This window comes from Clostridium sp. HBUAS56010 (genome assembly GCF_007115105.1).
Classification (GTDB): domain Bacteria; phylum Bacillota; class Clostridia; order Lachnospirales; family Lachnospiraceae; genus Lacrimispora.
In genome coordinates, this window is the sequence record NZ_SULJ01000010.1 from 94,031 (window position 1) to 146,826 (window position 52,796).

52 protein-coding genes (1 of these 52 cut by a window edge) are annotated in these 52,796 nt (G+C 41.4%); 9 read left to right on the forward strand and 43 right to left on the reverse strand.

What is annotated here, in order from left to right:
- The 3 genes in view from FAY33_RS14795 to FAY33_RS14805 are tightly spaced (at most 13 nt apart) and all read right to left on the reverse strand, a layout consistent with a single transcriptional unit that may run on beyond the window.
- Positions 1-18, reverse strand: partial view of a PrpR N-terminal domain-containing protein gene (locus tag FAY33_RS14795; RefSeq protein ID WP_143322005.1) — the 5' end (the start) only. Its footprint begins 1,917 nt before the window's first position; only the first 18 of its 1,935 coding nucleotides appear in the window; its start codon is at positions 16-18; the stop codon falls past the left edge of the window.
- A 13-nt stretch (positions 19-31) separates the two neighbouring features.
- Positions 32-895 carry an MBL fold metallo-hydrolase gene (locus FAY33_RS14800; RefSeq protein ID WP_143322006.1) on the reverse strand — a complete coding sequence of 288 codons (864 nt, stop codon included), beginning with the start codon at positions 893-895 and terminating at the stop codon, positions 32-34.
- On the reverse strand, positions 892-1,821 hold the full coding sequence (locus FAY33_RS14805; RefSeq protein WP_143322007.1) for an amidohydrolase family protein: 930 nt from the start codon (positions 1,819-1,821) through the stop codon (positions 892-894). Before FAY33_RS14805 ends, FAY33_RS14800 begins: the two co-directional genes overlap by 4 nt.
- Positions 1,822-2,048: 227 nt before the next feature.
- On the opposite strand from FAY33_RS14805, the gene FAY33_RS19980 reads away from it, so the two are divergent.
- Positions 2,049-2,657 carry a YHYH domain-containing protein gene (locus tag FAY33_RS19980; RefSeq protein WP_243126769.1) on the forward strand — a complete coding sequence of 203 codons (609 nt, stop codon included), beginning with the start codon at positions 2,049-2,051 and terminating at the stop codon, positions 2,655-2,657.
- Positions 2,658-2,949: 292 nt separating this feature from the next.
- Here FAY33_RS19980 and rpsR read toward each other — a convergent pair whose 3' ends face one another.
- The 10 genes from rpsR to FAY33_RS14860 form a co-directional block, all read right to left on the reverse strand.
- Positions 2,950-3,216, reverse strand: coding sequence for a 30S ribosomal protein S18 (gene rpsR / locus FAY33_RS14815; protein WP_143322008.1), 267 nt, complete (start codon positions 3,214-3,216; stop codon positions 2,950-2,952).
- Positions 3,217-3,237: 21 nt separating this feature from the next.
- Positions 3,238-3,690 carry a single-stranded DNA-binding protein gene (locus tag FAY33_RS14820; RefSeq protein WP_143322009.1) on the reverse strand — a complete coding sequence of 151 codons (453 nt, stop codon included), beginning with the start codon at positions 3,688-3,690 and terminating at the stop codon, positions 3,238-3,240.
- A 22-nt stretch (positions 3,691-3,712) separates the two neighbouring features.
- The gene (rpsF, locus tag FAY33_RS14825; protein ID WP_143322010.1) at positions 3,713-4,000 is read right to left on the reverse strand and encodes a 30S ribosomal protein S6; all 288 of its coding nucleotides are present in this window, start codon (positions 3,998-4,000) and stop codon (positions 3,713-3,715) included.
- A 149-nt stretch (positions 4,001-4,149) separates the two neighbouring features.
- Positions 4,150-4,347, reverse strand: a complete 198-nt coding sequence (locus FAY33_RS14830) for a DUF951 domain-containing protein (protein ID WP_143322011.1) — start codon at positions 4,345-4,347, stop codon at positions 4,150-4,152.
- A 40-nt stretch (positions 4,348-4,387) separates the two neighbouring features.
- Positions 4,388-5,377 (reverse strand): aldo/keto reductase, encoded by a 990-nt coding sequence (locus tag FAY33_RS14835; protein ID WP_143322061.1) that lies wholly within the window; start codon positions 5,375-5,377, stop codon positions 4,388-4,390.
- A complete protein-coding gene (locus FAY33_RS14840) occupies positions 5,377-6,132 on the reverse strand; it encodes an NAD-dependent protein deacylase (RefSeq protein WP_143322012.1) in 756 nt (251 codons plus the stop codon). The genes FAY33_RS14835 and FAY33_RS14840 overlap by 1 nt, the downstream gene beginning before the upstream one ends.
- Positions 6,133-6,261: 129 nt before the next feature.
- Complete coding sequence (locus tag FAY33_RS14845; protein WP_243126770.1) at positions 6,262-7,311, reverse strand: GNAT family N-acetyltransferase; 1,050 nt, start codon at positions 7,309-7,311, stop codon at positions 6,262-6,264.
- Positions 7,312-8,232, reverse strand: a complete 921-nt coding sequence (locus FAY33_RS14850) for a phosphatidylglycerol lysyltransferase domain-containing protein (RefSeq protein WP_143322013.1) — start codon at positions 8,230-8,232, stop codon at positions 7,312-7,314.
- A 24-nt stretch (positions 8,233-8,256) separates the two neighbouring features.
- The gene (locus tag FAY33_RS14855) at positions 8,257-8,661 is read right to left on the reverse strand and encodes a hypothetical protein (RefSeq protein WP_143322014.1); all 405 of its coding nucleotides are present in this window, start codon (positions 8,659-8,661) and stop codon (positions 8,257-8,259) included.
- A 91-nt stretch (positions 8,662-8,752) separates the two neighbouring features.
- Positions 8,753-9,703, reverse strand: coding sequence for an AraC family transcriptional regulator (locus tag FAY33_RS14860; protein ID WP_143322015.1), 951 nt, complete (start codon positions 9,701-9,703; stop codon positions 8,753-8,755).
- 184 nt (positions 9,704-9,887) lie between these two features.
- On the opposite strand from FAY33_RS14860, the gene FAY33_RS14865 reads away from it, so the two are divergent.
- Positions 9,888-10,130: an HPr family phosphocarrier protein gene (locus FAY33_RS14865; RefSeq protein WP_185967652.1), complete on the forward strand. Its 243-nt coding sequence runs from the start codon at positions 9,888-9,890 to the stop codon at positions 10,128-10,130.
- Between the two features lie 57 nt (positions 10,131-10,187).
- Here FAY33_RS14865 and FAY33_RS14870 read toward each other — a convergent pair whose 3' ends face one another.
- Both FAY33_RS14870 and dapA (FAY33_RS14875) read right to left on the reverse strand, forming a co-directional pair.
- Entirely contained in the window at positions 10,188-12,203 is a 2,016-nt protein-coding gene (locus tag FAY33_RS14870; protein ID WP_143322017.1) for a methyl-accepting chemotaxis protein, read from the reverse strand.
- A gap of 88 nt (positions 12,204-12,291) precedes the next feature.
- Positions 12,292-13,182 (reverse strand): 4-hydroxy-tetrahydrodipicolinate synthase, encoded by an 891-nt coding sequence (gene dapA / locus FAY33_RS14875; RefSeq protein ID WP_143322018.1) that lies wholly within the window; start codon positions 13,180-13,182, stop codon positions 12,292-12,294.
- A 120-nt stretch (positions 13,183-13,302) separates the two neighbouring features.
- On the opposite strand from dapA (FAY33_RS14875), the gene dpsA reads away from it, so the two are divergent.
- The gene (gene dpsA, locus FAY33_RS14880) at positions 13,303-14,136 is read left to right on the forward strand and encodes a dipicolinate synthase subunit DpsA (protein WP_143322019.1); all 834 of its coding nucleotides are present in this window, start codon (positions 13,303-13,305) and stop codon (positions 14,134-14,136) included.
- Between the two features lie 11 nt (positions 14,137-14,147).
- Complete coding sequence (locus FAY33_RS14885) at positions 14,148-14,726, forward strand: dipicolinate synthase subunit B (protein ID WP_143322020.1); 579 nt, start codon at positions 14,148-14,150, stop codon at positions 14,724-14,726.
- Between the two features lie 62 nt (positions 14,727-14,788).
- Here FAY33_RS14885 and FAY33_RS14890 read toward each other — a convergent pair whose 3' ends face one another.
- Entirely contained in the window at positions 14,789-16,354 is a 1,566-nt protein-coding gene (locus FAY33_RS14890; protein WP_185967653.1) for a helix-turn-helix domain-containing protein, read from the reverse strand.
- A gap of 287 nt (positions 16,355-16,641) precedes the next feature.
- Between FAY33_RS14890 and FAY33_RS14895 the strand changes: the two genes are divergently transcribed.
- Both FAY33_RS14895 and FAY33_RS14900 read left to right on the forward strand, forming a co-directional pair.
- Positions 16,642-17,799 (forward strand): iron-containing alcohol dehydrogenase, encoded by a 1,158-nt coding sequence (locus FAY33_RS14895; protein ID WP_143322022.1) that lies wholly within the window; start codon positions 16,642-16,644, stop codon positions 17,797-17,799.
- Between the two features lie 55 nt (positions 17,800-17,854).
- Positions 17,855-19,807 (forward strand): NAD(P)/FAD-dependent oxidoreductase, encoded by a 1,953-nt coding sequence (locus FAY33_RS14900; protein WP_143322023.1) that lies wholly within the window; start codon positions 17,855-17,857, stop codon positions 19,805-19,807.
- Between the two features lie 77 nt (positions 19,808-19,884).
- Here FAY33_RS14900 and FAY33_RS14905 read toward each other — a convergent pair whose 3' ends face one another.
- The 11 genes from FAY33_RS14905 to FAY33_RS14955 all read right to left on the reverse strand — a co-directional run bounded on the left by FAY33_RS14905 (position 19,885) and on the right by FAY33_RS14955 (position 31,016).
- Positions 19,885-20,283 (reverse strand): cupin, encoded by a 399-nt coding sequence (locus FAY33_RS14905; RefSeq protein ID WP_143322024.1) that lies wholly within the window; start codon positions 20,281-20,283, stop codon positions 19,885-19,887.
- A 35-nt stretch (positions 20,284-20,318) separates the two neighbouring features.
- Positions 20,319-20,771: a PTS sugar transporter subunit IIA gene (locus tag FAY33_RS14910; protein ID WP_143322025.1), complete on the reverse strand. Its 453-nt coding sequence runs from the start codon at positions 20,769-20,771 to the stop codon at positions 20,319-20,321.
- A gap of 12 nt (positions 20,772-20,783) precedes the next feature.
- Complete coding sequence (locus tag FAY33_RS14915; protein ID WP_143322026.1) at positions 20,784-22,730, reverse strand: PTS sugar transporter subunit IIA; 1,947 nt, start codon at positions 22,728-22,730, stop codon at positions 20,784-20,786.
- Positions 22,731-22,749: 19 nt separating this feature from the next.
- Complete coding sequence (locus FAY33_RS14920; protein WP_143322027.1) at positions 22,750-23,634, reverse strand: class II fructose-bisphosphate aldolase; 885 nt, start codon at positions 23,632-23,634, stop codon at positions 22,750-22,752.
- Positions 23,635-23,661: 27 nt separating this feature from the next.
- Positions 23,662-24,768, reverse strand: coding sequence for a PTS fructose transporter subunit IIC (locus FAY33_RS14925; RefSeq protein WP_143322028.1), 1,107 nt, complete (start codon positions 24,766-24,768; stop codon positions 23,662-23,664).
- A gap of 23 nt (positions 24,769-24,791) precedes the next feature.
- Positions 24,792-25,100 carry a PTS fructose transporter subunit IIB gene (locus tag FAY33_RS14930; RefSeq protein ID WP_143322029.1) on the reverse strand — a complete coding sequence of 103 codons (309 nt, stop codon included), beginning with the start codon at positions 25,098-25,100 and terminating at the stop codon, positions 24,792-24,794.
- Between the two features lie 266 nt (positions 25,101-25,366).
- Positions 25,367-26,179, reverse strand: coding sequence for an HAD family hydrolase (locus tag FAY33_RS14935; protein WP_143322030.1), 813 nt, complete (start codon positions 26,177-26,179; stop codon positions 25,367-25,369).
- Positions 26,180-26,191: 12 nt separating this feature from the next.
- Positions 26,192-27,055, reverse strand: a complete 864-nt coding sequence (locus tag FAY33_RS14940) for a glycerophosphodiester phosphodiesterase family protein (protein ID WP_143322031.1) — start codon at positions 27,053-27,055, stop codon at positions 26,192-26,194.
- Positions 27,056-27,070: 15 nt separating this feature from the next.
- The gene (locus FAY33_RS14945) at positions 27,071-28,798 is read right to left on the reverse strand and encodes an iron ABC transporter permease (RefSeq protein WP_143322032.1); all 1,728 of its coding nucleotides are present in this window, start codon (positions 28,796-28,798) and stop codon (positions 27,071-27,073) included.
- A gap of 9 nt (positions 28,799-28,807) precedes the next feature.
- Positions 28,808-29,818, reverse strand: a complete 1,011-nt coding sequence (locus FAY33_RS14950; RefSeq protein WP_143322033.1) for an ABC transporter ATP-binding protein — start codon at positions 29,816-29,818, stop codon at positions 28,808-28,810.
- 64 nt (positions 29,819-29,882) lie between these two features.
- Positions 29,883-31,016: an extracellular solute-binding protein gene (locus FAY33_RS14955; RefSeq protein ID WP_143322034.1), complete on the reverse strand. Its 1,134-nt coding sequence runs from the start codon at positions 31,014-31,016 to the stop codon at positions 29,883-29,885.
- Between the two features lie 259 nt (positions 31,017-31,275).
- On the opposite strand from FAY33_RS14955, the gene FAY33_RS14960 reads away from it, so the two are divergent.
- The gene (locus FAY33_RS14960; RefSeq protein WP_143322035.1) at positions 31,276-33,432 is read left to right on the forward strand and encodes an extracellular solute-binding protein; all 2,157 of its coding nucleotides are present in this window, start codon (positions 31,276-31,278) and stop codon (positions 33,430-33,432) included.
- 63 nt (positions 33,433-33,495) lie between these two features.
- On the opposite strand, the gene FAY33_RS14965 is transcribed toward FAY33_RS14960, so the two are convergent.
- From FAY33_RS14965 to FAY33_RS15000, 8 genes are all read right to left on the reverse strand, one after another.
- Positions 33,496-33,843 carry a 2-dehydro-3-deoxyphosphogluconate aldolase gene (locus FAY33_RS14965; protein WP_143322036.1) on the reverse strand — a complete coding sequence of 116 codons (348 nt, stop codon included), beginning with the start codon at positions 33,841-33,843 and terminating at the stop codon, positions 33,496-33,498.
- Between the two features lie 42 nt (positions 33,844-33,885).
- Positions 33,886-35,163, reverse strand: coding sequence for an SLC13 family permease (locus FAY33_RS14970; RefSeq protein ID WP_143322037.1), 1,278 nt, complete (start codon positions 35,161-35,163; stop codon positions 33,886-33,888).
- A 66-nt stretch (positions 35,164-35,229) separates the two neighbouring features.
- Entirely contained in the window at positions 35,230-36,390 is a 1,161-nt protein-coding gene (locus FAY33_RS14975; protein ID WP_143322038.1) for a sialidase family protein, read from the reverse strand.
- A 320-nt stretch (positions 36,391-36,710) separates the two neighbouring features.
- The gene (locus FAY33_RS14980) at positions 36,711-39,365 is read right to left on the reverse strand and encodes a cation-translocating P-type ATPase (RefSeq protein WP_143322039.1); all 2,655 of its coding nucleotides are present in this window, start codon (positions 39,363-39,365) and stop codon (positions 36,711-36,713) included.
- Between the two features lie 134 nt (positions 39,366-39,499).
- Entirely contained in the window at positions 39,500-40,408 is a 909-nt protein-coding gene (gene dapA, locus FAY33_RS14985; protein WP_143322040.1) for a 4-hydroxy-tetrahydrodipicolinate synthase, read from the reverse strand.
- A gap of 19 nt (positions 40,409-40,427) precedes the next feature.
- Positions 40,428-41,681 (reverse strand): four-carbon acid sugar kinase family protein, encoded by a 1,254-nt coding sequence (locus FAY33_RS14990; RefSeq protein ID WP_143322041.1) that lies wholly within the window; start codon positions 41,679-41,681, stop codon positions 40,428-40,430.
- A gap of 17 nt (positions 41,682-41,698) precedes the next feature.
- Positions 41,699-42,739: a 4-hydroxythreonine-4-phosphate dehydrogenase PdxA gene (gene pdxA / locus FAY33_RS14995; RefSeq protein WP_143322042.1), complete on the reverse strand. Its 1,041-nt coding sequence runs from the start codon at positions 42,737-42,739 to the stop codon at positions 41,699-41,701.
- A 16-nt stretch (positions 42,740-42,755) separates the two neighbouring features.
- Positions 42,756-43,907, reverse strand: coding sequence for an iron-containing alcohol dehydrogenase (locus FAY33_RS15000; protein ID WP_143322043.1), 1,152 nt, complete (start codon positions 43,905-43,907; stop codon positions 42,756-42,758).
- Between the two features lie 218 nt (positions 43,908-44,125).
- Between FAY33_RS15000 and FAY33_RS15005 the strand changes: the two genes are divergently transcribed.
- Entirely contained in the window at positions 44,126-45,916 is a 1,791-nt protein-coding gene (locus FAY33_RS15005) for a sigma-54-dependent Fis family transcriptional regulator (protein WP_143322044.1), read from the forward strand.
- A gap of 408 nt (positions 45,917-46,324) precedes the next feature.
- Here FAY33_RS15005 and FAY33_RS15010 read toward each other — a convergent pair whose 3' ends face one another.
- From FAY33_RS15010 to FAY33_RS15020, 3 genes are all read right to left on the reverse strand, one after another.
- Positions 46,325-46,831: a DsbA family protein gene (locus FAY33_RS15010; RefSeq protein ID WP_143322045.1), complete on the reverse strand. Its 507-nt coding sequence runs from the start codon at positions 46,829-46,831 to the stop codon at positions 46,325-46,327.
- Positions 46,832-46,974: 143 nt separating this feature from the next.
- Positions 46,975-48,003, reverse strand: coding sequence for an NADPH dehydrogenase NamA (namA, locus tag FAY33_RS15015; protein ID WP_143322046.1), 1,029 nt, complete (start codon positions 48,001-48,003; stop codon positions 46,975-46,977).
- A gap of 615 nt (positions 48,004-48,618) precedes the next feature.
- Complete coding sequence (locus FAY33_RS15020) at positions 48,619-48,807, reverse strand: hypothetical protein (protein WP_143322047.1); 189 nt, start codon at positions 48,805-48,807, stop codon at positions 48,619-48,621.
- A gap of 502 nt (positions 48,808-49,309) precedes the next feature.
- Between FAY33_RS15020 and FAY33_RS15025 the strand changes: the two genes are divergently transcribed.
- Positions 49,310-49,855, forward strand: a complete 546-nt coding sequence (locus tag FAY33_RS15025) for a hypothetical protein (RefSeq protein WP_143322048.1) — start codon at positions 49,310-49,312, stop codon at positions 49,853-49,855.
- 160 nt (positions 49,856-50,015) lie between these two features.
- Here the strand turns inward: FAY33_RS15025 and FAY33_RS15030 are convergent, their stop codons facing one another.
- The 5 genes from FAY33_RS15030 to FAY33_RS15050 form a co-directional block, all read right to left on the reverse strand.
- Entirely contained in the window at positions 50,016-50,669 is a 654-nt protein-coding gene (locus tag FAY33_RS15030; RefSeq protein WP_143322049.1) for a Rha family transcriptional regulator, read from the reverse strand.
- Positions 50,670-50,789: 120 nt separating this feature from the next.
- Positions 50,790-51,584: a M15 family metallopeptidase gene (locus FAY33_RS15035; protein ID WP_143322050.1), complete on the reverse strand. Its 795-nt coding sequence runs from the start codon at positions 51,582-51,584 to the stop codon at positions 50,790-50,792.
- A 63-nt stretch (positions 51,585-51,647) separates the two neighbouring features.
- On the reverse strand, positions 51,648-52,100 hold the full coding sequence (locus tag FAY33_RS15040; RefSeq protein WP_347562708.1) for a phage holin family protein: 453 nt from the start codon (positions 52,098-52,100) through the stop codon (positions 51,648-51,650).
- 11 nt (positions 52,101-52,111) lie between these two features.
- Positions 52,112-52,261, reverse strand: coding sequence for an XkdX family protein (locus tag FAY33_RS15045; protein ID WP_143322052.1), 150 nt, complete (start codon positions 52,259-52,261; stop codon positions 52,112-52,114).
- A 149-nt stretch (positions 52,262-52,410) separates the two neighbouring features.
- Positions 52,411-52,638: a hypothetical protein gene (locus tag FAY33_RS15050; protein ID WP_143322053.1), complete on the reverse strand. Its 228-nt coding sequence runs from the start codon at positions 52,636-52,638 to the stop codon at positions 52,411-52,413.
- Positions 52,639-52,796 lie beyond the last annotated feature (158 nt).

Consider the following 52,796-nt stretch of genomic DNA (forward strand, 5'->3'; position numbering starts at 1 on the left):
TATTGCAATCCCTGACATCTTCTACCTCCTTTTATGATACAACCAGATCTGTCCCCTTTGCCTCATCCTCAATCATGGTATCAAACCGGTTCTTAACAAAATCCAGATACCGCTTCCATTCGGCTGGATCAATAAACGGATTTGGCTCTCCTGGATGATCAAGCATAAACTGACGTTTCTCTAATGTCCTGTTATGTCCCGTATGATTCCCCAGCATTATGTCCACTGGTTCCTCATACACCTTTTGAAGACCTTTTATAAAATCCTCCCGGCAATGTTCCCTGTGATATTTCTCTATAAACGGGCGGCACATGGTATTCATCCCCGCCCCGCCATGCATTCCTGCAATCAGGCGTTTTCCCTGTTCTTCTATTTCCGTAAAAAAGGAGATAACTCCATCGGAATGTCCAGGTGTAGAAACGATTCGCACACTGGTATTTCCTAACGTAATCACGTCCTGGTCCTTTAACACCTCGTCCGGTTCAAATGGTCCAAAAAACCGACAACCACTGCCTTCTGAAAGTGCCAGTTCCGGCATTTCCCGAAACATCCGCACATCCCCCTCTCCCAAATAGGTTCTGGCGCCAGAAAGTTCCTTAAGAAGAGCCGTTCCTCCAAAATGATCAAAATGCCCATGAGTATGTACAATACAGCGAATATCTTTTGGCTGAAACCCCAGTTCCCAGATGGACTGAACCAGCATGGCGGCTGTGGTTGGATAAGTCGTGTCAATGAGCATCAGCCCGTCTCCTGTGTCAATCAAATGAGAGCCGACACTTTTATTTCCAACAAAATAAAGATTTCCATAGATGCGAAACGGTTCTACCCGGTATCGTTCCGGATGGCAGTAAAAATCTGCTCTGGCATTTACATCAAATTCATACTTTGATCTCATGTTCTTTTACTCCTTTTTTTGAAAAATAATTGATCTGCTGTATCATAGAATACCATCTGCTTTTCTTTTTCCGTAAATACGGCACTCTCCATCATGTAACTTATATAGTTCCCATAGGTTTCTTTTTTCAGTGCAGAGGGCAGGTCTGTTCCAAAAATCATCCGGTCTGCTCCCACAATCTCTTTTCCAATGCTTAAATAAGAACGGGCATTTTCATAAGGATATTGATCTGGTCCGCAATTGTGGGGCACCGATGACAGATCAAACCACACATTAGGAAGGGTCAAAAGTCCCAGCCCCCTCTTTAGCTCTTCCTCCTGAGTCATGTTTGCCGCCAGAAGATGGCAGACCACAAATTTCAAATGTGGATGCCTCAGCACTGCCCGCCGCAAAGCCTCCACCTGCCAGCTCTCGCTGCCGCATTTCCCAATATCAATGACAAATACAAGCCCCTTTTCATCTGCATAGGAATAAGCCTCCTCCATCATCTCCCCATCCAGAGAAAATGTATGGTGATTGCTCATAAGACCGGAACCTGTGCTCACTTCAAATTTTACAATCTTAAACCCCAGGTCTTCAAATAAATATCTGCAGATGTCCGCCTTTTTTCTGGAAAACGGATCATAGGAAGCCGCTCCTGCAAACCGATCCGGATACTGTCTGACCGCTTCATAGGTATACAGATTTTGAAACCCATAATAATTTCCCTGCAGTAAAACCGCCTTTTCCACCTGATTCTCATCCATAATGCGCAGCACCTGTTCTGCTGTAACCTGCTCTCCTCCAAACTGGGCTGGTATCATCTGAGACACAATCTCTCCATTTGCATAAATGGCATCCCCATTCCCACAAAAACGCAGTTCTCCCCCTGCACCCGTACCAGCAATGCACTGCACCAGATGCACATGACTGTCAATAATCTTCATACCGTCTCCTTTTTGATTGTGAATTTTGTATTTGCTTTTATTATGGTATATGGAAAGGAAAATTTCAACCAGGAGATTTTTAACACTTCCATTTAAGCTTTGCTAATATGATAAATTAATCCGTTTTTTCAACGTATTTGTACTATAGAAAAACTTTCCATAAATATTTGTAATCCTTAATGCCATATGTTATGATTAAGAAAAATTGATACAGGGGGAATTTATTTATGAGAGAGAAAGTTTCTAAGAAACTACGAAGAAATGGTGCAAAGCGGCTACGCCAACTACTCCTTCTTTTTGCTGCAATTTTAACAATCGGCTATGCCGAGACAAGATATGCCGGCGGCATCATTGTTGCCCAGGCACATTCCGGACGCACCGATGCCCAGGGCGGTCATCATGATTACAAAAATAAAAGCGGTTTGGGAAGCTACCATTATCATCACGGCTACCCAGCCCATTTACATCCAAACGGCGTATGCCCTTACAACAATGTAAACCCATCCTCTTCTTCCAGCCGCAGTACCACTCCGGCACCCCAAAAAGTTGTAAATCCAGCATTAAACCAGGCCGATTACAAACTTGTCTTCGATGCATCGTTCTATTATGACAACAATCAGGACTTGCAGTCGGCAATTGGAAATGATCCACAAAAGCTTCTTGAACATTTTGTATCAAACGGTATGGCAGAAGGAAGAAAAGCCTCCAGCAACTTTGATGCTGCAAAATATAAAGAGAATAATTCTGATCTGGCAGCACTCTATGGCGATGATATGAAAAAGTATTACGAACATTTCATAAGCAACGGTTATAATGAAAACAGAATTCATAATTAAAAACACATAAATAAAAAAAAGTCCTAATGTTCCATTTTGAATCTTTACTCTCAATGGGACATTAGGACTTTTTTTATATGTACTTATAGGAAACTAAATACATTATTATTCGTTTTTTTCTTACAGACTATATTGGTCTGTTTACGGAATTCTCTATAGGAATTGAGCAGGAGGGCAATTTAATGAATCAGCCTATTCATTTCCATGAAAAAAGACCCCACATTCTCATGTGAAGTCTTTCTATATCACGAAACTCTCTTACCCAACTAACAAACCCTTATAAAATAAGGATTTATTCCATTGTATAAGGCATAAGAGCGATATGTCTTGCTCTCTTAATAGCAACAGTAAGTGCTCTCTGATGCTTTGCACAGTTGCCAGTGATACGTCTGGGAAGGATTTTTCCTCTCTCAGATACATATCTTTTTAATTTATTTGCATCTTTAAAATCAATAACGCCGTTCTTCTCTCCACAGAATACGCAAACTTTCTTTCTTCTGCGCATTCCGCCTCTTCTGAACTTAGCGCCATCAGCTTTATCATTCTTGTTAAATGCCATTGGTGCTACCTCCTATTCGATTTAGTTGAATGGAAGTCCTTCGTCTTCGACTCCATCCGGGATATTCATGAATCCATCGCCAATTGCGCTGGAAGGTGCTGGTCTGGAAGTTGGCTGATAACTACCGCCTTCTCCGGAAGCACTTCCCTTGCTGTCGGCAAATTCCTGATCATCTACTATAACATCTGTTGTGTAAACTTTTATGCCGTCTTTATTCGTATAACTTCCAGTCTGGATCCTTCCGGAAATCAGTACTCTCATACCCTGGCGGAAATACTTTTCCGCAAATTCGCCAGCCCTGTCAAATGCAACACAGTTGATAAAATCTGCAGTCTGTTCGTTACCGTCCTGGTTTCTGCGGCCTCTGCGGTCAACAGCAAGAGTATATCTTGCAATTGCCATAGCACGCTCACCTTGGGAATATCTTACTTCTGGATCACGGGTTAATCTGCCCATAAGGATTACTCTGTTCATACGATCACACTTTCTTTATCGATTATGCCTCTTGTCTTACGCATAAGTATCTGATAACCGGCTCCATAATACGAACGTTTTCTTCTAACTCGTTCGGAGTTGTGGATTCGCCATCAAATTTGATGAAGTAGTAAAATCCTTCTTTCATTTTCTGAATTTCGTAAGCTAATCTCTTCTTACCCCATTCATCAATGTTAGTTACAGCTCCGCCGAAACGAGTAATATAACCCGTAACTTTTTCAATGGCTGCTGCTCTCTCTTCATCTTCGAGCTTTGCGTTAAGAACAACGGCTAACTCATATTTGTTCATGCTTTTTACCTCCTTGTGGTCTCTGGCCCCTGCTTTCAGTTTCAGGAGCAAGGATTCTATATGTCACGAGATAATATTATACCGGAAATATTATATAAAAGCAAGTCCTTTTGTCAATTTCCAGTGTATTTTCCGTGACTTTCTGGATTTTATGTCTTGGGAGTCCCGTCATGTGCTTTCAGACCTCTGGTATTTTTTTCTACCATCTTTCTTGACACCATCACCTGGTGTCCGCAGCCCATGCACTTTAGCCGGAAATCCGCACCAACTCTTAATATCTCCCATTCCTGACTTCCGCAGGGATGCTGCTTTTTCAGCTTTACAATATCTCCAACTTCGTATGCCATATCAATACCTGCCTGTTCATCAGACCGCCCCCATGTCTGATCATTTTAAAATTTCATCTATCTCGTTCAACTCTTCCGCGGAAAATACTGTATTTTCCAGGCATGCCACATTATCTTTCAATTGCTTTACGCTGCTGGCTCCCACAAGAACGGAAGTTACTGCTTCTTCCCGAAGCACCCAGGCAAGAGCCATCTGAGCAAGAGTCTGACCTCTCTTTCCTGCCAGATCATTCAGCTTCCTTGCACGTTTAAGGTTCTCCGCAGAAAGGTAACGGCCACCTACAGAAGTACCTGTTCTGGCTGCCCTGGAGTCTTCTGGAATGCCATGCAGATAACGGTCTGTCAGCGCTCCCTGTGCAAGAGGACTGTAGCAGATACAGCCTGTTCCACTCTCCAGCAATTCAGCAAAAAGACCATTCTCCGGCTCACGCTCAAACATGTTATAACGGGGCTGGGCAATAAGGCAGGGGATCTTGCTGTCTTTTAAAACAGAAATGGCTGTTTTTGCCTCTTGTGCACTATAATTGGAGATTCCCACATAGAGTGCTTTTCCCTGTCTCACGATGTCAGCAAGTGCCTCCATGGTTTCCTCAATTGGTGTCTCAGTATCCGGTCTGTGGTGATAGAAGACATCCACATACTCAAGTCCCATTCGTTTCAGACTCTGATCCAGGCTCGCCATCAGATACTTTCTGGAACCCCAGTTTCCATAAGGTCCTGGCCACATATCAAAACCTGCCTTAGTAGAAATAAACAGCTCATCCCGGTATTTTCCCAGATCGCTCTTTAACACGGCTCCAAAATTCTCTTCTGCTTTTCCAACTGCCGGAGAACCATAATTATTAGCCAGATCAAAATGGGTAATTCCCATGTCAAAGGCACCCAGCAGAATCTCCCGCTGTGCGGATAATGGTTTTTCCAAACCAAAATTCTGCCATAATCCCAACGAAACCCTGGGAAGCAGAACCCCGCTTCTTCCACAGCGTTTGTACTTCATCTCATCATATCTTTCTTTTACCGCCTCATACATCATATATTCTCCTTTCTCTCAACCATTATTGATACAGAATCAGAAAGCACCTGACCAATGCTTCCGCTGATAACCAGATCTGCCTTCTCATCCATTGGAGTAACTGTTTTATTAATCAGAACCATATGATCTCCGTGATAATAATCAATCAGCCCTGCTGCCGGATAAACGGTCAGAGACGTTCCGCCCACAATCAGCAGGTCCGCATCTGATATATAAGATACTGCTTTGCTTAACACCTTTTCATTCAGACTCTCTTCATAAAGAACCACATCCGGTTTGATCAGACCTCCGCAGGCACACCTTGGAACTTCGCTATCTTTCATGGTCAGGAGCAGATCTTCTAATGTAAAAAACTTCATACACCTGGTACAGTAATTCCGCTTAACCGAGCCATGAAGTTCCAGTACCTCTTTGCTCCCTGCCTCCTGATGAAGTCCGTCAATATTCTGGGTAATCACTGCTTTTAATTTCCCCAGCTTTTCCAGCTTTGCAAGAGCTTCATGGGCTTTGTTCGGTTTTGCATGGGGGAAAAGCATCTTATTGCAGTAAAAACGGTAAAACTCCTTGGGATTCTTTACATAAAAACTGTGGCTGATAATGGTCTCCGGAGGGAAATCATACTGCTCATGGTAAAGCCCGTCCACACCTCTGAAATCCGGGATATTACTCTCTGTAGACACCCCTGCTCCTCCAAAAAACACAATATTCCGGCTTTTTTCAATCCATTCTTTTAACTGAATTGTTCCTTCCATATCCCCACCCTTTCTCTTTAAAAAAACATAAGGCGGATTCCAAAGAATCCGCCTGTAATCACCAGTCGAACTCCAATACCGGCGAATCTGTCAAGGGCATGTCTGAAAACTGCCTGTTTCAAAACAGCCCTACGTTACTTCATTAAAAAATACTCCTTTAAATGGACGAATCCGGTTTAACAGTTCCTTCTGCTCCGGACTGAACGGGGGGCTGCTGTATCCAAACAGCCAGGAAGTCAGTTCTTTGATTCCAATAGACAGTTGAGGAATCAAACCATCTCCCCGCTCCATGGGAATTAATACAGACCCTTCCCGGTTCAGTTTCCACTTAAACACACCGTCATTCTGATGAATGAATCTGTCTTTTACTTCCATGACAAGCTCCATCTCTGAGACAGGACTGTCTTCCTTTAAGCATATACCGGAAACAAACTGTTCCAGATGAACGATTCTTCCCATGGCATATGGTTTTGCCGTCCCGCTTTCCTTTATATAGTCCGGCAGTCCGATTAATTCCCTTACATTGGCTGCATCCTCACCATAGTAAGCCCATACACCTGCCATGCACTCTCTTTCATCCCTGGTAGATAAAAGAAGCAGATCGCCCTTATCACTTCTTACTTCCCTGCCTAAATCCCGGTAATAATCTTCATCTCTCAAGGTATAAACCTCATACCTTTGTTCCAGTTGTCTGCCTACAAACATGGCAACCTCACGGCATTCATCAGAACGCTCTAAAAATGCCCTCCGGCTTAACTGCCGCCCCTTTTCATTCAGGGATGCGGCAGGAAGCTGGGAAATATAAGTGAAGTCAAACGGAGTGTAAATAGCAGGATCAACCGGAACCAGGAAGCAAAATCCCATTCGTTCCATATACATATCAGTAAAACAACGGCTTAACAGCCGGCTCATATAGCCCTGATGACGGCAGTCCGGATGAGTTGCAACTCCTGCAATGTAATCAACCTTACACAAGCGGTCCTTCATCACCACATCATAAGGGTTACGATGAAGCATGGCAGCCATGGTTTCATCCTTCCATGCCGTCAGAACCTTGCTCTTCTTCACTCTGTCTGAAAAATAATAATCCATAAAACTATCCGAATCTTCTGAAAAGACTTCTGCCCATAATTTTCTGCTTTCTATCTTTTCTTCCTGCTTCAAATACCTTATCATCATTTAGAAACCCTTCTGCAGCACTCCGTATTTTCTGGCAAAGTCGATGGGATAGTAAGACATCTTGGCTTTTCTCAAGCCTTCCATACCCACATCATCTTCTCTGTTGACAAGTTGTAATTCTTCTGTAAATCCATGAATTAAGAATTGCTGGTTAATAAACTGGTAAAGACCCTTGATTCCCGGGTCTGCCTTCTCAATATGGATTACCGCCATCTTTTCATAGGGGTTATAAGTTCCTATGGTAAATGCCTTTAACTCTCCGTCAATGTAAACACCTGCCATCTTTACATCCAGAATGCAGCAGTGCTTCAATACATCGTGAATTCCCATTACTTCATAATCCAACTGACGCACAAACTCAGCCGCCTCTACCTTATTCTCCCACCAGTCATCAAGGAAAGCCAACACATCATCCCGGTCAGAACAGGTAAGGGTCCGATATTCATAGCGGCCCTCGTATTCTCTTAAAAAAGAATTTAAGTGGTTCTTCTTTTTATGAAGCTTCTTACCAGCCAGAGTCCTGAGGGATTCTGCATTGTAAAGATAATCCTTTAAATCTTCCTCTTCCTTCACAAGATACTGTTCCGGGTCCAGATTCAGATAGTGGATGGCAGCTTCATCTGCCAGTAAGATTCTAAGCGGCTTTTTTAACACCTGATTATAGTACTCCGTCAGCTTCTCAAAATAATAAGGCAGGTCTTCTTCCCTGCACAACGGCATGGCAGAGAAAGGCTCACCATTCTTCTCCATTAAATATAACAGTGCCTTATCATCCAGGACTGCATATTTCACATTGTAATACTGTCTCCAGATATAGCTATCCAGATATACACTGTCACATGTCCGATTGGGCCGCAGACCATAAAATTTTGAAATTTCTTTCACATTCGTTGGTTCCAGCGGCTTAAATTGTAAATTCATAATAGTTCCCTTCTAAACTTCTCTCTAACTTTTTCTTATAAAATCAGTACTGCACCTGGGACAGTGAATACTCACCTTTCCCTTTCCTCTGGGGATTCTGATCTTTTGATTGCAATTGGGGCACTTATAGATATGATATTGCCTGAACTGGCGAACCTTAAAACGCCACTTCTTGAAAAATTCCGATACATGAAATAAAAAACGGTCAAATTTCTGGTTTTCTTCATACCGCTTCCCAATATTCTTTGAAAACATGCGGAAATAACCGAATAAAAGAATGATAAACGCCAGAAGATCCACCCACTTATTGCGGGTAAAAAGACCTGCTGTCACGATAACAAGAGCAACTATAATCAGCACCTGATTCAGTTTATCCGCACCATATCTTCCAGTCATAAACCGCGCAAAGTGTTCCCTAAGCCGTCCCATCTTTATGTTCCTCATCTCTTTTGGTTTTGACTTAACTATAATAACCTGGGCTTGGAAAGTCAATGTTCCCAGGCTATATTTCATAATCTTTTCAGAATTTGCCCCTGACGCTGTCTCTGAATTGTTTGGGCGTCACACCGTAACGCTGTTTAAAGAGCCGATGGAAATAACTGCTGTTTTCGTAACCGATCTCCTGAATAATCTCTTCCACTGGCTTTGTGGTAGATTCCAGGTAGTTCGCCGCCCGGTTGAGACGGATCAGCTGAAGACATTCGGTAAATGTCATCCGGTAATACCGTTTGAACAGACGGCTTACATAATAAGGCGGCTGCAATGACAGATTGGAAAATTCCTCCAGTGTGGCACAGGAGTAATTCTTTTCCAGATACTGATACGCAGTCAGAACAATCTGTTCTTCGTACTGCAGCATATCGTGGGATTCCACCTTTTCCACATCGTGAAGCAATTCCATAATCAGTATTCCCATTGTAGCCTGATTAATCTCCTGTCTTCCCTCTTTTTCTTCTGCATGGGACCATATCATGTTCTCCAGAAGATTCCTTGCCGGCAGCATGTCCTTTAAATGAAAATGAAGATAGTCCGACACAGACATCTTTCCCTTTGTAGAAGCGGCAATGAAATGCCGGAGCACACTTCCGCTTTCTCCCATGAACGCAGGATGGCTGAAAAATTCCGGCATTAAAAAGAAATGTATGGCAACATCATCCTCTCCCGCCGGTTCAATGGCATGACTGGTTCCCTCTCGTAACAAAAGCAGATCATAGGTTTCTAATATCAGTCTCCTCTTTTGGTTAATGACCTGAACCGTAGACCCGCTGTACATATAAATCAATTCCACATAATTATGGCTGTGATCCGGTATCGCAATGTGGCAAGGCTGACAATACATGTCCATTAATCTTCCCGGACTGATCACTTTATTCTTATCAACCACTTTCTCGCCGCATTCTTTATAATATTGCTGCAAAACTGAAGTTGCATGCGATGGATTTCTTAATAATTTCAGAAGTTCTTCTTTCATTTTCCCCTCCAACCAACAAAGTCACATGCCCTTCCCCCACGCCATTATAGCACCCTTTTCCCTTGACTTGCAAGAAAAGACGGTTTTTATGCAAATTTAGACATATCATCTTGTCACATTCTGTCATATAATGATGGCAAAACAACACAAATGTAACCATTATATTTCTTGTGAGGTGAGCAATATGAAAAAGTACCCGATCCAAATTAACAGTCTTGATGAAATTACTACCTTTGTCAGAACTGTTACCAAGTACAATTATGATGTAGACTTATGCAAAGGAAACACCGTAGTTGATGCAAAATCCATTCTTGGTATTATGACTATCTGCCCGAATCCAGATCTGGAACTGATCATTTATAACAGTGATCACGACGATATTCTGGATTCTCTGTCTGATTTCCTTTTGGAAGAAAAGACAGCCTGACAAGTACATAAACAAAAAAACATGCCTGGCAATGAACCTGCCAGGCATGTTTTTTGTCTAGTTTACTTTAAATTCATTCACAAGATCCTTTAAACGGGAAGCGTGGTCATATAAATCTCTGCTGGCTGCCGCACCTTCTTCTGCATTGGCAGAGTTATTCTGTACTACGCCAGAGACCTGATCCACACCAACGGTCACCTGATGGACTGCCTCAGACTGTTGTACCGATGCAGCCGAAATCCGCTCAATCATCTCACTGACTGCCTGGGTGCTTTCTACCGCGCCTGTCACCGATTTTGCTGCTTCGTCTGCAAGTCTGGAACCATTGTCAACCGCTCTTATGGAACCCTCAATTAATTCTGTGGTATCCTTTGCTGCCTCTGCACTTTTAGATGCCAGGTTTCTTACTTCATCGGCAACAACTGCAAACCCTTTTCCGGCTTCTCCTGCCCGGGCTGCTTCCACGGCTGCATTTAGAGCCAGAATGTTTGTCTGGAATGCAATATCTTCAATTGTCTTTATAATTCTGCTTATTTCATTGGAGCTTTCATTGATCTCTTTCATTGCAGCAACAAGCTGCTTCATGTGCTGATTGCTGGATTCCAGCTCTCTTTCTGCCTTCACTGCCTGCTGACTTGCCTCTTCGGAATCTTTTGCATTCTGTTCAATCTTATAAGAAATTTCATTGATGGAGGATGCCAGTTCTTCCACTGCTGCAGCCTGCTCCGAAGCTCCTTCTGCCAGGGAACTGGAACTTTCCGAGATATTTTGGGAGCCATATGCCACCTGATCAGATGTATCCGTAATCCGCTCCATGGTAGACGTAAGGGTGCTTCTTATCTTTAACATCGCATTCTTAATCTTCTCAAAATCGCCCTGATAATCATACTTTAACTGGAATACCAGATCTTTTTCTGCAATCTGATTGAGAACAAGAGCAATTTCATCAATATAGTTTACATAATTTTTCAACTGACTGACTGTATTTCCAAGGGAATCTGCTACCAGACCAATCTCATCATTGCTGATAATGTCCATCTCCACTTCCAGCTCCCCTTCTCCAATCCGCTCTGCAACTCTGGATAACTTCTTCAACGGACCAGATATTCCTTTTGAAACAACAAAGATGACTGCAACCAGAATCGCTGTAGCCAGGACAAAGATGACACCAACAGCAAGTACAACCTGGTCACGCTCCATTAATACCTCAGACCGGGGAATACTGGAAAGCACCAGCCAGCCCGTATTGCCTGCCTTTTTAATGGCTCCGGAATAAGAAACCTTGTCCATGACATAATCAAAGTTTCCCGTTGTCTCTGATGCAAAGGCATCCTTGATATTCTGTGAGATATCAATCTCAGAAATATTCTTCTGTACCAGCTCCTGGTTTGGATGATAAATAATCTGACCGCTTTCTGTCGCCAGAATCACAAAACCCGATGTTCCAACTTTGTAAGAGCTCATAATCTCATTTAACTGAGACAACTGGATATCAATTCCCACCACACCAAGAGGTGTATCGGTCTTGTTTTTGTAAATACCACTGGCTGCTGTAATCACCATCTGTCCTGTATTGGTATCCACATACGGCTCTGTAAGAACCGGATCTTTTGTCTGGGCAGCACGATACCAGGGTCTTGTTGTAACATCCCAGCCTGGTTCTGTGATATAACCGTCTGACATAGCTGCCTGACTGGTATCAATATCAGCAATCCAGGAGGCCAGAATGTTTTGGGAATCGGTTGCCTGAATTTTATCAAGAGTCGCTTTCATCGCCGGATACCCCTCACTGTCCAGTAACTTCATATCCCCGGAAGCACCTTCCAGAAACTCCTCCGCCTGCTGGCTCGACGATGCACCTTTCATCCTGCCCAGGTAGGAGCCCAGAAATGAATCTACCTGATTCGCCGCTGCCAATGAGGCGGCGTCCAGTGTCTGAGAAGACTGCACCTTCATACTCTCTCCTACCCGGTTGGAAATTATAACTCCTGATACCAGAAAGGTAACCACCACGGGAACCGAGATTCCCAAAAGCATTTTGTTGAAAATCTGTTTCTTCTTATTTCTCTTCATTAGTATCCTCCCTGATCCCCCCCTTAAAGTATAATAAATATATCACGACAGGAATCAGTCTGCAAGATAGAGAAATCACTTCCCACTACTAAATTTGTACAAAATAGGATGACATGATTTCTCTAAGGGTCTTCTTTTTTGTTTCATCCAATTTTGTCATTGGAAGTCTGTAATTGTCCTGACACAGTCCCAGCATAGCCATTGCAGCCTTTACCGGGATCGGATTTACGTCCATAAACATGGCATTCATAAGCTTTAGCAGCTCCAACTGCATATTTTTACTCTTTTCCAGTTCTCCGTCAAAAAAGTGCTGACACATCATATGAACTTCAAAAGGCATAATATTAGCCAGAACAGAGATTACTCCTTTCCCGCCTAATGCCATAATCGGAACTGTAAGATCATCGTTTCCTGAATAAATATCCAATCTGTCTCCGCAGAGGGCGGCAACCTTTGCCACATGGGAAATACTTGCGTTTGCTTCTTTCGCCGCACAAATATTGGGGTGTTCAGAAAGTTTTTCATAAGTCTCCGGTTCCACATTGACTCCAGTCCGGGTGGGAACATTATAAATGATCAAAGGAATATCCACACTGTCTGCAATGGTGAGGAAATGTTCAATCAGCCCTGACTGAGACGCTTTGTTATAGTAAGGGGTTACAACCAGAAGTCCATCGGCGCCAAGAGACTGTGCCTTCCGTGACAGGTGGACCGCTTCTGATGTGCTGTTGCTGCCCGTTCCCATAATAACAGGCACTCTATGATTTACATAATGAACCGAACATTCAATCAGTTCCAGTTTCTCTTTCTCAAGCAGTGTCGAGCCTTCTCCCGTAGTGCCGCTGATTACAATGGCATCTGTTCCGTGTTCTAATTGAAATTTTAACAACTTCTCCATTGCCTTCATATCCAGGTTTCCCTGGTCATCCATTGGCGTAACGATGGCTGCAGCAGAGCCTTTAAATATCGCATTTTTCATAGACACTCATTCCCAAAATTATAGGTTCATACTACTAAAAGTATGACAAACCTCCCCTGTTGGTGCCATACACAAATCTATTTTTTCATCATATAAACCAGTATAAGGAGTGATAACTGTATGCACAATGTTCTTCTTTTAGGCGGCGATCTGAGGCAGATCTATCTGGGACGCATCTTATCCGGAAACGGCTTCTCCGTAACCGTTCATTATGAAACCGGAGATCTCCCATGCTCTATTGAGGATGCCATCAAAATTAATTCCATCATTCTCTGTCCCATTCCTTTTACAAAGGACCAGCTAAATCTTTTTTCTGCAAACAGACTGGAGGATCTGGGCATTGGTAATATTTTAAGTCTTTTAACCTCTGATCACATCCTGTTTGGAGGAAATATTCCTGATTATGTAAAGAACTATGCCAAAGACAATCAAATCAGATGCTTTGACTATATGGATATGGAAGACATCACCATAAAAAATACTGTGGCAACTGCAGAAGGTGCCATTGCAGAAGCACTGCTTTTAAGCCCTGGCTGCCTCCATCAGAGTTCCTGTCTGATTACAGGCTTTGGACGGTGCGGAAGAACCCTTGCCCTTAAATTAAAAGGGCTGGATGCCGCCGTTACCATTGCAGACCGGAAAGACTTAAATCTTTCCCTGGCTTCCTCCATGGGCTTTGATACCATTGCTCTTTCCGATTTATCGAAGGAGTTTAAAAAGTACTCGTTTGTGTTTAATACCATTCCTGCCAAGGTGCTGCAGGAGAATCAATTGAGTTTCATGAGTCCAGATGTGACAATCATTGATATTGCCTCCGCTCCCGGAGGTGTTGATCTGGAATTCTGCAAACAAAAAAACCTTCGGGCAAAATTATGCCCTGGACTTCCCGGTATTTATGCACCAGAGACTTCCGGGGAAATTCTATATCAGGCAATCGTAAAATGTCTAACGTAAAGGAGCGGCATATGAAACTGAAAGATTTAAATGTGGGCCTGGCAGTTACCGGCTCTTTTTGTACGTTTGATAAAATTGAAGAAGTGGTCAAAGTCCTTGTAAATCAAGGTGCCAATATTTATCCTATTTTTTCTTCCAACGTCCAGTTTACAGATTCCAGATTTGGAGATACGGGAGAGTACATGGACCGGATCACAGTTATGACGGGAAATAAACCGATCTTACGGGTGGAAGATGCAGAACCCATTGGTCCCAAGGCTTATCTGGATATTCTCCTGATCGCTCCCTGTACCGGCAACACCCTTGCAAAACTTGCAAACGGCATTACAGATTCCCCTGTTTTAATGGCTGCAAAAGCTCATTTAAGAAACTTAAAACCCCTTGTCATCTCTATTTCCACCAATGACGCCATGGGAATTAATTTCAAAAATATCGGGGAGTTATTCAATGTAAAAAATATCTACTTTGTTCCTTTCGGTCAGGATGATCCGGTTAAAAAACCAACCTCTCTGATCGCACATACCGATCTTATTCCCGACACTCTGGAACTTGCACTGGAAGGAAAACAGATTCAGCCAGTGATCCGCTAAATAAAATCCCCTGTGCAGTTTTACAACTGTTCAGGGGATTTTTATGATAACTGAAAGCCATATTATTCCATTGGCAGTTTTTTGGTTTTCATTAAATAATTATAGACAAGAAAAGAAAGGTGAAGACGGAAAATTGTCTTATAAGAAAACTCCAGATCCGTGAGTTCCACAATCTTATTAATTCTATATTTAAGTGTGTTATAATGAATATGCAGCGCTGACGAGGTCAGGGAGATATCCTGATTATGATTAAGATACTCTTCTAAGGTATCACATAATTTGCTTCCATTTTCATTATCGTGGTTTTTTAAGAATTTGACGGCAGGATGAATCAGAACATCCGGGTCCGTATGCTCGGAAAACAGGCTGACCATGTGCAAAACATTAAATTCCTCATAGGAAGCAACAGGCTCCGGGCTGTTGATCTCTACGCTAAGATCAAGTGCGGTCAGTGCCTGCCGGTAAAAAGGTTCAAACAGGTGAATATTCTGAAAAGAATTACTGATGCCCGCCTTAACCCCAAAATCGTCACACAGCTTCTTTATATGAATCAGTTCCTCTTCCGAAAACGGAATCCTGGGTTTATGGTCATAAAGAATAACCAGATTGCCTTTGTATGTGATGACCGTTTCCCGATTGAGAAAATTCTTCATTTTTTTCTTAATGAAATACATCTTATCCGTTGCCTTATTTCTGGTTCCCAGTACAATCACCGTTAAATGATCATATAGCTTCAAGCCAAAGCGGTTTACCCTATCCTGAATGGCATGTTTATCATACAGGCGCTGAGTAAGCATCGCAGTCAAAAGAGTATCAATAAGAGAACTTTCCTGATCTGCCGTACCAACCGATGAATTCATACATAAAGAAAGAAACTTGCAGAGAATCTTAAGCTTGTCCGTGGCTTCCTCGGAGATTGGCTGATGATACTCCAGAAGTTTTAAATAACCAACCGGAACTCCATTTTTAACAACCTTTCCTACCAGTTGCCTGTGGTGTAAAAGACCTTCCTGCCAGATCAGCATGGAATCTCCGGCAGGCCAGTCTTCTCCGGTCTCCGGTTCCATATGTTCGCAGTTCATAATACTCTTTACATAATCCTCGGTCACATACCCTTTGGAAAGAGTCCAGTCCCATAAGGGTTCGTCTGTAATCAGCCCTCCCCCCGTCTGTGCCACAAAACAAAGAGCCACGTCCACCAACAGCAGGGGATTGCCCAGCTCCTGGTAGCCAATATCCAACAGCCGCTGAACACTGCGACTGCTGTCCGATCCATCAAGAAGTTTTTTAATAAAGTCCCCATTCCGGTCTTTTGCAGAGAAAAGGTCATGCAATGCGTAGAGAACCTGCATCATATCCGCATTCTTTTTTAATTCAATGATTCCCACACCGGAATAACCGGTCTCCGGTAATTTCTGTCCACCAGAAACAATAACTGCATTGACTCCCTTTGGGGGGTCCTGAATAAACCGGTCCTGGACGTCAATATAAAGACAGTCTCCAAAATACTTTTCTTCATCCCCTTTTAATATAGAATACACACGGAGGGGAAGTTCTTTTCTAACGTGATACAAATGATGAATATATGGTTGTAGTGCATGAATAACCGTACCGAGATCTGTAAGCATAGCCTCCATCACCTTCCTCTGCTTTTTCTTGCCGCTGAAACATATTCTTATTTATAAATCTTATCATACTTTTGTAATAAACAGTTGTTAATTATCAACAATATATAAATACTTTTATTGTTTTAATGACACAATCAGAGTCTATTCTATTTTAACAAATTCCTATCTTTATTTTCATAAGCAGTTCCATTGAAGGTACTGATTATAATTGTTACACTTGGTATTAGAAAGATTGTTATTATCGTAACAAAGATGTTTCACCACTATCATAATAAGGAGGTCATAGGATGTCGAGATATTCACAATTATGCCCGGTTCATTTCGGATCAGGTGAGATTAAAAACCTGGGAACCATAGCAAAGGAATCAGAAATGACTCATGTACTTTTGGTCACAGAGAGCGCAATCATACAGACAGGAATTCCGAAAAAAGCCGCTGCAAGCCTTGAAGAAGCAGGAATCCAGGTGGAAATCTACGACGGAGTGCAAATGGATGCCCCTGACACAACCGTTGTGGAAGGCGCAGAGATGGCAAAACGCGCAGGCGCAGACGGAATCATCGGATGCGGCGGCGGTTCCAGCCTGGATACAGCAAAAGCAATCGGCTTATATGTTACCAACATGGATACGGTGGACATTAAGAAAATGATTCATTTTGATCCACAAAATCCACTGTCCTTAAAACCGGCACTTAAAACCATTTCCGTTCCTACTACATCAGGAACCGGCTCAGAATCAACCATTGTGGCTGTAATCACGGATACGGATACCCATCAGAAATGCGGCTGCATTGCCCCTGCATGTGCAGCAGTTGTAGACCCTGATTTAACCGTAGGCTTAGGACCGGGAATCACTGCCTATACGGGTATGGATGCGTTCTCACACTGCAACGAATGCCTCTGTAATACAATGCCGAACCCCCATTCAGACACTCTGGCGCTTAACAGTATCGAACGAATCTATCGGTGGCTTCCAATTGCTGTAAAAGAACCAGACCGCAAGGACGCCCGCTATGAACTGGCAATTGCCAGCAACTTTGCCGGCATCGCATTTCAGGATTCCTCTGTAAACGTAGGACATGCCCTGGCGCACGCCCTGGGAGCAAAACTGCACATTCCTCACGGCATCGGATGTGCCCTTGCCACACCAGCGGTCATTGAACTGGTAGCCGGAGCACGCCCTGAGATTTATGGCAAGATCGCAGAAATATTTGAGCTGGAGATTTCCTCTGTTGAGGAACTGCCTGTGAAACTGGCTGATGCGGTCCGCTCCTTTAACCGAAGTGTTGGAATTCCTTCCTTAAAAGAACTGGGCTTTACAAGAGAACAGGTTCTGGCTACTGTTTCCTATGCCATGAATGAGATGATGCGTATGGCATGTATTGTTCCCCAGGATGAAAAAGTACTTACCAATATGATGGCTCAGACCTATGACAAATATCAGTAAGCCCCTTTTCTTATAAAACCTTCAATCCAATCAACAAAAAAAGAAAGGAATATCCATGAAATATCCAAATTTATTTTCTCCACTGAAAATCGGCTCCCTGACGATTCGAAACCGTGTCGTTATGGGTGCCATGGGCAACGGAACTGCTAATCCTGACCAAACCATCTCAGACCGGGCAATCGCTTATTATGCCGCCCGTGCAAAGGGTGGTGTGGGTCTTATTGTCAATGAAGTTACACGGGTTAATGATGAACACGGTATGATGACTGACCGCCAGACCTCTGTTACCGATGATAAGTTTATCCCGGACTTAAAGAGACTGGCTGATGCGGTTCATTATTATGACGGTGCCATCTTTATTCAGCTTCATCATCCAGGACGTCAGACCGTAGTACCTGGCGGAATGTGTGCAACCCCAAGCGGTGTCAAAAGTCTTCTGATCAACTGGCCCTGCTTTGAAATGACCACAGAGCAGGTAGAAGAACTGGTACAGCAGTTTATTGACGGTGCCAAACGCTGCAAAGAAGCAGGAATTGACGGTGTAGAACTCCATGCAGCCCATGGTTACATGCTTAATCAGTTCCTCTCTCCTTATACGAATAAGAGAACGGACAAATACGGCGGCAGTCCTCAGAAACGTGCACGGATTATTCGGGAAATCGTTACTGGAATCAGAAATTCCCTGGGTGACTATCCCATTATGCTGCGGATCTCCGCAGATGAATTTCTGGAACGCTCCATTTACCCCATTCCAGAGAATGAAACCGGCTTAAAACTGGAGGAATCCATTGAAATCGTCAAATATTTAGTTCCTTTTGGTATTGATGCAGTCAATGTCTCTGCCGGTGTCTACGAGACTATGAATGAGGCATGGGAGCCGGTTTCCTATCCGGAAGGCTGGAAGATCTATCTTGCAGAAGAAATCAAAAAAGCAGTTGACGTTCCTGTATTCGGCGTGGGTGTCATCCGTAATCCTGAATTTGCAGAAAAAGTCATTGCCGACGGACGCACAGATGGAGTTACCATTGCACGCGGAATGCTGGCTGACCCCGACTGGTGCAACAAAGCTGCCAGCGGACGTACCGATGAAATCAGACGATGCATCTCCTGTTTAAACTGTATGGAGACCATGTCTGAGGGCATTAACTGTGCTGTTAATCCACGTACTGGTCATGAATGGTTTTACAATGATTTGCAATGCGACGGAAACGGCAGACCAGTGGTCGTGATCGGTGCCGGTCCGGCAGGCATGGAAGCCGCTCTGACTCTTTCTGAAAGAGGATTTAAAGTTACGCTTCTGGAACAGAATGATCATTTAGGCGGTCAGGTATGGCTGGGTTCCAGACCTCCCCATAAAGAAAAGATGGGCTGGATGGGCGAGTATTATGATACAATGCTGAAAAAACGCAATGTTGATGTTCGTCTTCATACACCTGCTGCCATGGAAGAAATTAAAAAACTTAATCCTTACGCAGTCTTTGTGGCAACCGGATCGAAACCCATTGTTCCAGGATCCATTCCAGGAGCCCATGGTGCAAATGTCTATACTCCCGATGAAATATTAAGCGGAAAAACAGTTCTTTCCAATAAAAAAGTAACCGTAATCGGTTCCGGACTTACCGGTCTGGAGACAGCAGAACTCCTTGCCAATGGCGGTAACAAACTGGCAATCGTGGATATGGCTGATGAAATCGGACCTGGTGCTTACTGGCAGCCATTATCCGATATCAAGAAAAAGCTGAGTCCTTTTAAACCGGAATATTACCCAGGACACACCCTGTTGGAGATTCAGCCTGATAAGATTATCATAAAGGATAAAGCCGGTACCGAAACAGCTTTGGAGACCGATGCGGTTATTCTCTCCCTTGGCGTAAAACCAGACAACAAACTGGCTGAGGAACTGAAAAAGGAATTCGACAAAGTCGTTGTAATCGGCGATGCAGATCACATCGGCAGAATCAAACATGCGGTATCTGCAGGCTACCGTGAAGCATATCATTTCCACTAACATTTATAAAATCCAAAAAGCGCTGCCCGATCAATTGGATCAGGCAACGCTGTAACATATACTCCCCAGTAATATGATTACTTGATTTGGTTTTTTAAAACGGTAATCTCCTCTGCTGTCAGATCCCGTAAATCAGAATTTTCCATAGAAGTATTACTATTTTCAATTAACAGAAGCTTTGCATCTTTTGTCATTACAGTATTGTGCCAGAGAGATGGCGGAATCTGATATACTGCATATGGCTTCATCTCAATGGTAGTTATCACCAGACCGCCATTTTCCTCTTCCGCATACACAAGAGTACAACCTCCTGCAAGCAAAACGAACAATTCATCTGTACGGTTATGTCTTTCCAGATTGGCGATCTGCTCAATGTCATTGGAAGGTTTCCAGTTTTTAATTCCTACGGTCCACTCTGTATTTTCATAGACTCTTTTCAGCGCTTCTCCGTCATACTGATATTCTAATATTTTCATCTGTTTTTCCTCGTCCTTATTAATGTGCAATGCTTTTATCCTTCAAATGCCTGTAAAAGACCGTCAAAATCTTCACATGCTTCCAGTTTTACCATTGTCTGCTCATTTCCCAGTTTTCCGGCAAGCTCAGATAACAATTTTAAATGCACCATCGCATTGTCATTGTCAGAAGGTACTGCAAAAAGAAATATATAATGAACTGGCTGTTCATCATAGGATTCCCATGGAATCATGGACTTTGTCTTTCCTATTGCAATTCCTACATTCTTTACATAATCAGATTTTCCATGAGGAATTGCCACATGATTTCCGATTCCTGTAATACCTTCACTTTCCCTTACAAATACGTCCTTTACATAACCGTCAATATCAGTAACATATCCTGCTTCATAAAGAAGTCCTGAAAGATAGCGGATAGCAGATTCCTTATCCTCCGCTACCATATCCAGGTCAATTACTCTTTTATCTAAAATGTCTTTTACAGCCATATATTTGCTCCTTTACTTAATAAAGTACTGGTATAAATCCAGCCCTGTTTTCACCTGACGAATCTGTTTCATGAATTCATCATTTTCTGTCAGAGAAATAAAATCCTTATAAAATTGCTGCGTACATGCTTTTTGCAGATCAGTCTCCATTTTCAGTGCCAGGAGAAATACTACATCTACCATATCATCGTGCCAGGCGATGGGCTTTGATAGAACTGCTACCACCACTCTGGATTCATTCACGGCCTGATTGTTCCCATGGGGAATTGCCACACCACCTCCCACAGCAGTGGTTGTGGCTTTTTCCCTGTCCAGAACATTTTTCAAATACTCCGGTGACACATCTCCTGCCTCTAATAACTGATTTACCATCAGCTTTAGCAGTTCATCTTTATCCTTCACCGTAGGATGGACTAACATATAACCGGCCCTGAATAGCTGATGACATATACTGGAAGCTCGAAAACGCATATTTCCCTTACAGTTACGAATATTCGTCACCGCTTCCCTGATCGAAAATATGTCCTTATCCGTCGGAGCCACTCCAATATTTATCATTCTTTCATGGCTGTATTTCAGATTTGTATTTGTAAAAACAACATCATATCTGTCACACATAAATGGTTTGAAATCATGTTCACTTATTGCCTTAATTGATACAATCCCAGGAATATTCTTCTTAATCAGATCTATGATAAGCTGGGACGATCCCATACCTGAATTGCTAACCAGAAGTGCCTTCATCGGTATGGTTTTCCGCACAAGAGCGGATTGGATATACAGGGCAATGTTTGAGATCTCATCCTCTGTAATCTGAACCCCATAGTAGGATTCAAAGAGAGAACTGGTAGACCAGGTTGCCAGATACACCTGCTTATATTCAATTTTCACAAACTTACTGATGTTATCGGGATGTTCCTCCCCGTACCTCATTCGGAATATGGCAGAACGCATGTGCATCAATAACCCATCATACAACACCTGATCCTCTGATAAATCCTCATTGAGTACATTGGCAATGGTATGGATCACCTCTTTTACAAAACGCTGTAAAAGCTGGTTAAAATAACTGGGGTTGGTCCTCATATCATCTGCCCCGTCATTTCCGATCTTTCTGGCTGACAGCAGCATAGAGGTAAGAAACAAAATGTCCTGTTCCATATCACGAAGAGAAAATTCCTCTTTTACCTTATCGTAGATGGATTTTGCAAATAGATATTCCGTGAATTCCTTTACACTGTCTTCTGGTTCGCTCTCCTCTAAACGGAGTGAATGAGACGCTCTTTTAATGGAGAGACACACCATAACCCAGGCTGTCCGGAAGGAATTTTCCGCGAACTGGATTCTCCATACATTTTCCATATCCACAATAATGGTTTTTACCCTTGCATAGTTCACTCCTGCCAGGTAAGTAGCAAACAGGGCATCTGTGATCTCTGGCATAATGTATACCATATAATTGACCATTGCCTGTCTGCGGGATTTTTCTTCTCCCTGAACCATAATTCCTTTGCTGCGGACTGTTTCGATCTTTAAATTATATTTATGAAACCAATCCTCTACAGATCTTACAAGAACAGAAACCGTCGGAGCGCTCATATATAAGCGCTCCGCCAGCTGCTGAAGAGTAACCGGCTTGTCCAAGGCATATTTTAAAAGCATTCCTATGGCCTGATTGGCCCTTGACATATCCACTGCAGTTTCCGTGCTTTCAGAATACCCCATTGCCATCAGCTCCGTCCTTCTTGCTGTGATCAGACGGATGCCAATTCCCGGCCTCTTTTCTATATATCCCAGTTCTTTTTGTTTCAGCCATTGATCTACCTGATCTACCCTGGTTCTGGCAGTTTTCAGCGAAACTCCAAGTAAATCCGCCAACCTTGAAACAGGAACATTTTCATTGTCCAAAAGAGTGTTCAATATTTTATTTAAATATGCCTTTTCGCCTGTATGACTCATTTATTCTCCATATTAATAATTATTCATTTCCCGTTGCAATGGCATCTAAGAATTTATACTGATTCGCAGAACCAAGAACCTCCATATAATTCATTACAAACTTTTTAATTTCTTTTTCTGCTTCCATACACATGTGCATATAATCCATATTGGGTTCACGCTCAAGTGCATCTAACATTGCCTTTTTACCTACGGAAAATGCGTCAGTGGCTACATTTACTTTATTGATGCCGTATGCAACTGCCTTCTTTAAGTTTTCTTCTCCGGAACCGGAACCTCCATGAAGGACTAATGGCATATCAACAGTTTCTTTTAACAGTTTTAACCGGTCAAAGTCAAGCTTTGGAATCTTTCCCTTTGGATAATCTCCATGAGCGGTTCCGATTGCAACAGCCAGAGCATCTACCCCTGTTCTGCTTACAAAGTCAAGTGCCTGTTCAGGGTTGGTATAGAGATCTAAGTTGGTATCGTCAGAATCCACTGCCATTCCAACATGTCCCAGTTCTCCCTCAACAGAACAGCCAACAGAATGAGCCATAGCAACTACCACTGCCGTTCTTTTTACATTTTCCTCATAGTCCAGTGCAGAACCGTCAAACATGATGTTGGTAAAACCACGGTTGATGCAGTCCCCAATGATTGCATAATCCGTTGCATGGTCCAGATTGAGTGCAATCGGAACTGTAACTCTTTGTGCAAGTTCTTTAATCATTGGAAGCATTTCTTCTGCATGAGCATGGTTTTTCATCTGTCCGCATCCGAACTGGATAATCATGGGGGAATAAGCCTCCTGGGCTGCCATAATTGCACCCCTTACCATTTCCATATTGATACTGTTCATGGCCATAACCGCATAGTTGTGCTTGTGGGCGTGATCCAGAATTGTTTTCATTGAAGTTAACATAATGATTATTCCTCCATTTTTTCTTTTTTAGTGAATTTCAACGTTAAAGTCAAAATCCTCATCTTCCTGTATTATGTTGTCTTCCTCATCAAGAGGTTTCTTAATCAGCGCATATACCACACCTGTAACAACAGAACCGATAATCAAAGCGATTATAAATACAAGTGGGTTTTTCATCATCGGTACAACAAAGATTCCTCCAGCCGCAGCAGGGCTTTCACATCCGAATCCAACTGCAATTGCACCTGCAATGGTTGATCCCAGTACAGACGCTGGAATGAAACGAAGAGGATCTGAAGCTGCGAAAGGCAGTACACCTTCTGTAATAAAGCATAATCCCATTGGGAAAGCTGCTTTTCCTGCTTCTCTCTGGGTTGCACCGAACTTATTCTTTGCAATCAGAGTAGAAATAAATGCTCCGATCGGAGGTGTCATACCACCGATAATTTTTGCTGCTGCAGGTCCCATGATCTGGTCTGCCAGCAACGCATTGGCTGCCATGGAAGCTGTTTTATTAACAGGTCCACCAAGGTCAAAGCCCATACAAAATCCAATTACACCACCAATTACTCCCTTTGCTCCGCCGTTTAACGTAATAATCCAGGCCTGGAACTTTGTCATAAGGAATGCCATTGGAATCGAGAATACACAAAGGAAAATCATTCCGCATACCAGTGTTGAAATCAGAGGAATCAACATAACCGGCATAAGTCCCTGACTCCATTTCGGGATTTTCCATTTTTTCATCCAGTTAATAAAGTAACCGATAATAAAGGACATCAGCAAGCCGCCAATAAAGCCCGCCTTAGACTGTGAGGAACAATAACCAATTACCAGACCAGGCATAATACCGGGACGTCCGCAGATCGAATACGCAACACCTGCGGTCATAACTGCAACGGCAAAATCCATGGCATACGTACCAATCTTATTTACTCCCCACCAAAAACCAAGCCAGGTAAATGGGTTCATATTACTAAACGGGGTTGCTCCCCCCTGTACAACATCACCAATGTCATATCCGCCCAATGCCTTTGCAAGTGCGCATAACAGACCTCCTGCAACTACAAATGGTATCATATAGGATATACCGGTCATTACATGACGCTGAATATCATTCTTCTTATTATTCATGATCCACCTTCTCCTCCAATTCTCTATAATCCTAACTTTTCGTGAGTCTTCTTTATAACTCCCTTTGCAGACTTCATTACAAGACTGATCGGAATCTCAATAATTGGTTTTCCTTTAAACCTGTCTTTGGTAATTCCGATATCTGCTGCAATAATTACTACATCCGCTGCTTCGATGTCCTGAGGTGTAAGTGCATTCTCAATGCCGATAGAGCCCTGTGTCTCAATCTTAATCTCGTCACCTAACTCTTTTGCAGCTCCCTCTAACTTCTCTTTTGCAATATAAGTATGTGCGATTCCTGCAATACAAGCGGTAATACCTACTATCTTCATGTCTTTCCCTCCTGTTTTTTTGTTTGATATGATGATATCATCTTTCCTATGGCGGCTGTAAAAAAACCTATGCCCCTGATTGTGGTAATTCTTTCGTAACAGAATGTGGTTATAAAAACCCAATATTCCAGAAAACCTGCATCACAGGTATTATCTGCCGATTTATGGGTAAATATTTACTTTGTTTTCTTTTTCTTTCAAGAGCTTACATCTGAAATGCTTTATACAAAAAAACCATAGCTAAAATCAACTATGGTTTTGTGGTTTTATTTTATTTGCGGCAAAATATAATCAATCAGTTCAGCAACTGCACCCTTATTATTGCTGCACACCAGATACTTCGCCAGATCTTTTACTTCTTTCACAGCATTATTTGGAGCCACAGAAATATCTGCCTCTTTCAGCAGTTCCAGATCATTATAGAAATCACCAATTGTCACTATGATTCGATCCTTTACTTCTGGGAAATGCGCCGCTTCACGGAGAGCAGATCCCTTATTAATGCCCCTGGGGAGTAGTTCCAGATAATTATTACTGGAAAAAACAAAGTCTATGTATTCTTCCATATAACTTTTTCCAAGAGCATATACCTGATTGAGATCCTTTTTGTTTCCCATAATAAGAGATTTTAGCCATGGACCTTTTGCCTTGTCAAGGGAAGTAAATTGATAGGGTCTGTGGCTTTCCAGAAAATCAGGTACCGCCACCAAAGAGGGAGAAACAAACCATATATCTCCTTCGGGAGGGTAAACCTGAACATTCAACTGGGGAAAACAGTCCATTATCATTCTAAGGAATTCCCTTACCTGATTCGTAGGTAGAGCGTGCTTTTTTAAAATTTTCTTCTGATCATAACTATAAATGGCACTTCCATTATATACAATACTAGGACCATTGATTTTTACCTCAGTTAAATATGGTGCTGCATTCTTATGGCCTCGTCCTGTACTAATGCCAAACAAACCGCCCCCGTTAACAAATCTTGTTATAGCCTCTCTGTTTTTTTCTGGAACAGCCGTACGGGAATTAAAAAGCGTTCCATCCAAGTCACTAAAAAGTGCAATCTTTTTATAATCCATCGTCTACTCCCTTTATTTGAAATAAGTATCCCTGAATCTGCAAAGCTGAAGAGGCCAGTCTGTCTGCAGGACATCAATGCCCTTTCTTAAAGCCTCTCCCCATGATCGGTCTTTGCTTACGAGCAGAGCCATATCGTCATCAAGCTCTCCAAAAAGCCGATGCTGCCCATGCCCAGCCAGAGTAATGACATTTGCCCATACAAACAGATTATGACTCTTAATGTAATTGATGTTCTTCTGCAAAAACAGTTCCCCGTCATTGCTGCCTGTAATAAGCTCCATTCCAACTGTATTCACATTTGTATAAGAAAGCACCTTATCCACTTCTTCCATATTATATACAATTGGCATATACATATATTTCTCCCGGCAGTTATTAAAAAAATCCAGATATTCCTCTGTGACCGGAGTTTTGATAATTGCCTGATTGAGCGTATGAGGATATTTTCTCAGCACTTCTGCCAACTGGGGAAGACAATCCCATGCTCTGTCTATGTTGTAAAGCACCTCACCAGTAAAATAAGCGGCAACCTTTTCATATGGTTCTACCTTTGCTCCACTTAGCTTTCCAATGCTATTGAGATATTCGAACTGTTCAATCTCCTGACTGGACATGGTTTTTATATTTTCAGAACAGCCCAAAAGCAATGGCTCTGTCCCGTCATGAAATACATAAAGAATTCCATCCGTAGAACTGGAAATATCACATTCAAATATATCTCCTCCCATATCTATGGATAAATCAAAGGAAGGAATCGTATTTTCCACAATATTTCCTCCCCAGGCACCACGATGAACCGCTACCAGTGCCTTTTTCTCCGTAAAACGGCGATTTAAAATTTTATTTATATGCTCAAACTTCTCTTGACCAAACATGCTGTTTCCTCTTTTCTATTTGTATGAATTCTTTAATTTCCCATTGCTGCCTCGTCCGTATACAAGGATAAGCACTGCCGTAGAGATAACCATCATAAGCACAGCATATACAAAAGTCAGGGCTGAATGATCCGCATTCATCTGTTCATCCGTAAGGGCTTTGATATAAACTCCGAGAGGCTGGTTTACAGGGTGATACAGGAAAACAGATACATCATAATCAGCAAGAAGACCGTTAAAATTCAATGCAAAAATCCCCAGTACTGTTGGCAATAAAATCGGCAGCATGACTTGAAAAAAGATACGGATTGTTTTTGCACCAAGGTTTCTGGCTGCCTCTTCCAGGGAATCATCCAGAGCAAAAAATGCCGCTTTTGTCATTCGCTGTGTAAAAGGAATCTTAATAATAAAATATCCAAGAAGTAAAATCAGAGGTGTACCCGTAAGCACCTGATGAAACATAAAAAACCGCGGAGTATTATAAGTCGTAATAAGCCCGATTGCAATCAGCGTTGTTGGTAACAGCCATGGAATCATCAAACTGTATTCCAATCCCTTTGCCCATAACTTTTTCCCTTGCTTTTGAATTATTCTGCAAATAAATAATACAACCACTGCAACCAAAAAAGCTGCAACTGCAGAATACAAAATACTTACTAAAAACGGTCTGTAAGAAGTCTGTCTGGAAAACACATTTACATAATTAGCAAAGGTGAAACTTGATAAACGAAGTTCTCTTTTGGAAATCGTGACAGCATCTGTAAACGAAAATAAGATTACAAATAGAACTGGAACGGTATATATAAGAAACAAAACATACGCATAAATATGTGCCATTACGTTGAACAACGGATTCTTAATTTTTTGCTTCACCACTCTGGTCTTAACCTTAGAAACCGAGATATAATGCCCACGCCGTTCAAAGCTCATCATAATCATTAAAAGCAAAATGGTGGAAAGCCCTAAAAAAAGGGCAAGCAGCGACGCCAAATCATACGTTTTAATACTCTTGGTAAAAGACAAAATCATGGGGGTAATGGTCTGAAATTGACTCCCGCCTACTAATAGTGGAGCAGATGTCGCACTCAGCCCTGTAATAAAGGTCAGGATTGTCACCGCCAGTAAAGAAGGAGTAAGAACCGGAAGCACTACCTTCCACAAAATCTTTAACGGAGATGCCCCCAGATTCTGAGCTGCCTCTACCGTCTGATAATCTACAGAATTTAAGGCATTACGCAGAAATATCATATGATTGGAAGTACAGGCAAATGTCATAACAAACAATACCGCCCAGTAACCAGAAAACCAGTCCGTAGGGAAACCGGGAAATACTTTAGCTAAAATGTTTGTAAGATAGCCATTCTGCCCATATATAAACTTATATCCTGATACAAGAATAATTCCACCATAAACCAATGTGGTCATATAGCCAAGCCGTAGAATTCTGGCACCTTTTATATCAAAATATTCGGTTATCAACACTAAGCTGATTCCTATAAATCCCACAGTGAGGGACAGTGTAGGAGCCAGAATAAAGCTGTTACGCAAGCTCTTCATTGCCCGTTGAGACTCCAAAAGTTTTTTAACAGGTTCCAATGTCAGATGTCCCTCCTGCACAAAAACCGAATATACAGTATTTACGTTTGGAATTATAAGAAGGGCTAAAACCAGCCAGACAAGGAACACACCAATCAGGATGTTTATCAAATAGGTCTGCAAAAATCTAAATTTATCTTTTTTCATGAAATCACCTCAGTACTGCATGATATTAGAAGGACTAAAACTCAATGTTACAGTACTGCCTTTTTCATACAGCGGATTCCCACTGTTTTTTTCAACTACTTTGAAGATATGCCCTCCAAATTCCAGTTTATATTTAATATAAAGCCCATAATAATCATAGCCCATTACCACCGCCTGAAGTTCCATATCCTGATCTGTTGCTTCCTTATTAACATGAATGTGTTCCAGGCGTATATAACAGTGTTTGTCAAGATCTATCTCACTATGTTTATCCGCTCCAGCCAATAAAAGAACTTCTCGGGGGAGCCGATTGATATCTCCAATAAAATTACATACAAATTCTGTTGCAGAGTGATTATAAATTTCTGCCGGTTCTCCAATCTGCTCAATAATACCCTTGTTAAAAACTGCAATGCGGTCTGACAACGTCAATGCTTCCTCCTGATCGTGGGTAACATAAATCGTCGTAATGCCAAATCTCTGCTGGAGGTCTTTCAGTTCATTGCGCAATTGAATACGAAGTCTGGCATCTAAGTTAGACAAAGGTTCATCAAGGCAGATTATATCCGGTGAGGTCACCAGGGCGCGTGCAATTGCCACGCGCTGCTGCTGCCCTCCAGAAAGTTCTGAAACTTTCTTTAAAAGCTGTTCCTCCGTCAAATCCACCTTTAATGCCATTGCAAGCACTTTTGTTTTCACCTCTTCTTTGGCAATCTTTTTAACTTTAAGGCCAAATGCTATGTTTTCATAAACACTCATGGTAGGAAAAAGTGCATAACTCTGAAACACCATACCAATATTCCGCTTTTCCACTGGTTGATGAGTAATCTCTTTCCCTCTTACACTGATACTTCCTTTTGCAGGATTAAGAAAACCGGTTATTGTTCGCAATGTGGTAGTTTTCCCACAGCCCGAGGGTCCCAGAAAAGTAAAGAACTCTCCTTCTTTTATGTCTATATTAATATTGTTCAGTGCTGTGAAACTGCCAAAATTTACTTCTATATTTTTTAATTTAATCATTGCATTATCTCCTTCTAACCGGTTTCTCTTCTGCTTATCGGTTTTATTTCAGCCTGTCTTCCGCTTATGGCATATATTGAAGTTCAATTTTTTCACACCAGGCATCAATATTCTTGGCTGCCAGGGACCAGTCAATGTTTTGTGCCGGTAAAGAAGAAATCATTTTATTAAAATCATTTAAATCAGACAGTGCATCATTATTCGCAGGTAAAGTAGAAAACTGTTTTGCCCATTCTCCCTGTATCTGAGCACTGCCAAACCAATCAACAAAGCGCTTTGATTCTTCTAAATTCTTTGTCCCATTTATAATACCAACACTTTCAACTACAAACGGTACACCTGCATCAGGTACTACAATTCCAGTCTCCGTGCCATACTGCTCATCACGGGCAGCAATTCCACTGGACCAGATCTGTCCATAAAGAATAGGATCAGCAGGATCACTGATATGTGCATATAAATCCATGCCCTCCTGAGCCGGTACACCATTCTTATAATAAAGAGCAATTTGCTCCCAGCCCTCATCAGAGATTCCTAAATCTCCCTCTGGATCTGCATATCTTGTAAGAATTCCTGCTATGACGTGTCTGACAGTTGCTCCGCCAAGAGAACCTGAGAATTCATATTTCCCTGTATACTGCTCTTTCGTCCAGAGATCAGGCCAATCTTTAGGCGCATCCGCCTCTGATGTCTGTTTCTTATCATAAGCCATTAAAATCGCCTGTTTTACAATCGCATGATAATTATTGTCCGGGTCATTTAAACCTTTCCCTATTTTATCCGCCCATACCGGCTCATAAGAAACCAGAAGATTCTGTTCCTTTAAAGACTCCCAAAGCATGGAATAAAGACCAAAGCTTACATCAGCTACCGGCGCATTCTTCTCTGCAACAAGACGGCTGTATATATCTGCACCCCCGGCATCTACATATTGAATGGAAAAACCATCTTTTAAAGCACGTTCCACAAGCCAGTCCCCCCTTCCGTCGGAAACGGAATTGGAGTAAATGGTTAAGTTGACTCCAGTTCCTTTAACCAGATCTTCCCCTCCATCTTTATCCGCTCCAGAAGTACTGGGTGCTGGAGTTTCCGTGATCTCTCCACCTCCGGCTGTTGTTGTTTCATTCCCCGCCGGATTGCTGCAGGCAGTCAGACCAGTTGCTGCAACAACCAGCAACAGTGCCATGATCTTTTTCATGAGTATTTCCTCCTTGAATTTGTCGTTTATGTGTTGCTTACGTTTTGAATATACTCCCCGTTATTGGAACGTGTCAATATTATACTTTTCATTTTACAAACATTTATCTATATATTTACAATCATTGCATTACTTTTACTTTAAACTTCGTAAATTCAAACTATAACATTAAATTTTTTCAAGATTCAGTTGCTTCTGATATTTAGATTTGGTATTGTAGTATTAATAAATTTGAAGCTTCCAATTCAGGAGATAAAATATGCCTACTATTAAAGACATCGCCCGTGCCGCGGGTGTATCCCACGGAACTGTTTCCAACGTACTTAACAAAACCGGTAAAGTCAGTATTGAAAAAATACTCCTCGTAGAAGAGGCAGCAAAGAAATTAGGGTATGTCCCCAATGCCCAGGCACAGCTTTTACGCCAGGGTGTTCCAGATCTGGTGGCAATTGTGCTGCCCAATTTACGCGACTCTATTTATCTGGACCTTTATACCGCCCTGCAGATTTCTTTTCAGTCATACGGTTACGAAACCGCACTTTATATTACAGGTGATATTGCAAGTACAGAAGAAAAGATTATAAAGAATCTTCCTCTGTCCCGAATCGCAGCTCTGGTTGCCGTATCCTGTCTTAGAGATGAATCCGCCCATCTTTACAACAGCTTTTCCTTTCCAATCATTTTTGCCGAGCGGAAAATCGAATTAACAGGCAATCACATATCGTTTTTTACGTTTGATTTACAAGCCGCCGGATACTCCCTTGGAAAATACATTCTGGACCAGGGCTGGAAATCCGTTGCCTTTTTTTCAGCTCCCAGCTATTTTGAAAACGCAAACAGAATATTTAGCGGATTCAGTGACGCCCTTAATAACACTGCTGTCTTCGTTCAGAAATTCACCTCAGACACCAACCTTATTTTAAACAAGGCATTTGACATCATCCACGAAAATCAGAATCTGGATGCAATTATAACAACCTGTTCTGAGCGGGCAAATATGCTATCCACTGCTTTACAATTTTCCGAAAACAGGAAAAAACCTGCAATCATAACCATTGATTCTTTCCGCCCATTTTCAAATCCTCACTACAAGACCTTTGAACTGGATTACAGTCAGATGGGTGCACGTATTGCAGAAACTGTAAGCACTCATCTACATAAAAATACCGATCTTCCTCATCAATACACCATGCCCTGCAAAGGATTTCCGTTCAGCTATCCCTTTATCAGCAAGGGCATCCCCCAGTCCCTGACCATGCTGACGTTGGGTTCTCCTGGTGTCAGTGCTCTGGAAAAACTTTCCACACAGTTTGAGCAACGGACTGGAATCTCTTTAAAAATTACAAGCATGCCTTACGATGATTTATACGAACACATCCAGCTTCTTAACAGTGACTTTTATTACGATCTGATACGGATTGATCTTGCATGGCTTGATAGCATGGGACCTCTGGTCTATAAACCACTGAAAAGTCTTGGACTTGATACAAACGGTTTCTTAAAGGAACTAACTTCATCCCCAGAAAATGATTACAGCCTTCCGTTTGATCCCAGTGTTCAGATATTTTTATACCGGACCGACTTATTCTCTGACGCCACTTTATGCCGGGCATATTACGAACGTTACCGGGAAGCACTTGCCATTCCAAAGAATACAGATCAATATCTTCGTGTGGCAGAATTCTTTACCAGAGAATCTAACCCACATTCTCCAACCATTTACGGTGCCACCTCAACCTGTGGAATGGCAATTACTGCCTCCTGTGATTTCATGCCCTTTTATCTTGAAGGACTTGAAACATCACAGGAAAAAACGACTTTTGGCATCACAAAACTGGCAGATGCCCTTCAAAAATATTCAGCACTTTTCCAATACACCAATAAGCAGCAATCCCTTTGGTGGCAGGATTCTATCCGGGGTTTTGCAGATGGTGACACCGCTACCGCTACCACATTTTCAAACCATGCCGCTTATTTAATTAACAGCAAACGCTCCAATGTGGTAGGCAGAACCGGGGCAGCCATTCTGCCTGGAGGACATCCGCTCTTAGGAGGCGGGGTGATTGGAGTCAGCCGCTATAGCAGGCAGGAGGAAGCCTGCCGTCAATTCTTCCAGTGGTTTTATAGCAATGATATTGCTTCTGCTGTTGTACGCCTGGGAGGTACCTCACCCCTGACCAATGTATATAATGATTTCGAAAATCATGTACTCTTCCCATGGCTTCCCGCTTCTCGGGAAAGCTTAAAAGTCGGAACCAGAGGGGGCAAAGAGGTGCCAGTTGGAAAACTGTCCATAAGACAGTATGAAAATATCATAGGAATTGCCGTAAGAAATGTAATTAATAAAAAAATGACGCCTCTGGAGGCTGCAGAAAATGCCCAAAGAATTTTCTTTAGTCAGATTGAACCAGATTAAAAAAGCGGAAAAAGAGCGATAAAGTCTGCACTCGCAAAGACTTTACCGCTCTTAAAAAGTTTACTACTTTTGCATAATATGAATCGCAAAACCACCATATTCTCCATCTAAATAGATGTTTTTTAACGTCCCTTCCTCTGTATAAGCAGCCGTTTCCATACGAAAGGAGAATCCTTTTTCTTTTAATTCGTCTACAGCCGCCGTTAAATCAGGGGTACGCATGGCAATATGACCATTAGAACCCAGGAACGGTTCTTTCATACATTCAAAGAACGGACCAGCAAATTCTGATTTTTGTCCATGACGAGGTTCCAGGTTAAACATCACGCTTAAAAGCTGTGCAAGATTTTGCGCTTCCTCTGCATTTTGTGTATTAATTCCAATATGTTCTAATTCAAACTTATTTTTCACAGTAAACCCTCTTCTTTCTAAGTTTTATCCGTGCCCATTTGCCTACATTGGGAACATCAGCAACGAACCAGCCGTTAAAGCAATGAGACGAATAAAGTATTGTGGAATCGTAAATTTCCAGAACTCCGAAAGCTTATAATTTCCAACCCCCATAACCATTGCAGGCATACCGTCGATCGGAAGGAAATGTCCGCACCAGCCAGATATTACAATTGCGCATGCAGCGGCAGTGGGATCAAGCCCAAGGCTGGTACATGTGGCAATGGCAAGAGGTGTAAATACATAAACAGTTCCAATGGTAGAGCCGGTCATTGTTGCAAGCACACTTGTAAGGATACAAAATGCAAGAATCATAAGGAATGGATTGATGTTTGTTCCAAGCATTCCTGCTACAGTTGAACCAACGAGACTTGTTAATCCAGTGCTTCCAAGTGCATCGGCAATGCCGATCACTCCGGCTGACATCAGTATAATGGGAGCTGATATGGCATCTCTTATTTCTTTAAAATCCATGACTCCAATCACAAGGATTACGGCTACAGATAAACCAGGGATTGCATATCCAGCATCGCCGATAAAGCTTTGGAGTATCATTCCTATTACTGCCGCTACGAAGGCAACATACGTTACATGCTCTTTCCATTTTGGCAAGGTACTGACCGCTTCTCCCTGGGCTTTTGCTGCATCTGTAGCTTCCGCAATCGGGTGATCAGGAAGAAACTTATACTGAATCACACAGTTAAACAAAAAGCCAAGAGACAATATTAAGTTAATAATTGCAAATTTAACCACAGACACCTGAGCAATTACACCGGCACTGTTAAGTACTGCAATCACTATTCCATACTGCAATGCAGTGTTAAACGGAAGTAATGGATGATTTGCTGCAAACCCCGCAGTCATTATAACCTTTGACGGGGGCAGGTGCTTATTCTCCGGCAGTGTGGAAAGCAAACCAATGGTCAAAACATAGTATGCTGTGGAACCAGTTCCGAACAAACTGCAGCCCAGCATAACAATGACAATGATAAACAAAAAGGCTTTGAATTTTCCTTTATTCGCTATGTTGAACATAGATTTTTTAAAGGCAGTAATAAAACTGGTTTTTTGAAGCGCTGCAATAATCGCCATAAATTCAGCAAGCATAATGATGGTAGAATTTGAAAATCCAGCAAACGCGCCCTTAATATCCGTAATTCCAAAAATAACAAGCAATAGACATGCCAGTATGGGAGGTGCGCCAAATGGTAATTTGTCTGCCATAATCAGTATAATCATAAATACTGTGATTCCTAAAGCAATAATCATTTGAGGTGTCATATTCTTTCACCCTGGCCTTTCCTGGTCTCATAGTTTAATAAACTTATTCATTTCTCAGTTAAGATATCAGTTGCTCTTAGCGGCTGTTGGATTATACACACCAACCTGTTCCCGTTTTTCTCCAAGAACATCTTTTTCATTAAACTGTATATACTTTACTCCTTTACGGGTGCGGGCAGCATAGGCAAGATGTAACACTCCATCTCTGGTTTGCATGATAAAGGGATATTCATACTGCTTATTATTTGTTTTGTTCTCATCACCTATGAAGCCTTCCCCCCGCTCCATCAAACGTATTACTGGAAACGTCTTCCCTCCATCTTCTGATAAAGCCACTGCCACAGGACATCGCAGTCCCGGCCAGGAAGCCTTTCCAGGCTGCGGAAATGGAGTACAGGTGGGATTGTATGCAATAGCAATCCGCCCGCTTTGAAGCTTTATGGCACTGATACTGGAATTATTGTTTGGTAAATCTGTTGGTACCGGCTGACTCCAGGTCTCCCCCCAGTCAAAGGATTCACTCCGGTGAATGCGGTATGCCTCCCGGTTACGCATAAAAGCCACCAGATGCCCGGAATCAAGTTCTACCACATTGGCATGAACATGCCCGTTGCTCTTTGGCATCTCTACTGTCTTCCAGCTCTTCCCCTGATCATGAGAAATACGGAAAACCGTTGGATCTCCAGACAGGCCATCTAAAGAATCACTGCAAATCCAATTGGAGAATATCCAGGTTCCATTGGAAAGAACCTGAATCGGCTGTCTGCAAAAGGTTCCCTCTTCCGGAAAAACCTCCTCATATGGTTCCCAGGTCTTTCCGCCGTCACTGCTCTTCTGGCAGCGGATTACTGCCGTATACTGCATGTTATCTTTTCCTTCCTGCCGGTCAAGCTGTGCCGTGTACATTGCCCATACCTTATTATCCGGACCATAAAACAGGGAAGGGTTCTGTTCACTGCGGGTTGGATCATTGGAGATATCTACCGGCGGAAGCCATCTTGCACTTCCTTTTGGAAGAATTGAACCAATAATATGAACATCAGCGCTGCCTTCATAACTGCCGGCAAACCAACAGCAAATCAGATTGCCGTCAGGAAGTTCCAGCATTGCAGGGGCATGGGCAGTGGGATAACCGCCAGTGGGCAGCAATGCTTCATATACTGCCATCTCTTCATTCTCATAAATGGTTCCATCCCAGGTGAGTCCTTGAAGTTTTGGATATTGCATAATTCTCCTCCTTATTACTGACCTCTTCTCTCTTTCTGTCACCAGACAGATTGCTGTATGAGAAGATATGTATTATTGATGACATTATGACATATCCACTGGCAATTTACATTAAAAATTAAGTCAAAAATGTTGCATTTTAGAACATTATTATAAATGATAGTGTTTAAAATTGAAATATCACCATGATAACCACCTAATAATTTTATAAAATAGTATTTTTTTATTTCATAATAACAAAAAGCCATTGCAGAATAAGTGATTACTCACCTATTTTGCAATGGCACCAATTGGCATACGGGTAATTTCCGATAATCCTTTTACCTGTTTTTCTGCTGAATACGTCTTACAAGCTTCATCAGTTCCATAATTGGAATAATAGAAACAGCAATTAAAACTGCAACCGAATATTCCGCTATTGAAATATGTTCAAACTCAAAGGCTCTGCTTAAAAATGGCACATAAATAACCGCAGTTGTCAGGATAAAGGAAGCCAGAAGCGAACCAAATAAGAACTTATTTTTTGTCTTCAACCGAAAGATGGATTCATGTCTCGAACGCATATTAAAAGAGTGGAACATTTCAAGAAGAGACAGAGATAAAAAAGCCATTGTCATACCATCAGCACTTTCTGCAATTTCCCATAATCCGCTTTCCATGTAATGACCTACAAAATATGCCAGCAGAGTAAGTAATCCAATCACAGCTCCCTGAAATAACGTCTCACCGGCAACCCCATCGGCAAAAATTCCATCCTTGGCATTTCTAGGGTTACGCTTCATAATATCCGCTTCCTGCTCCTCCATACCAATGCCGATGGCAGGAAAACAGTCTGTAATCAAATTAATCCATAACAAATGAACCGGTTTCAATATGGTAAAACCAAGCAAACTGGCAATGAATACAGAAATAACCTCTGCCAGATTGGAGGACAAAAGAAACTGTATGGCTTTTCTTATATTGTCATAGATACGTCTTCCCTCAGCAACCGCACTTACAATTGTTGCGAAATTATCATCGGCAAGAACCATATCTGCAACGTCCTTTGTAACATCGGTTCCAGTAATTCCCATACCAACGCCAATATCCGCTTCTTTAATAGAGGGGGCATCATTGACACCATCTCCAGTCATGGCAGTCACCCTGGATAACTTCTTCCAGGTCTTTACAATACGGGTCTTATGCTCGGGCTGTACTCTTGCATACACCGAATAATTCTCAATGCTTTTTTCTAGTTCCTCATGAGATAGCTGATTAAGCTCTGCTCCTGTAATTGCCATACTGTTATCTTGCAGAATACCAAGTTCTCTGGCAATAGCAACTGCAGTATCCTTATGATCTCCCGTAATCATAATGGGACGGATTCCGGCTTCCTTACATTCAACAATTGCCGCCTTTACCTCAGGTCTTACAGGATCAATCATACCAGATAAACCAAGATAGATTAAATCATGTTCTATCTCTGCAGGTTCAATGGAAAGAGGTACTTCCGGCAATTCCTTCATGGACGCACACAAAACTCTCAGGGCTTTATCTGCCATTTTCTTATTGGAAGCAATAATATCTGCACGGAGTTTCTCTGTCATTTCCACTATATTGCCATCTTCATAAGCCCTGCTGCACCTTCTTAACACCTCATCAGGAGCACCCTTTGTGAATTGAATGACCGTGCCATCAGACCTTTTGTGAAAGGTTGACATCATTTTTCTAACAGAATCAAAAGGCGCCTCGGCTACCCTTACATATTCCTTCGCAAGCTCTGTCTTTGACAAACCATTTTTAAATGCATCATTAACAAGAGCACATTCTGTCGGCTCTCCCACTGCCTGGGATTTATCTACATCCATTTCTGCGTCAGAGCAAAGTGCCATTGCAGTCATAAGAAGTTTCTCATCAGAACCGGAATGTTCCACAACCGTCATCTTGTTCTGAGTCAGAGTTCCTGTTTTATCAGAACAGATAATCTGTGTACATCCAAGGGTCTCTACTGCAGTGAGTTTTCTTATAATCGCATGTTCTTTTGACATTTTTGTAACACCAATGGAGAGAAGTATGGTGACAACCGCTGCAAGCCCTTCCGGAATGGCTGCTACCGCAAGAGAAACAGCAATCATAAAAGTATCAATCAGAGCATCCAGGTGAATCTCACCTCCAGCCATCAAAATTCTCACAATGTCAATGGCAAACATAAAAGCACAGATAGCCAGAACCATAATTGATAAGGTTTTTGAAAGCTGGTTGAGCTTTATCTGCAATGGAGTTTCTTCCTCTTTGGCAGTGTTAATGGCACTTGCAATACGTCCGATCTCTGTATTCATTCCTGTATGGCATACAACAGCTTTGCCACGTCCGTAGACAATCGTAGAGCCTGTATAAACCATGTTTTTTCTATCACCCAGAGTCACTTCCTCTGAATCTGTCTGAATTATCTTTTCAGTCTTTGATACAGAGGTTGATTCCCCTGTAAGTGCCGCCTCTTCCACCTTTAAGCTGGCACATTCGATTAACCTTGCATCTGCAGGCACCGCATCCCCTGCTTCTAAAAGAATAACGTCACCGGGAACAAGCTCCTCCGATCGAACACTTTCAATTTTATTATTTCTAATTACATGTGATGTAGCTGCTGCCATGTCCTGGAGCGCCTCTATTGCCGCCTCCGCTTTTGATTCCTGATAAACTCCAAGTGCTGCATTAATTGTTACAACAAGGAGAATAATCACGGTATCTATCATACTTTCACCCTCATAAAGTGATGTAATACCAGAAATAACTGCTGCAACAATCAGCACAACATTCATAAAGTTAATTAGTTCATTAAAAAACCTTTGAATCAGTCCTGCTTTCTCGCCTTCTTTTAATTTATTTAGACCATACTTTTCTTTTCGTTCCTCCACCTGGGCACTTGAAAGTCCCTGTGGCGATGTTTCAAGCTTTTTAAGAACATCAGAGGATTCCATGAAATACTCTTTTTGCATTGTTTTTCTCCCGCAATTTATTAAAATAGTCTGCCCTGCGGCAACGTAAAAAGAACATATTCTACATTGCCAAAGAGCAGACATGGTCTGAACCGGTTAATTTACGATTGCTTTATCCTATAACTTTTTCTGAACTAATTCATACCCTTTTCTGCATTTTCTTTCAGTACGTTTTTAAGGGCTTCAACGCCTTCCTCACAGAGATCATTAAATGGCCGCCTGCAGTCTCCTACCGGATAACCCAGCATAGCCACTGCCTTTTTAACAACCGTGTTAGGATTGCCATATTTAAATACAGCTCTAAAACTTGCAATGGACTCCTGAGCTGCTTTGGCTTCCTCTAATTTACCCTCTGTAAACAATGTATAAATCGAAGACAGCACATGAGGATATACATTGGAGCAGCCTGCAATACCGCCAAATCCCCCTTCTTTTAAACTCGGAAGTATCAATGAGTCATTTCCGGAAAGTACAAAGAAATCTTTTTCCAGTTCACGGGTTTCTGTGATATAAGCTTTCAGATTATCCCAGTCACCGCTGGAATCTTTGGCTCCAATAATTAAATCCACATCCTTTGCCAGCTTTGCAACTGTTTGGGGCAATAATTTGTTGCCGGTACGGGCAGGAATATTATAAAGGACGATGGGCGTATCCACATGTTTTGCAATCTCCACGTAGTGGTCATATAATTCTTTTTGTGATGCAACCGCAAAGCTTGGAGTGATGATTGATAAAACATCGGCTCCCAGTTCCTGTGCTTTCCGGCTCATTTTAATGGTATCTGCTGTGGATATTAAACCTGAACCAGCATACACCGGCACTCTTCCCTTCACCTGGTCAATTGTTGCCTCTAAGACTTCAACCTTTTCTGTTTCACTTAATATGTAACCCTCCCCATTGGTTCCAAACGGAAAGATTCCATGTATTCCACCACTGATAAGACGTTCAATCTGGTTACGAAGCTCCGTAAGATTCACAGATTCATCTGCATTCATTGGTGTTAAAATCGGTGTAATAATACCTTTTAATTCCACTTTTTTCATGATTGCTGTCCTCCTAGACTTATTTGATTATTTTCAGTGCAATTCTGCACAATATATCCTCTGTTCCAAATCCTCCAGACTTAGAGATAATCTGTTGACAATGTCCATTCCAAATAAGCCTGGAAACAACCAGCCCTGGTTCTATCTCACACAAAGGTTCTATCTGTGTGCATCCCACCAGTTTCATATATCCCATAAGCGTATCTCCGCCTGTCATAAGAACGGTCAAATCCATCTGTTTCTCCGCAAGAGCCTTTACAATCGATCCATGTGCCTGTGGTATCCGGGTTCGCATCTCGTCTATATCCCTGGTTTTATCAGCCATGAAACCGGCAATATGTTCTTCCGTATCAAAAGAATCCACAATAATCTTCTTATTGGTTCTGCACAAATCTGCAATCTCTTCCAAAAACATTTTTCCAGCCAAAGAGCTGTAATACCCGGGAGAAAACTTCTGCTCCATGGTAAGCCTTCTTCTAATAAAATTACCATTGCATTCCGCATACTCCAATTGTCTGAGGGTGATTTTATTTAAGCTTCCACATGCCACATATAAACCAGCCGTTTTTTCGTATGTTAACCCTTTTTTGGAATGACCAAATACTTTTTTTGCAAGCCTCTCTCCAAGCATGGCACAGCCTGCTATGAGTTTCAGTCCATTCCTCCCGACTAATTGATCCAGTATCGTATCTATATCATCCACTGTCTCTGTGTCACACACAATCACTTTCGATTTAGAATTCATCTCACTCTCAACCACTTCTTCCACACTTTGACAAATGACCGATATATCACTCTGTTCCTTTATAATATCTGGTATATACGACTTTGTAACCGGTTCAAAGGGGTCCTTCCCAAACACACTTTCCTCAAGAAGCTCTCCTGATATATAGTGTACTCCCTCTTTTGTTGTTCTTCCGATCTCAGGGTGCCCCGGAAGGAAATAAATGGGGAAATTTTTCACTGCATCTGCCACAGCCTGAAGCTCCGAACCAATATTTCCACGCAAAGCGGAATCCGTTTTCTTAAATATGACCTCCACACCATTTTTGTGTGCCCAATCCGTAATACTGTATACCACCTTATAGGAATCGTCTGCCGACATAGGTCTGGACTCTGAATCTACAACGATCACTTCCGTATCTGCTTTTACATCACATCCAAAAACCTTACCTTCCGTAAAAACCTGAGTACGGACACCACGTTTTGTAAATTGTATGCCTGTATCTAACGCCCCGGTAATATCATCTGCTATAATCAGCATCTTCACCATACCATTTCCTCCACGTATTACTTACTTGAAGCCAGGCGAATCGCATAGTCAATGGAATTAACAAGACTTAACTCACTGGACACTCCTTTTCCAGCCAAATCAAATCCAGTTCCATGATCCACAGATACTCTTATAATAGGAATGCCCAGTGTTATATTCACGCCTGCTACCGCATCCCATTTCTGAAGTTCCTTATTATAATGAAAGCCCTCTACCTTTAACGGAATATGTCCCTGGTCGTGATACATGGCAACTACAATGTCATACCAGCCGCCCAGGGCCTTTGAAAAAATGGTATCAGGAGGCGTGGGTACTCCTTCTGGAATACAGATACCTTCTGAAATTGCCACATCAATTGCCGGCTGAATCTCTTCAATCTCCTCTATACCAAACAATCCATTCTCCCCGCTGTGAGGATTGAGTCCTGCCACTCCGATTTTCGGATTTTCAATTCCAATGGCTTTACACGCTTCATTTGCTATTCTTATTACTTCTAATACTCTGTCTTTTTTTACCCTGTCACATGCCTGACGAAGAGAGACATGAGTGGAAACATGCACCACTCTCAGATCTTCATGTGCCAGCATCATGGTATACTTATCTGTGTGCGTATATTCTGCATAAATCTCTGTATGCCCCGAATAATGATGTCCTGCCCGATTAATTGCTTCTTTATTTAACGCATTGGTTACGGTTGCATCAATAGAGCCATTCATTGCCAGTTCAATCACTTTGACCACATACTGAAAAGCGGCTTCTCCACACATCTTTGATATCTTTCCGTAAATATGTTTCTCCATATCAACCATGCCCATATCAAAAACATCTATTGTCCCATATTCAAAGACCGCATCCTCCACTCTTTTCACTCCATGGATTTTGACTTCATCTTCTTTTTTCAAGATTTTTATAATCTCTTCCATACAGTTAACATCACCGATTACAATGGGGCGGCACGTTTCATATACTCTTTTATCCAGTAATGCCTTTACGGATAACTCAGATCCATTTCCAGCAGGATCACCCATGGTTATTCCGATAATGGGTCTTTTCTTCATCGTCTCACCTTCCTTATCAAAGAACTTTTAAATAAATATTTCTTATATCCTCAAGACTTAATTCCTTCCTGTTATTAACAAGCAATCTCTGCTGTTTACTTCCAGCTTCCACCAATCCCTCCAGATCTTCTTTTTTAACACCAAATTCTTTTAAATCTGTAGGAATGTTTGTAGCCTTCACAATATCAGCAATCTGATCAATCACATACTGTGCCTTCCCTGATTTTGTCTTCACCGGAAGATCACAAAATACAGCATCGCATAACTCTGCAAGTCTTTCTTCACAGGCATCCTTATTGAATTCCATTACATGGGCAAATAAAATTGCATTGGATACACCGTGCGCAATATGATATTTACCTCCAAGGGGATACGATAACGCGTGAACTGCCGTGGTACCGCTTCCCGTAATCGCAACTCCGCCGTAAAAGGCTCCCAGAAGCAGATTGTTTTTTGCCTCTATATTGTCTCCATCCTCATATGCCTCCCTGATATTATTGAAAATCAGTTTTGCCCCTGCAAGTGCATAGGTATCTGATAATAGTGTTGCCTTTTTCGATGTATAGCACTCCACTACATGAGCAAGGGCATCTACACCAGTAGCTGCTACGATTGACTTTGGAAGCTTCTTAATAAAATTCGCATCAAGAATCACATAATCTGGTATCATACTGTCATTTACAATCCCTTTTTTTGATTCTTCTTCTGGAATTGCAACAATTGCGTTACAGGTAGCTTCTGAACCAGTTCCACAGGTAGTCGGAATCATAATGGTCTTCAATTGTTTTTTTGCCTGAGTCGGATCATCTAACAAATCTTTTACAGAATATGGAGCGCCTTTTAAAACGGAGCAAAGTTTTGCAACGTCCATTACACTGCCTCCGCCAATGGCAATAATCAGATCACCATCATAATCCTTCACTTCTTTCATCACCCTCTCTGCATCCTGGTATGCAGGCTCTGGAGTTAAACTATCAAATACCTGGTATTCCGTATTACTATTCTCCAACAATCCTGTCAATATATCCAACAGTCCGTGTTCACGTATTCCTTTATCTGTAAATATAATAATCTTTTTTGAATCTTCTTTCTTAATTATGGCGTTTACATGTTCAACGCATCCCTCTCCGCCATAGACGCAAGATGGAATTTTAATCTGATATCCCATTTCAGTTCCCCCTATTTATTTATTATTTCGTCTCATTATTAAACATTTTCTTTACATACTTATATTATACTCCCATATTATGGTGATTCAAGCATTATTCTTTTTGTTTTTCGTCTTATATTAATACATACAATCTCTAAACCGTTGCTTTTTGCAACGCCGGAGATTATAATGGTGTTAAATCAATAAGAAAAAGTTTTAAAATGTCAGGAGGGTCTATGCAGAAGGTTAAAATACTTGCCATTGCTCCATATGAAGGAATGGCAGAAATTTTTGAGAACATTTCTAAAAACAGAGATGATATTGAATTGACAGTTCAAACCGGGGATTTAAATACAGGCAGAAAAATTGTAGAAGATCTTGCACATAAAAACTATGATGTCATCATATCAAGAGGTGGTACGGCAGAACTGATCCGATCCTCTGTTGAAATTCCCGTTGTAGATATATCCATTTCAGGTTATGACATTCTTAGAAGTATCAAGCTGGCAGAAAATTACTCCGGCAAATCTGTAATTGCTGGATTCTCCGGAATTACCAAACACGCAAGGGTACTCTGTGATCTGCTTCAATACGACATAAATATTATTACATTTACAAGCGAGGAAGGTGCCCTTTCCGCCCTTCGAACAGCCAAAAACGATGGCGCATCACTTGTACTGTGTGATATGACAGGAGCAAATTACGCGAAAATATTAAATATGAACTCCATTCTCATAACATCAGGTACAGAAAGCATCAACGATGCAATTAACGAAGCAAAAAAACTGGTACATTCCTCTAACCATGTGCACAAACAGAAGAATCTGTTTCAAAGCCTTCTCACCGATGAGGACCGGGAGTTTTTGATTTATGACCCTGCTGGTTCTCTATGGTTTTCCAGTTTTTCCATTGACGGAACCAGTGTATCCCTGATGAATGTAGTACAGACATACCTCAAAGCATTTTTAAAAGTTCCAGACCAAAGCGTTGCCAGACAGATCCGAGATAAAGTATACACGTTCACATGCCGTCATCTCTATCTTGATGAGCAAAAATACACCGCAATCACAATCAGTCAAAAGCTTGCACTTTTTTCTGAGGATGACATGGGAATCACCATATATAATAAACCCGACTCCGACTCCCCCAATTTTTCAAGCTTCTTTGGAGGTTCCGACAAAATCGGCAACATGGCTCATATCATCGAAGAATACAGCAAAAGTTACCTTCCCGTTTTAATCACCGGTGAAGATGGCACTGGCAAAGGCAAGGTGGCATCAATTATGTATGAAAACGGTCCATATAATACCTCCCCTTTCTATATCATAGACTGTAAATTTATCAGCGAACGGAAATGGAATTATATCATAAATAATGAAAACTCTCCTCTTGCAGATGTACATTCAACCATCTATATTAAAAATGTCTGTACACTCTCCCATTCGCAGCTTGAAAAACTATTTAACTATATAGACCATACAGATCTGACGAAACGCAACCGCCTGATCTTTTCACTTTTGCTCACCAACGAAATTTCTTCCGAACATGAAACTATTAAATACCACTTAGAAAAGCAGCTCTCCTGCTTAACATTAAATCTTCTGCCATTAAGAGACAGAAGTGATGATATCCCCAGTATTACCGCTTTATATCTGCATAAGTTAAATATATCACTGGGAAAACAAATCATTGGTCTGGAGGCTGAGGCAATGGAACTTTTTACCGCCTTTCCCTGGCCTCACAATTTAGATCAACTGCAGCGTGTACTGAAAGAACTTGCAGTCGTCACAAAGACTCCTTATATAACCTGCCACGAGGTAAAATACTTCCTGGAGCAGGAAACCCCTGCAATTCCAAATCTCCCTTCCGTTGATCTGGATTTAACCCAGACTCTGGAAGAAATTAACTACCAGATTATTCTAAAGGTATTGACAGAAGAACACGAAAACAAAGAGAAAACCGCAAGCCGGCTTGGTATAAGCAGAAGCACCTTGTGGAGAATTCTAAAAACTCATAATGCGTTATAGGTTTCTCTTGCGGAATAATTTTTGCATGTTTTATATGTTCCCTTTTTTGTCTTGGCAACTTTCATGGACCTGGTATCTTTGGTTGGAAAATTTTTGATGAAATAACTGCCCGAGTGTTTATGAGAAATTGGTTTATAACGGATCTAGCTTATGAAGTGTTTTTTCTGCAGCTAATTCTGGGCTGTACTTGATTCTACACTGCACTTGATTCTACACTGCACTTGATTCTACATTGTATTTGATACTACACTGTATTTGATTCTACACTGTATTTGGAAAACCTGTTTTTCCTCTTCCTTATTGCAAAAATAACCTCTTAGAATTATGCTGATTCTACAATCCTAAGAGGTTATTCATATATTTTTTAGACAGACCAGACAGACCCACGATTCCCAATAATATCAGATATTAAACATCAGAATTCTCCATTAAATGACGAATCTGCTCTTTGGTAACTCCTACACCTTCAACTGCATCGAGTTTCAAATCACCCATTCTATATGCTGGGACTGCCCATACTCCAGAACGCTCAAAAGCAAGTTGGTTTGACTCTTCCAGTTTTCCGCTGTAAGTTCCCTTCTGAAGAGACAATCGAAAATCATCAGCATCAACCAGATCATTGACATACTCAGTAAGCACTTCAATATCTTCAATATTAATACGATCTTTCTGAGCTGCTTCAAACATTCTTTCATGATATTTCATAATATCAACTTCATGATCAACCGCATAGAAATACCCTTGTATACACAGATCGCTGTGAAGACCATGCCGTTCCGGTCTGGGGTGTGATTCACAAGGATGCCAAACCACATTAACCTCTGGAAAGTCTGAAATAAACTCCTTTAAATACCCATGAGCTCTCAGACAAAATGGACAAATATAATCAAAAAAAACATTCAATTCCCGCTTCATTCTTAACTACCTCTCATTTCCCATCATTTATTCATAATCACAGGATCAACCATTAAAAATTTACTATCTCTTTCCTTACAAAATTATCCTATCTATTACATTCCCCTATCTACTACGTTTATAATCAAAGAAACCTCATAATATTATTTTCTTGCCTGAAACCCTCTCTGATACTGCTCCGGCCATGGATATTCACTTCCCAGATTACGGGCTGCATGTAACACCCAATAGGGATCACGCAGAAGTTCTCGTCCCAAAGCAACCAGATCCGCCCTTTCTCCACCCAGAATCTCCTCTACCTGATGGGGGTCCGTAATCAGACCAACGGCAATGGTCGGAAGACCTGACTCTTTTTTCAGCCACTCGGCAATTTTCACCTGATAGCCCGGATAAATTTTCTTAGGAGGTGTAGGTACTACTCCGCCCGTACTCACATGAAGTACATCAATATATGGCTTTACTAACTCAACAATCCGTGCCATTTCTTCCATATGCATCCCATCTGGTTCATAATCCTCAGCAGATACACGCAGCAAAACCGGCTTCTCATCCGGCCATACCTCATGCACAGCCTTTAATATTTCAATCAGTATCCGGCACCGGTTTTCTGTTGATCCTCCGTAACCGTCCTTACGATGATTTGACAACGGGGACAGAAATTCGCTGATCAAATAACCATGAGCACCATGAATTTCAATGGCATCAAAACCAATCTCAGCCGCCCTGGCAACAGCACTCCGAAACGACTTAACCGTCTCACAGATATCCTCTTCTGACATCTCATGGGGCATAGGTGAATCCTGACTAAATGAAATTGCACTAGGTGCATAAATTATATCTTCCTGAGCTTCACATTTACGCCCGGCATGATTAAGCTGAATCCCCACTTTTGCTCCCTGCTTCTGGCAGGCAGTAACAATTGGCTTAAGTGCCTTCGCCTGATCATCATTCCAGAGTCCCAGACAATGGTCCGAAATACGCCCCCACGGCAATACCCCGGTAGCTTCCATAATAATCAGACCCGCTCCGCCAACCGCTCTTGACGTATAATGGGTAAAATGGAATTCATTTGCCATACCATCGGTTCCAGCACTATACATACACATGGGAGGCATAACAATGCGGTTTCGTAATGTCATATTTTTTACTGTAAATGGATCTAATAAGTACATGATAATTCTCCCTTCTACTCTATGATAGATATAATAATTAAACTATGTCTCATTTTTTTCCAAAATATATGTCTTATCTTATGGAATTTTTTTGCAGATGCAGTTAATGAAATAAATTAAATTAACTGCATTTTGAGCAAATATACTGCAAAGTTTAGGGTGAAGATTGAATCAATATATTTGTGTATCAACAAAATATATTGACAATAATATTTTTAATTAAATATTGTCTATATTATAAGTCTATATAAATAATAAGGCAAGCAAATTCACTTCAATTATAGAATTTTTCATAATACTATATTGTGGTATAATACAGGCACAAGGGTAATCTTTAACAGCCTTAAAAGAAAAAAATGCCCACGCAAACACCAAATACACAAAGCAAAAACCCCAGAAACCCTTATTTTATCAGGTTTCTGAGGCTTTTATCATAGAGGCGACAACCAGATTTGAACTGGATAAATAAAATATCGTTAAAAGCTGATAGTACCGGGATTCCTTGCTATTAAAGGGATTTCCCAGTACTATACAATGGGACGTTTTCCTTGCACAAATACCATTTTTACCCGTGCTGAACCCCCATGCAACACGAATATGCAACACGAATTTATGTTATGTATTTGTGTTATGCTCAGGCACCATTTTTCGTTTTGCATCCGCCTTAGCTATTATATTTTCAGCCATACGAGGAAAAGGCTCTCGTTCTCTCATCCATTTACAAATCACATCATACTCGTTTGATGGCAATTCAGTAATAAAATTATAAAAGTCCCATATTATTTCATCATTAGTCTTACTCATTTTCCCCTTATGCCTCCTTTATATGTCACTAAAATAACCCCCTTATCCACGATGTTTTATGTATCTTTTTAGATACCTTTGTTATTAATATTCATTTTCCTCCTAACTTCATGATCTAATTATAAGAACATACGTTCTTTTTGTCAATGCTATTTGATGTCCGGAACCTTTAAAATCATATGATATACACAATTATAAAATGGTAAATATTATAAATCAAAGACAAAATATACCTTATATGCCAAATAATGGTAGTGTCTTACTGCTTTATGTTAAATTAATTCGCCTATTATTGTGCAGTTTATACATTACATAATTTTTGAGTGCCAAATTTTGCAATGTTAAGTGCTAGATTTTGCAAGGATTTAGTCATATTTAACTAAATTCCGTAATATTCCATATTATTTTACCCATAAGATCAAATAATGGTAATGAAGTATTGCGGAGTTACAGCAAGGCAATGTATAATAAAGATAACATTGAATATAAACGAGGTGACTTTATGAGTATTAAAGGGGCAGGTCAGAAGTTATATGTTGGTAAAGAATCTTCCAACATCATTACTTTTTGGGGTAATAAAAAAAGAATTAACTATGATGAATTAAGTCGAATAGATTATATGTACTCTTCTGGTATCGAAACTGGATATTTAGAATTTGTGAAATATGGGAACAACATAATCCGTTTTGAGTTTGGCATACGCGCTAATGAAAAAATAGCAAAAACTATTGCTCTTATAAATGAATATAACCAAGAGCTTCAGATAAACGAATATAGACCATCTGATTTTAAATTTTATCAACATTCTTTATTTGCCATATTGGTCACTTTTATTTTGGGTTTCCCTCTTGGGTCTATAGGTTTATTCCTAGTTTGGCATTACAAGAAAGGAACAAGAATGTGGCGAGTTTTTATAACCGTTTTTGCAATACTATTTTGGTCTTCGTGGATCATCATTCCATACATAGAATACAGACTAGCCATGAACGACTTAAATAATGCCATGAATTCTTATTTTGAAATATTAGACGGGCTAAAATGGAGATAAACTGTTTTAATCACACGCACTGAGGAAAGAAGGGAAAAGTATATGTCATATTGGCAAATTCTTAATGATACCTATGAAAAAGCCAGGGATTATATAGGGAAAAAAGCAGAATAATATATGTTTAAAAGGCGGCTCCGTGAGGAAACCGCCCTTTATTGTTTTAACCTGCAAGCTGTTTTGTGTTGGTCTGCTCTATGAATGATTTAACCTGATCGTATCCCCAGCCACAATCTACCAGGCCACTTACCAGGGATTCCATGGACTGTATTGCTTTTAATTCTTCTGCAGTGAAACAGCTTCTTAGATCATCTTTTTTTCCTATGCCATACTTTTCCCTAAGTTTCTTTGCGTCCACGCCAAAAACAACTTTGTAGATACAGTTTGTGTATGTAGAATATGCGTGACCGTGCATTCTCTCGTTTTCGGTGGATTGTTGCAGGGCTTTTGTCAATGACTGCCTGACTGCTATACCCTTTTCTCTTTCAATCAGTTTCCCTGTAAGAGCTTTTTCCATTGCATTAAACTGTTTGATATAAGCGAGTTTGAACCGCATCGCCTTTTCTCCCGTATAGCCCATTGCCAGAAGCGTAAAGCCGTCTCTGGTCATAAAATACATTGGATTGCTCTTTCCGTTTGAAGCCTTGTATGAGACTAAATTGAATAGCATGGAAAATTCCGTTGTACTAACACTTGCTTCAATAGTCCTTATTGATTCCATTACATCATAATGGTTCTTGCTAAATGTTTCAGCCACATCAAGGCTGCTTACTACTGTTACCTCTTCTTTGTTGATTTTTGTAATCTCTACTAACATATTATCAATCCTTTCGCTGACTTTATTTTAACAGTATCAAAAAAAGAGCAGGGGTCCTCCCACTCCTTAGAGTAGCTTCATTTTATCAGACAAGCACCGTGACAAACGTGACACTTTTGTTTATCTTGCTAATCCCTTATATTCCAACGCTCCATCACTTAAAGTAGATAACAGTATCTTTCCTGTGACCATCTTTCCATCTGCGTCCACGGCATAAATCTTACCATTATTTTCAACAAGCTGTGACCGGCACATAACCCCGTCTGGTCCCAGGTAATACCAGTCACCGTTATATTTGTACCATGTGTTTGTGACCATGATCCCGGCACCATTAAACCAATACCACTTCCCATCAACCTGTACCCAGTCATTCCGGACCGGGAGCCCGGTATCTCCATTGTAATACATATAACCATCTGTTATCTGTACCCAGCCGGATTTCTTTTCAGGGGCTATAGGTGCCACAGTGATTGCGGCAACCCAAGTCTTTTTAAACTCTTCCGGGTTAGCATACGCCTTCTTAATACCGCTTGTGGAGCTTCCCCAGTCTGGGAGTTGGAAGTGAGGCTTATCAACCGGTGACTTCCAGTTACCACCCCACTCCAAGCCAATGGATACACCGATGGCTCCGACACGTCCAAAGAAGTTACCTACTTCGTTATACGCTCCTAGACCGTCGTTCCGGTAAATATCGAAAGCGGTCCCCCACTGATGATAGGAACTGTATGTACTCCCCGGGGCATTCGTCACTTTGTTTCCTGGCTTTGTTCTTCCCTGGGCGTAAAGCCCATCCTGCTCTGCCACTGTTCGGAAGGTTTCTCCAATTTTAATCTTCAATCCCTGTTTACTGCATTCATCTACCAGCTTCGCCGCCAAAACCTGCAGGCGAGGGTGGCATAATGTAATATCTCTCATAAATAAATCCTCCAATGAAATAGGTCCAGGAATCTCCCAGACCTATTATGTTGTGATGACAGGTTATTTGATATCGTCAGTCTTTGCATTAAGTAACTTTTCAGTAATTGCAAGCCCCTTAATTAAGAATGTAGGAACATTATAGCCACACTCTGTAAGGTTTTCCAGTATGCTACGAATTTCATTAATCAATAAGCAAGCGAGAGTAAACCAGCCCAAAAGTAACATGAAATCCAGATTTATGCCAAGCACATCTTTTCCAAGGTTAATAAGTAATTCCGGCAGCAAAAAGGCTACCAGTACAATTATCCAGTAGCCTACTTTTTTTAAGATACCCATTAATCCCGCCTTGCTACTCTCCTGACCTAATTTCCTGGCCTTATACCAACCCGTACCCCAATCTAGTACATTGCAAAGCAGAAAGCCAGCAAAAACATACCAGTAAACTCCGAATAATGCTGTTAAAACGGTTGCGATCATACCTACTGTGGCGTTGTATTTGTCTACAAATTTCATTCTCATTTTCCTCACTCTTCCTCTTGTTTAACGTAATCTTCCCCAGTAATCAATTTATACTCTTCTTCTGTGATCCACCTGCCTACTGCATTCCAAGCCATCTTTTTTGACCATCTGTTTGTATCGTAATACCCTTTTACTTCTTCATAGTGTGGACTCATAGTGTAAGCACCTCCAAATCATAACCCGTCATCATTGATAAATAAGCTAAGTTTGCATTGGTATCCTTAATCTGCTCACGCGTGTCTGGTGATCTGAACTCGGCAATCATTACATCTGCTTTTACCCCGGTGCTTACTTCATAATTTGATCAGCTTGTTAATATACCTGCATAAATTAGGTCCGAACGGCTCCAGTCGGGATCACCCGATGTGCCGATCTGTACGATGTCACCATTTTTTTTGAGGGTTTGATTTACTACATCAAAAGCTGTGTCACCACGGCAGAACATAATTGATCCGCCGCGGTCTGTTAAATTTACACCAGCAGTAACGAGGTCAAACACTTGATCTCCAAATTTTATTTTTTCATTGCTCATAAGTATCCTTTCTGCCATTTCGGCATAAAAATAAGAGCCTTTTGGCTCTGGTTTACAAGTTTATTTAGTTCGGTAAATAGCAATTTAGCTGATATACGTAGTGACATGGGCGGTGTGAAATTTGCTTATATTTCAGGCGGAACAGCCACCCTCAAAAC

Excerpts from the sequence above, each read along its gene's own strand:
- FAY33_RS14800 (WP_143322006.1), bottom strand. The coding sequence starts at position 895 with ATGAGATCAAAGTATGAATTTGATGTAAATGCCAGAGCAGATTTTTAC.
- FAY33_RS14805 (WP_143322007.1), bottom strand. The coding sequence starts at position 1,821 with ATGAAGATTATTGACAGTCATGTGCATCTGGTGCAGTGCATTGCTGGT.
- FAY33_RS19980 (WP_243126769.1), top strand. The coding sequence starts at position 2,049 with ATGAGAGAGAAAGTTTCTAAGAAACTACGAAGAAATGGTGCAAAGCGG.
- rpsR (WP_143322008.1), bottom strand. The coding sequence starts at position 3,216 with ATGGCATTTAACAAGAATGATAAAGCTGATGGCGCTAAGTTCAGAAGA.
- FAY33_RS14820 (WP_143322009.1), bottom strand. The coding sequence starts at position 3,690 with ATGAACAGAGTAATCCTTATGGGCAGATTAACCCGTGATCCAGAAGTA.
- rpsF (WP_143322010.1), bottom strand. The coding sequence starts at position 4,000 with ATGAACAAATATGAGTTAGCCGTTGTTCTTAACGCAAAGCTCGAAGAT.
- FAY33_RS14830 (WP_143322011.1), bottom strand. The coding sequence starts at position 4,347 with ATGGCATACGAAGTTGGAGATATTGTAAAGCTGAAAAAGCAGCATCCC.
- FAY33_RS14835 (WP_143322061.1), bottom strand. The coding sequence starts at position 5,377 with ATGTATGAGGCGGTAAAAGAAAGATATGATGAGATGAAGTACAAACGC.
- FAY33_RS14840 (WP_143322012.1), bottom strand. The coding sequence starts at position 6,132 with ATGGAAGGAACAATTCAGTTAAAAGAATGGATTGAAAAAAGCCGGAAT.
- FAY33_RS14845 (WP_243126770.1), bottom strand. The coding sequence starts at position 7,311 with ATGATGATAAGGTATTTGAAGCAGGAAGAAAAGATAGAAAGCAGAAAA.
- FAY33_RS14850 (WP_143322013.1), bottom strand. The coding sequence starts at position 8,232 with ATGAATTTACAATTTAAGCCGCTGGAACCAACGAATGTGAAAGAAATT.
- FAY33_RS14855 (WP_143322014.1), bottom strand. The coding sequence starts at position 8,661 with ATGGGACGGCTTAGGGAACACTTTGCGCGGTTTATGACTGGAAGATAT.
- FAY33_RS14860 (WP_143322015.1), bottom strand. The coding sequence starts at position 9,703 with ATGAAAGAAGAACTTCTGAAATTATTAAGAAATCCATCGCATGCAACT.
- FAY33_RS14865 (WP_185967652.1), top strand. The coding sequence starts at position 9,888 with ATGAAAAAGTACCCGATCCAAATTAACAGTCTTGATGAAATTACTACC.
- FAY33_RS14870 (WP_143322017.1), bottom strand. The coding sequence starts at position 12,203 with ATGAAGAGAAATAAGAAGAAACAGATTTTCAACAAAATGCTTTTGGGA.
- dapA (WP_143322018.1), bottom strand. The coding sequence starts at position 13,182 with ATGAAAAATGCGATATTTAAAGGCTCTGCTGCAGCCATCGTTACGCCA.
- dpsA (WP_143322019.1), top strand. The coding sequence starts at position 13,303 with ATGCACAATGTTCTTCTTTTAGGCGGCGATCTGAGGCAGATCTATCTG.
- FAY33_RS14885 (WP_143322020.1), top strand. The coding sequence starts at position 14,148 with ATGAAACTGAAAGATTTAAATGTGGGCCTGGCAGTTACCGGCTCTTTT.
- FAY33_RS14890 (WP_185967653.1), bottom strand. The coding sequence starts at position 16,354 with ATGCTTACAGATCTCGGTACGGTTATTCATGCACTACAACCATATATT.
- FAY33_RS14895 (WP_143322022.1), top strand. The coding sequence starts at position 16,642 with ATGTCGAGATATTCACAATTATGCCCGGTTCATTTCGGATCAGGTGAG.
- FAY33_RS14900 (WP_143322023.1), top strand. The coding sequence starts at position 17,855 with ATGAAATATCCAAATTTATTTTCTCCACTGAAAATCGGCTCCCTGACG.
- FAY33_RS14905 (WP_143322024.1), bottom strand. The coding sequence starts at position 20,283 with ATGAAAATATTAGAATATCAGTATGACGGAGAAGCGCTGAAAAGAGTC.
- FAY33_RS14910 (WP_143322025.1), bottom strand. The coding sequence starts at position 20,771 with ATGGCTGTAAAAGACATTTTAGATAAAAGAGTAATTGACCTGGATATG.
- FAY33_RS14915 (WP_143322026.1), bottom strand. The coding sequence starts at position 22,730 with ATGAGTCATACAGGCGAAAAGGCATATTTAAATAAAATATTGAACACT.
- FAY33_RS14920 (WP_143322027.1), bottom strand. The coding sequence starts at position 23,634 with ATGTTAACTTCAATGAAAACAATTCTGGATCACGCCCACAAGCACAAC.
- FAY33_RS14925 (WP_143322028.1), bottom strand. The coding sequence starts at position 24,768 with ATGAATAATAAGAAGAATGATATTCAGCGTCATGTAATGACCGGTATA.
- FAY33_RS14930 (WP_143322029.1), bottom strand. The coding sequence starts at position 25,100 with ATGAAGATAGTAGGTATTACCGCTTGTATTGCAGGAATCGCACATACT.
- FAY33_RS14935 (WP_143322030.1), bottom strand. The coding sequence starts at position 26,179 with ATGGATTATAAAAAGATTGCACTTTTTAGTGACTTGGATGGAACGCTT.
- FAY33_RS14940 (WP_143322031.1), bottom strand. The coding sequence starts at position 27,055 with ATGTTTGGTCAAGAGAAGTTTGAGCATATAAATAAAATTTTAAATCGC.
- FAY33_RS14945 (WP_143322032.1), bottom strand. The coding sequence starts at position 28,798 with ATGAAAAAAGATAAATTTAGATTTTTGCAGACCTATTTGATAAACATC.
- FAY33_RS14950 (WP_143322033.1), bottom strand. The coding sequence starts at position 29,818 with ATGATTAAATTAAAAAATATAGAAGTAAATTTTGGCAGTTTCACAGCA.
- FAY33_RS14955 (WP_143322034.1), bottom strand. The coding sequence starts at position 31,016 with ATGAAAAAGATCATGGCACTGTTGCTGGTTGTTGCAGCAACTGGTCTG.
- FAY33_RS14960 (WP_143322035.1), top strand. The coding sequence starts at position 31,276 with ATGCCTACTATTAAAGACATCGCCCGTGCCGCGGGTGTATCCCACGGA.
- FAY33_RS14970 (WP_143322037.1), bottom strand. The coding sequence starts at position 35,163 with ATGACACCTCAAATGATTATTGCTTTAGGAATCACAGTATTTATGATT.
- FAY33_RS14975 (WP_143322038.1), bottom strand. The coding sequence starts at position 36,390 with ATGCAATATCCAAAACTTCAAGGACTCACCTGGGATGGAACCATTTAT.
- FAY33_RS14980 (WP_143322039.1), bottom strand. The coding sequence starts at position 39,365 with ATGCAAAAAGAGTATTTCATGGAATCCTCTGATGTTCTTAAAAAGCTT.
- dapA (WP_143322040.1), bottom strand. The coding sequence starts at position 40,408 with ATGAAAAAAGTGGAATTAAAAGGTATTATTACACCGATTTTAACACCA.
- FAY33_RS14990 (WP_143322041.1), bottom strand. The coding sequence starts at position 41,681 with ATGGTGAAGATGCTGATTATAGCAGATGATATTACCGGGGCGTTAGAT.
- pdxA (WP_143322042.1), bottom strand. The coding sequence starts at position 42,739 with ATGAAGAAAAGACCCATTATCGGAATAACCATGGGTGATCCTGCTGGA.
- FAY33_RS15000 (WP_143322043.1), bottom strand. The coding sequence starts at position 43,907 with ATGGGATATCAGATTAAAATTCCATCTTGCGTCTATGGCGGAGAGGGA.
- FAY33_RS15005 (WP_143322044.1), top strand. The coding sequence starts at position 44,126 with ATGCAGAAGGTTAAAATACTTGCCATTGCTCCATATGAAGGAATGGCA.
- FAY33_RS15010 (WP_143322045.1), bottom strand. The coding sequence starts at position 46,831 with ATGAAGCGGGAATTGAATGTTTTTTTTGATTATATTTGTCCATTTTGT.
- namA (WP_143322046.1), bottom strand. The coding sequence starts at position 48,003 with ATGTACTTATTAGATCCATTTACAGTAAAAAATATGACATTACGAAAC.
- FAY33_RS15020 (WP_143322047.1), bottom strand. The coding sequence starts at position 48,807 with ATGAGTAAGACTAATGATGAAATAATATGGGACTTTTATAATTTTATT.
- FAY33_RS15025 (WP_143322048.1), top strand. The coding sequence starts at position 49,310 with ATGAGTATTAAAGGGGCAGGTCAGAAGTTATATGTTGGTAAAGAATCT.
- FAY33_RS15030 (WP_143322049.1), bottom strand. The coding sequence starts at position 50,669 with ATGTTAGTAGAGATTACAAAAATCAACAAAGAAGAGGTAACAGTAGTA.
- FAY33_RS15035 (WP_143322050.1), bottom strand. The coding sequence starts at position 51,584 with ATGAGAGATATTACATTATGCCACCCTCGCCTGCAGGTTTTGGCGGCG.
- FAY33_RS15040 (WP_347562708.1), bottom strand. The coding sequence starts at position 52,100 with ATGAAATTTGTAGACAAATACAACGCCACAGTAGGTATGATCGCAACC.
- FAY33_RS15045 (WP_143322052.1), bottom strand. The coding sequence starts at position 52,261 with ATGAGTCCACACTATGAAGAAGTAAAAGGGTATTACGATACAAACAGA.
- FAY33_RS15050 (WP_143322053.1), bottom strand. The coding sequence starts at position 52,638 with ATGAGCAATGAAAAAATAAAATTTGGAGATCAAGTGTTTGACCTCGTT.